This window comes from Aerococcus sp. NPDC058936 (assembly GCF_042741995.1).
GTDB lineage: Bacteria > Bacillota > Bacilli > Lactobacillales > Aerococcaceae > Aerococcus.
In genome coordinates, this window is the sequence record NZ_JBHYKZ010000010.1 from 1 (window position 1) to 57,671 (window position 57,671).

Below are 57,671 nucleotides of genomic sequence, written 5' to 3' on the forward strand. Positions count from 1 at the left end.
CACACCTGTTCCCATCTCGAACACAGAAGTTAAGCTTCTTAGCGCCGAATGTAGTTGGGGGTTGCCCCCTGTGAGACTAGGACGTTGCCATGCAAGATGAAAAAAACCAGTAGCTTCGGCAGCTGGTTTTTTTGTGGTCTTTTTTCAACAAAGGAAGGTTTAGACTTCCATTATAAACATGGCGTGGTCGATTTCTTTGTAGAGGTCGTTATGGCGCCATTCGCGTTCATAGGCGAGACTATTACTGATAAAATGTTGATTACCTTGCTTTATTTGGTGTCTGATGTGAACGTGTCCCATGATTGATTGTTTGATTGGATAATCTTGATAGAAAGGTAAGTAGTCATCGGTTGCGATATAGGCATTGAAGAAGTCGAACACCCGGTGTGGCATGGGAATAGTAAACTCAGGAATGGTAACGACATGGGTCAAAAGGATAATATTTTTGGGTTGATGGGCTGTCATCACTTGGTCTAAGGTTTCTTTGGTTTCCTGAGCGAATTGCTTAGAGACTTCTTTGTCAGTTGCTTGCCAATCTAGCCGAACTTTATCTTGCCAGGTGACGAGTTTGTGGCGGCCGGTCTCTAACTTTTCTTCTGTAAAAGCTGGATCATGATAGGCATGGTTGTACCAACCAGTATGACCAACAACAGCAGTATCCCTGCCCACAATTAATGCTTTGTTTAATATGCTTTGTGGGTGACTTTTAAAGGTGTCGTGGATAGTCAATGTATGTTTTTTGGTCGACTTTGCTTCCCAATAATCGTGGTTCCCCGGTATAAAATAAATCTTAGCGCCGGAATGGGCTTGTAATTTTTCCACAAAAGCAATGGTCTTATCGTAATGGTTAGAGATGTCGCCACCGATAAAGACTTCGTCCAGTGCTTGATCGTTGATGTAAGCGGAAAGGGTATGAAGAAAGTCTGTTTCTTGCTGGGTTTTACCGCGGTCGATATGTATATCTGATATAAATCCTAGTTTCATTTGTTTCACCTTTATTCTTGGAATCAACTCTATTCTACCATATGCCTTGATAATGCATATTAATTGAATTTCTGCGGGCGAAAGCATAACATGAGCTTATATACAAAAACTAGGAGGTATTATATATGGTAGACAATATTCAACCATTCACACAAGATGAATTTGAGAAAGAGATTAAGGATTTCCAAGAGATTACAGCAAATGTGGCTCAAGAGTTTTTAGAAGAAGACGAAGCTAAATTGGTATTTATTGGTCGCTCGACTTGTCCTTTCTGTCGTAAATACTTACCAAAATTAATCCAGGCCTTAGGCGACGATGTAAGCAGTACATACTATTTAAATTCTGAACAAACAGCAACTGATGATGCTTTATCTGACTTCCGTTTTGAAGTTGGCGCTAAAACTGTTCCTTCATTAGTATACGTCGGTGGCGACGGTAAATTTAAAAACTTAAATGCGGATTCTTCAAATTCTGTAGCGGAAATTGCGCAAGCTATTCAAGGGTAATGACAGCTTAAAGCAAGATTGGTAAATATATCTTTGTTAAACCCTTAAGAAAGAGTTAAAGCACATGAAATCGTTTGAATCTATCTATATTTTTCTTTAGACTTATAGGTATAGAAAGGTGTGATATTAATGAAAACGCCAAAAGTAGTGATGGGTTTCCTAGCCGCCGGAGTATTAGCAGCTGGATACACTATTGCACAAGTTCAAGCAGATGAAAATGCGCAAGATTTATATACAAGTAATGTGGCAGCATCTCAAGTTGAATCAGTTACAACAAGTAGTGAATCAACTAGTCAATCGGAACAAGCAAGCGCAAGTACTGAGGAAGTAGCCACTAGTGAGGTAGCTTCAGATACGTCTGAAACTGTAACTACTAGTGAGTCAACAGATAATACTGCAACTGATACTGAGGCAACAAGTAGTCCTATAGCGGAAACTACTTCAAGTGAAGAAGTAACTGACCAAACTGCTATAGAAACACCAGATGCAGAGCCTGCAGTTGCTGAAGAAACAGCAGTGGAAACAGCTGACCAAGCAGCAACAGAAGTTGCACCAGCAGCTAGTGAAGAAGCTACTAGTGTGCCTGACCAAACTGAAAACCGTCAAATCATTATTGATCGTGTAGGTTTAGCAAGTGATGCACTAGATGGTTATAGTGATGAGCAAATTGCACAATCACGGGTAGAAGCAGAAAACTTAGGTTCTGACCCTGGTTACTCTTACTCATGGTTATTGCAACAAACGCCAGCTAACGCTGCAACACAATCAATGTAAGAAATAAAATTAAACAACCACTTCCTTAAATCCATCGAAGATTTGGGAAGTGGTTGTTTTTGTCATTCATTCAATATTCTTCTAGTCGTCTAAGAAAGCTTCTATCCGTTTGATGAAGTCTTTTAATACAGTAATACGGGCGTGACGTTTGTCGACACCAGAAATGACTTTCCATGGAGCTTCTTTAGTAGAAGTTGCAGCAACCATTTCATTCATGGCGGTGTTATAGATGTCAAATTTATCCCTGTTTCGCCAGTCTTCATCAGTGATTTTGTATTGTTTGTCAGGGTCTTTTTCTCGGCCCATAAATCGGTCATATTGGGTGTCTTTATCGATGATAATCAGGTATTTCAATAGGAGGTAGTCCTGGTCAGTGATGTTGTGTTCCATCTGATTAATTTCTTCGTAAGCTTCTTGCCAACGGTAAACAGGCGTAAGGTTTTCGATTCGTTCAACTAAGACACGGCCATACCATGTGCGGTCAAAAATCGTCATCCGTCCCAAACTTGGGAAGTCTCGGTAAAATCGCCATAGGTAATGGTGATTCAACTCTTCATCATTTGGGGCAGCGACGGTAGCCACGTCATACCCACGAGGGTCCATCAACCGGGTTAAGCGTTGGTAATTCCCACCTTTACCGGCAGCATCTGACCCCTCGTAGGCTACAATAACCCCTTTGTTTTCTTGGTAAGCCCTAAACAACAAGTTGGCAGCCTGTTCTTGCAAGTCTTCCTTGATGTCATCATAGTCTTCTTTTGAAATTATTGGTGAATGATCAACTTGCCCCACGATATCTGGACTATTGCCAATAAAGTCTAAATCTAATTGCGGGCGAGTCAAATCGCTAGACAGCCAATCTTCTAAATTATCGATACAAGTTTTGAGGGCCAAACGGGATTGATCCTTTTGGTCATCCACATGTAGGATATGCCACGGCGTTTCCTCAAAGTTTGTTTTCTCCAAAATCTCCTTAAAGTGTTTACGGTAAGCCTTGTAGTTTTTCAACTGGTCCTTATCTTGCTTGGTGACTAAGACTTTTTGGTAAGGGTCTTCTTTCAAAGCCTTAATCCGGTCCGTCATTTCGTCCTTACTATGGTGGATAAAGAACTTGATGACTAGGGTATCATCATGAGTGAGTGCTTTTTCAACAAAGGAAATATCGTCTAAAACATGATTAAGTGTTTTCTCCTTCATATCCAGCTTGTGGAAGAGGTCATAGTAGAATGATCGATCGAAGAAGACGATCTGACCGCGTTTAGGCGAACGCATGAAGAAGCGGCGCAAATACGGGCGCTGTTCATCTTCCAAAGTACTTTCATCAAAGACGGCCACCTCATAATGTTTAGGGTCCAGTTCACGCGTCAAACCCTTGAGCAAGAATCCTTTACCAGAAGTCTCCCAACCATCCACAATCACCAGCATACTTTTCTTAGTTTCTTGTAGTTGGCGGTGCAATTCAGCAAATTTCTCACCTAATTCTGATCGTTTCATATCCTGTAATTCGAGTGGAATACTTGTTCTATTAGCGTTTTTGTTGGGTAACATCCGCGTCACTTCTTTCTTTTTGGCAAAATAGCAATGAATATTAAAGGTCATTTTCTTGTACATACATTATAAGGCATAAATGCAATAATGCATAAGGATTGTGCTATTTTCGGTAAAATAGTAGGTAATTTAAAGAAAACCTAGAGTTTTATGATAAAATAATTAGGAAGTACTATATGAAAGAAGGAAAACTGAATGAGAGATTTTAAACCAGCGGTCGATCACTTCCATGAAACGGCCTATAAAGACAAACAAGACATCTACGAAGCATTAGCACGAACCCATTCGCCACACACCTTAGTGATTACCTGTGGGGATTCACGTATTAATGTTGAAAGCTTGTTACAGGCCGACCCCGGCGAAGTTTTCCAAATCCGAAATATCGCAAATATCGTACCAGAATATAATGACCCAGACCCAATATTATCCTTACAAGCAGGTTTAGACTTCACTGTAACCTCATTACAAGTCAATAATATTATCTTACTTGGCCATATCAACTGTGGGGGCTGTAACACTTGCTTGAACCCACCAGAAAATTTTGACGAAATGCCCTATTTAAAGGAATGGATTAGCAAGTTAAATCCAGTCAAGGAATCTATCGCAGACCAATTAGCATCCTTAGATGATCCAGTTGCCAAAAGCGACTTGATGGAGAAGACAAATATCATCACCCAATACAACCACTTAATGCAATACCCAATCATCGCTGACCGTGTTGCAGCCGGAAACCTTAAAGTAGAAGGTTGGCATTTCCATACTGATGAAGGTTTTGTTGAAGTTTATCAGCCTGAAACAAAGACATTCACGCGACTTTAAGTTAAAATAGATATAAATGAAGCGTCCTTAAATCGAAAGGACGTTTTTCTTTTCGATTTGAAGGAGGGACAAGAGATGATGAATCCACAGAAAGATCAGTTAGAAGCGATCCAGAAACTGATCAAAAATCCGAAGACGGTTATTGGGATAATCTTAGCGGCGTTAGCAGTTTATACCTCGCAAGAACCGTGGAATACGGACGACCAGAACAACAATCAAAGTGATCAAGCACAAGTAGCTGATAGCGAATCAGATTCTTCAACGACTAGTGAATCTGTAACAGAATCCGCTCAATCAACAGACGGGGACACTGTCCAAGTGGCTGAAGACGGAACTTACACAAGTCCTGAAGAAGTAGCTGCCTACATCGACCAATATGACGCCCTGCCAGAAAACTACATCACCAAATCCGAAGCTGAAGACCTGGGATGGGAATCTAGCGAAGGCAACTTGTGGGAAGTAGCAGAAGGTATGGCAATTGGTGGCGATTATTTCGGAAACTACGAAGGCCTATTACCAGAAGAAGACAACTACCGAGAAGCAGACGTTAATTATGATGGCGGTTTCCGCGGCGCTGAACGCATTATCTATTCAGACGATGGCGACATTTACTACACCGACGACCACTACGAATCTTTCCAACAACTCTATTAATCTTAAGGAGTGACCAGCATGCAAACCTTAATCATTGATGGCCAAGATCTTTATGGGCAAAAGGACTTGCACGATTACATCGCAAAAGCCCTAGATTTCCCTAGCTATTATGGCGCTAATCTAGACGCCCTTCACGACATGCTAACTTCACGGCAAACACCCACAACCATTTACTTAGTTAACCTAGATGCCTTATCAGAACACCTAGGCGCGACTTACAGCAAAAAATTCCTCAAATTATTGTTGGATGTTGAAGAAAAGAATGCATTCTTGATGATTCTTAGGTAAGATGAAGACAAAGTATTTCTAGACGAAGCAATAAAACGAGTGAAGGAGGGAAGAAATGGGCGTAATGTTAACGTTAGCCTACGAGGTTGCGATTAAAGACCAACAAGTGGCCCTTGAAATTATCAATCAGGCCCACACCATGATTCAAAGCAAATTCCAACCAGCCTTAATGTCTGACAATATTCAATTAGACCATGCCATTCATAAGCAATCCATCCTATTTGCCGATGGTATGTCAGCATTCTTATACTACCGCCTTTTACAACAGGCCATTTACCCCATTCAAATTAATGGGGGGCTAGGTTTATCTGAGGATATTGCCCAGTCATTAACCTATTCAGAACAAGTATTAAAAGAAGCACAGAAAATGGGTGAAGGCTACATTCTATACAATGCGAATTTTTTTGAAGACGGCTTATTGAATATGCAATTGATTAACTGGCAAAAAATTGTCCGCGATCAAACACCAGTTGCACGGGTATTGGCTTTCCTTTATGAAATTCAAGTCCCTGTCTATGTTGACGGCTCTATGTTGACCCAAGATTTCTTAGGGGAGGACTTGATTGCCCTAGACCAAGCCAAACAAGCCCTATATGCGGACGATGAAAAATTATTATCTATGGCAGATATCAACTTTTCAGCCCGTAAAACTAGCAAGTGGCTGGAAGTCTTTGACCAAGTCGATAAAAACAAGTATTTCATCACCGGTTTATTTAAAAAAGGCTATGCCACAGCCGTTGCCAATATGACTTACATGACCCGGCAAAATATTGATTATCATTTCCGCAGTGGCCAGTTCGCGTTTGAGCGAGACATGCTTGCGGCAATTGTCTTACAAATGGACCGCGAAATCGCCGCACTAGGCTAGCCATAGTGGGTAAGTGGATAAGTCGAAAAAAATACATGAGGAAAGGTTTGAGAATCACCATTTAATAGGGGATTTAGGCCTTTTTTCTTTGGGATGGATTGTAAACAATAAGTAAAGATTATGTTTACAAAAACGAAACGTTCCCAAAGGTTTTTCTACTTGAGCAAGCGCGAAAGTCTTTGGTAATATGAAGAAGAAAAGAGCTCGGAAGAATCAAACCAACTAAACTGAACGCTAAAGGAAATATTATTGGGACGATGTTATCTGAATGGGATTGAAAGGAACAGGGTGAACGTTTCATGGAATCGTGGGATAAACATGCAAGTCGACGCAAAGCCAAGCTACAAGAGCTAAAAGAAAAGATTTACTTGAACTGTGTCAATATTGATGCACCCTTTATTAATGCATTTTCACTGGCGCATATCTTGTACTTAGCTGCCTTCTTTATGATTTTACTTGCCATGTTTATTTTTAGCGACTTTATCAACACCCACCAGGTAGTTATTGGACGTGTCATGTTTACCATTTCCGCTTTACAACAAATTCTCTTATACTCTTGGTATTATTTCGAGACCAAATTCGACTTAAAACAAGCCTTGCCACTACACATTTGTCGCCTATCAACCATAATGGGGCTAGTTTACCTACTAACAGGTAACCAAATGATCATGCAAGTCTTATTCTATTTCGGACTTTACGCTTACTTCTCATTCTTTATGCCTAGCCGTATCAACAAAATTTACCACGTATCAGGCCTAAGCTACTTTTTAAACCACGTTATCACGATTTTGATTCCATTCTTCGCTTACTTCACCACAGGATGGACACCCACAATCCGCGGTTTAATCGTGTCACTAGGGGCATTTGCAGTTTACTGGTTCGTCGCATTAATGGTCAACCAATCAACTAGCGGTAATTATTTCTACATGAAATACCGCCCAATACCAGCCTTAGAGAAAGTCAACTTCCCAACCTATGCAGTAGGAAACTTTATCTTTACAGTAGGCCTATTCTTGATTGGTTACAGCATCTTCCATTTCTTTGCCTAAACATTTTGTTAAAAGAATATACGCACGCTGAGTTGGGCGCTAGCTCGACTCAGCGTGCTTTTTTCAAGGACGGGCCACTCAGGATACACTAATAGTGGGGGATTCTTGTATGTTGGCGGTAGGTCATCGAACATAAACGCTCGATAAGACTCAACATTTGAAAGGGGCCAATCATGGGAATCATTTCGACTGTCGGATGGCACCGACAACCAAAAATACAGCCAGATTTAAGATACTATGAACAAGTCAAATTAATGAAAAATCGCTACACTAGACGGACTTTTCCCAATGGTGAATTTATCCTAAAGAAACTTCCCACTTCAGACGTTGGGGGCCAATTGGACGAGCGCTTGCTTGGGTCGATTAAAATTCACCGGGACCCGACGCCAGTGATTCAATACCTCAACGACATTATCGAGAAACAATACAACCCCTTCCTATTCATGTATCGACGGATAGTGGGGACGACTTTAAACCGGGACATTTCAGACGGACAAGTGACTATCCGCGAATATGACTTCCCCATTGAAGAACGGTTTATGCATGCCCGGGCATTTTATCCGGATGAAGTGCAACAAGCTAATGAGCTAGCGCCTGTAATCCTTTACCTTCATGGTGGGGGCTTTATCGGGACAACCTTTGATACTATTACCAACACATGTCGAGCCATTGCTTATAAAACTGGCGCCGTTGTTGTGGCCTTTCCCTATAGCTTGGCACCGGAGAAACCTTTTCCTCACGCATTAGTTGACGGGATAGCTATGCTTGGTTGGGTCCGAGATAACGCTGAAATGCTTGGCGTAAACCCTGGAAAAATAGCCATCATGGGCGATTCATCGGGCGCTAATATTGCTGCAGCCATGAATATCTATGATATTGAATCGGGCAACCACTGGATTAAACAACAAATCCTCCTTTATCCAATTGTTAATATGGCTATGAAAGAGACGCCGGGCTACGAATGGTCCTTGGATGAGTATGATATTCATGATAATGACGAGATTATTACCTTTATCGTTAAGTCGCTTGGAATTGGCGTTCATTATATCAATAAGTTATATGCTAAAAATGTGGACTTGAAAGACCCGTTGGTATCGCCGCTGTTTGCTTCGGATAAAACCATTCAACAAATGCCACCGACCATTATTGTGACGGCGGAATATGATTTTTTGCGTATTGAGTCAGAAGCCTATGCCAAACGTTTGTTAACTAATGGGGTCCAGACGTCATTTTTCAGATACCGGGGACTAGACCATGGTTTTGTAGATAAGATTGGCATTTTCCCTCAATCGGAAGATGCCTTAAATGAGATTGGCATCCGTTTTAGAAAAGCCTTTGGTTTAGCGGAAATGACAGAATCTGAAAGCCTGTGACCTTTTCCTTCAATATCTAAATAGTTTTCATGTATAATAAGGTATATAGTATTTTTCGTATACAGAAGAAAAAATGTGAGTGATCAACTTTAAAAGGATGAACAAAAAGGGAGTGTGTAAAATGTCTTATAAAATTTCACGAAAAGCTTCGGAGATAAACAAAGAAGCGAGTGCCATCCAACAGGGGAATACCCTAGCGATTTTTGGTGCGACTTTAGTTACTGGGGTTATTACAGGTTTGATTACTTGGGCAATTGAAATGATTACCGGAACAACTGATACGACAACCGCAACAGATTCTATGTTGACGATTGCGGGTATGGCGTCGATGATTATTACGATCTTTATTTCTTTCCCATTAAGCTTAGGGATTGACTGGTCGATTTTACGATTGGTGGATGAGGATCGTTTCCATATTGGGAATATTTTTGAACCCTTCCAACGACGTTATTTCCGGAATATCTGGAACCAAATTATCTATACGATAGTCATCTTTTTCTGGACAATCTTGTTTGCCTTAGTTCTTGGTGGTATTGGAGTTGGAATCTTCTACCTCACTGGTCAATCTTTAACACCGCCAACTGACTTAACAGCAGGTGATTATTCAGGATTAGCTGGTGTTGCAGTAGGATTAGTGCTTCTTTTTATCATCGTGTATGTGATTTTGATGACAATCATTATCTTGCGTTTAGCGATGAACAGCTACCTACTATTTGATAATGACCGTATTGGTGGCCGCAAGCCATTGAAGGTGTCTAAAGTCATGATGAAAGGGAACAAGTGGACCTTATTCTGGATTGGTTTCCAAAATGCCCTTTACCCAGTCTTACTAGGTATTGTGATGTTTGGTGGTTTAGGACTATTAGGTGCCTTCCTAAATAACGGTGGTATCTTAATTGCTATCTTAGCGATTATCGCGACTGTAGCGATCATGATCTTCTCCATTAAATATACAATCCGTCAAATGATTGCGACAGCTTTACTATACCGTTTAATTACTGACGAACACGGTGATGATTTAGACCGCCGTTTTCCAGAATTAGACCTAACACCAGACGCACCAGTAAACGAATACCACACTGAGCAACGTCCAGCCTTTACGGAAAATGCAACAGCCATTCATCCAGCTGATGATGTCGCTACAGGTACAGCTGCTAACCAAGCGATTAGTGAAACTCAAGCAGAGAAAGAAAACAAAGCAGCTGGCCAAGCTGACAACCAGGTTGGTGAAACAGCCGTTACAGCAGGTGCTGCCGCAGTATTCTCCTTAGCTGACGAAGAAAAAGCTGGCCAAGATGACGAAGTGACTGAATCTAGCGAAGATGAAGCAGACCAAGTAGCTGAAAACACTACAGGCTCATCTTCAGCCTTACGAGGTTCATACAAAGTAGGTCATCAAGATGCAGCTGTAAGTCAACCTTATCAAGCAACTTATACAGCAAGTGAAGGTCCTATTTCAGCCATCCGTCACCACTTTACGGTAGAAGCGTCTGATTACAATGCAGTAAGACCAGCACAAGAAAAGCCAAGCTTTGATTTAAATGCAGGGCCATCATCAGAATCAGCAGCTGTACGTCACTCATATGTAGTGGGCGGCCAAGCAAGTTCAGATGATGATGCAACAAACAATGAGGACCAAATGCCGGGAAAGAAACCTTATAACATTATGGGCTACAACACACCAGACCGTACCGATTTTGGTAAAGTTGAACAGGCTAAGGATGTTATTATAGCAGCAGACAAGGCTGAATCAGGTGAAGATGGTATGTTAAATCCTGGTGATTTTGATAAAGATGTGGAGTATGATCCAGAAATCGATCCAGATCATCAAAGCTAATTGAATACTTGTCAAAAACCAAACCACCACCGTTCTTTTATATAAGGAGGTGGTGGTTTTGGATATGTTGGATGTTTCCATGCAACTGATTGGTAATGTTGGCTTTCCCATATTTGTGTCGATTTACTTGATGACGCGAACAGAGAAAAAGCTGGATGACCTAATCGCAGCCGTCGAAAAACTAGCACAATAGAAAAAGGCGCCTAGCCCATTCAAATTCGAATGGGGCTAGGCGCCTTTTTAGTGCATATTATGCTATTTACTTAAATCTTGATCAATATCTAACAGAATTTCGTCAACTGCATTCGTTTCGCTATCATCAACAAGGCTCTCATTTGCATAAGGCGAGTTCTTTTGCCCGTCCCAAGCAGCCTTATGAATTTCAACAGCCACTTTTTCTGGAATAGATAATGCTTGAATATCCGCAATCGTGGCTTCGCGAACAGCTTTCATCGTCTTAAAGTGACGCAAGACCTTGGTACGTGTCTTAGGACCAACGCCGTCAATCCCATCTAATTTAGAAGTAAAGGATTGTTTACTCCTTGTCTTACGATGGAAGGTAATCGCAAACCGGTGGACCTCATCTTGAATCCGTTGTAAGAGATGGAAAGCCTGTGACCGAGGATCAAGTGGGATAATGGTTAGAGGATCACCAAAAATTAGGTTGGCTGTCTTATGTTTATCATCCTTGACCATACCAGCCACTGGAATGTCTAAACCAAGCTCATCTTCCAAAACTTCCCTGGCAGCATTCACTTCAATTGCACCACCATCCATCAAGATTAAATCAGGGAAATCCCCATCTTCTTTCAGGAGTCGACCATACCGGCGGCGGATAACCTCTTGTGTTGTCGCAAACTCATTTGATCCATCAACCGTTTTGATCTTGTACTTCCGGTACATAGATTTATTCGGACGCCCGTCCTCATAGGCCACCATCGCCGATACCGGGTTTGTCCCTTGGATATTTGAATGGTCAAAACTTTCAATGACTTTTAAGTAAGGCAGGTTCAAGGCTTCAGACAATTGGTCAACAGCACCAGTCGTTTTTTGTTCTTTCATGGCCAACAACCTAAATTTGTCTAGATGGGCAATCTTGGCATTTCGTTCCGCCATCTGCAGCATCTTGTGCTTGTCGCCTCGTTTAGGTGTCGATACCTTCACCTCAACCGTATCCGCAATCAAGTCGTTATCCAAGTTACCCGGCACCAAAATTTCTTTAGGCTTCGTATGGTTGGCTTCTTGGTAGAATTGGACGATGTAGGAAGTCAACTCCTCTTCAGGGTCAGAATACACTGGGAAAAGGGCCGAGTCCCGCTTGATAATAGAAAACTGCCGTAACAAGAATACTTGGATTGAAATCCAACCTTTGTCAAAGTAAAAGGCAAAGACATCACGGTCATTGTATTGCTTAGACATGATATTTTGTGGTTCCACCGTTTGTTCAATATAGTTGATTTGGTCACGGTACTCAGCAGCCCGTTCAAACTGCAAGTCTTCAGAAGCAGCAGTCATTTTCTCTTTCAAATCATCTTTAATATTCTTCACATCACCATTTAGGAAACGGCGAATCCGTGCTTTCTGCGCTTTATATTCTTCCACTGGCACTTCATGGTCGCAAGGACCAATACATTGCCCGAGGTGGTAATAGAAACAAGCCCGCTTCTCATTCTTCCCGCACTTACGCAAAGGATAGGTCTTCTGCAGTAAATCGAGGGTACCGGATGCCGCATAAATATTCGGATAGGGACCAAAGTACTCGCCACCATCATCCTCCACCACAGACGTGATAATCATCTGTGGATCACGCTCATTGGTAATCTTGATATAAGGATACATGGTCCCATGCTTCAAGCGAATATTAAAGTGAGGCTGGTGTTTCTTAATCAGATTAATTTCTAGCAGCAAACTCTCTTTATCCGTTTGCGTGACAATATAGTCAAAATGGTCAATTTCACTCACAAGCTGAGCCGTCTTACCAGTATGGGTTGACTTGAAATAGGAACGGACACGATTTTTTAAATTCTTCGCCTTACCAATATAAATAATCTGGTCATCAGCATTCTTCATAATGTAACAACCAGGCAAATCTGGTACAAGGGTTAACAAATTCTCAATTAACTCACTAGCCATCCTTGGCCTCCTTCCGTCAATAATAGCGGCCCTAATATTAGACCTCAAAGTTAAGTAATTTAATCAATCTAGGATTCTATATTTGAACATTTGTCATGGAAAAATTGTATTAATTAGCAAAGTTTATTAAGCATGATTGATATACATTAATTAAATAATGCCATCAATAAGTACGGCACATAGTTAGCACAGTATATGTGCCGTACTTATCTTGTTTTTTTTCCTATTCAATCCAAAATTATACCACGCAGCAACGATTTTTGGCAGTAATTTGCATGCTAGGATGGAATAGTAGCATAGAATTGGTATATTCCACCTTTGTGTTATAAGGATTGGGCTTGATATGGTAAAATATACAACAAAGCTAGCAAGTAAAGCGTGGTCCTTTTTCCAAGGGGCTACATGTAGATAAAGTAAATTTCCTAGGCTGGGTGAGATTTGAGTTTGGGAAATAAAAAACCAAGGAGGAATTATTATGACAAAAAAATCAGCTTTCAACACTTTATTAGGCTTGGGTTCCTTAGCGTTAGGAGCTGCTTATATTAGGTGGCAAAATTATACTGTTGGAACGACAGATTACTTTGTCGAGAATCCTCGTTTCAAGGACAGTTTGAATGGCTTTACCATTGCCCACCTATCTGACTTACACCTACCTGATCAAAATGTAGACTTGAATGATATTTTAGATCATGTCTATGATATGCAACCGAATATCATCGCGATTACGGGAGATATTGTCCAAACCGATGCGTCTAATTTAGACGAAGCGACTTTGTTTACATTCTTTAAAGCTTTAACAGATATCGCGCCAACTTTTGCGACTTTTGGTAACCATGACGCGGCGTCCTTACAACACAATCTGTTAGTTCGCACTATGGGGGCAGCAGGAATTGTTCACTTAAATGACCGGGCCATTACCTATACTTATAAGGGACAACCGCTGACCTTGATGGGCTTAGATGATAAAATGAACAAGTACTTCCTAACTGGGGATGCCTTGAGAACAGTAGATTTAACAGCTGAGCAAATGGCTCAACCTAAAATCTTATTGGCCCACCATCCTGAAGCCTTCTTGCGTTATCATGAAAATATCAATAAGTCACCTGATTTAGTTTTATCAGGTCATGCCCATGGTGGTCAAATTCGCGTGCCGGGAGTCGGTGGTTTATTCGCGCCTAACCAGGGGAAATTACCCAAGTATACAGCAGGTGTTTTCTATTTACCAGGTAATCCTGACAAGCAAATGGTGGTCTCACGAGGGATTGGCGCCTCAAGCTTCCCAATTCGTTTAAACAACCGACCTGAAGTGATTGCAGTCCATTTAACAACGGATATTGACCGGGCTGTTGACGGGTTGACTAAATCCATTGATTACATCACTGAGCAAGAGGGTGGGATAACCTTTCAGCAAGTAGAAGCCCAATACCTAGCCCGCAAACAAGCACGCGCGCAAGCGCAAGGGTACTTTTCAGTAACACCGGATGCCACAAGTAGCCAAGAAATTATTGAGGCCATTGATGAAGAAACAAACGCTGCTGCCTATACATTGCTACCAAATGAGGGTGAAGAAGACATGTCAGATCCAAGAGAAAATCCTTTTGTAGACAACGATGACTTTGATGACGACGTAGTAGACCGCACAAGTATTGATGCGCCAAAATACGAGGCTGACGATGACAAAGTACCGCATAATCCAAGTATTAAGTCGTCTTATATCTTGTTGGACCCAGAGACAAATGAAAAAACAGTCGTTGATGAAAACGTAAATGCAGAGAAAATTTTCTCTGATAATTTAAATGAAGATGTATTTATTGTGAAGGACCCTAAGAAAAAGTAGGGGTCACACACTTACAAGAGAGGGCCTAACCATGGCCCTTGTCTTTTGTAGGGGGTCTCAGAGCAATCGCAATTATTAAATCAAAGCAATAGATAAAGAAATAGAGGACAAAAATGACAGAGAATGATACACAAATGACTGGATTTGTAAGTCAATTACCTAATGGGCTTCAAGACAAATGGCAGTCAGCTGGCTTTGGCCAAGCAACTGACATCCAAACTGAGACCTTCCAACCGATGTATGATGCCCAAAGTGTGATTGCATCAGCACCAACAGGTTCAGGTAAAACTTTGGCTTATTTACTACCGGTCTTAAGCCGAATGGTGGCTGAAAGAGAGGCGTCTGAAGGTCAATACAAAGGGGGCTTGAAACTGATTGTTTTAGTGCCTTCACAAGAATTGGCTTCCCAAGTGGGGGACGTGGTCCAATCCTGGGCTCGTGCAGTTGATTTTAAGGCGATGAAAATTATTGGTGGCGCGAATGTGAAGCGGCAAATTGAGAAAATTAGAGAAAGACCGGATATTGTTGTCGGTACTTCAGGCCGGATGATTGAATTGATTGATCAACGTAAATTGAAGGTCCATGAAGTGGATACCATTATTATTGATGAGGCAGATGCCTTGTTAGATGAGGAACATATCGGCCAAACCAAGCAATTAATTAAAAAATTACCAGGTAGAGCACAAGTGGCTTTATTCTCAGCCACTGTGCCTGATACACTAGCTGGCTTAGCCAGTGATTTGTTGGCTGAACCAGTGGTTGAATTAGCGGCTGAAAAAATAGGTTCTGCCTTTGAAAAGCAAAGACAAGATGGCTATATCACCGTTCCTGTCCGTAAACGTGACGATATGTTACGACGACTTGCCCAAGTTGAAGGAATGCAGGCCTTAGTCTTTGTCCGTACGGTAGCTGAAATTGAACAGTTGCAACAAAAATTACAGTTCAACCATATTCAAACGGCTTACTTGCATTCAAAGATGGCGGCACAAAACCGTCAAAAAGCTATTGCTAAGTTCACAAAGGGTGAATACACTTACCTATTTACAACGGATGTGGCGGCTCGTGGTTTGGATATTGAAGACCTACCTTTGGTTATTCAGTATGATTTACCAGCTACGCCTGAACAATATACTCACCGGGCTGGGCGGACTGGCCGCATGGGGAAAGCAGGACTGGTCTTGACTTTCGTTAACGATCGTTCGCTTAGAGATTTGAGGAAGCAGGTTGGTGAGGATATTCAGCTGACAGCATTTTATACTTATGGGGGTCAGCTGACGGATCAGGTACCGAGTGCGGGCCAGAACGACGAAGACCAACCCCTTTTACAGGCAGAAAAAGAAGGGGTGGCTGTTAAGGCAAAAGCAGCGGTGAAAAAACCAAAACAAGTGAATAAAGCGGCACCGGCTAAGGCGCGGAAGAAGAACCGTAAGCGGGATAATAAGAATAAAGGGGCTAGACGCCACAAGAGTTAATGTGGACTGGTCGAAAGCCTTGGAATTCGATACAATAAAGTAGTAATAATCGGTTATATATTGAATAGTAAATGAATGATTTTAGAGGAGTGAATGTACATAATGAGCAACCGTTATGCAGTAATTCTAGCAGCAGGTAAAGGGACTCGTATGAAGTCTAAATTGTATAAGGTGTTACACCCAGTTGCGGGTAAACCTATGGTAGACCACGTTTTGACTAGTGTGAATGACGCTGGGATTGATGAAGTGGTGACAATTGTTGGTCATGGTGCGGAGGCGGTCCAAGAGTTATTGGGCGACCGTACGGCTTATACAACGCAAACAGAGCAGTTGGGTACTGGTCATGCGGTGCAACAAGCGGCGAGTGAATTGGCTGATAAAGAAGGTACGACTTTAGTTATTTGTGGTGATACGCCTTTATTTACAGCGGATACGATTGCGCGTTTGTTAAATGTCCATGAAGAGTCCGGCTTTAAAGCGACGATTTTAACTGCACCTGCTGATGATCCGACTGGTTACGGCCGTATTGTCCGTGATAAAGAGGGCCAAGTGGTGAAAATTGTTGAGCAAAAAGATGCCAATGATGCTGAAAAATTAATTACTGAAATTAACACAGGGACTTATGTCTTTGATAATGCCTTATTATTCGACGCTTTAAATAAAGTCGGTAATGACAATGCGCAAGGTGAATACTACTTGCCAGATGTGATTGAAATCTTGAAGGAAGCTGGCGAGGCTGTTGGGGCCTTCCAAATGGATAACTTAGATGAGTCCCTTGGGGTAAATGACCGTGTGGCTTTAGCGCAAGCTAACAAAACCATGTTTAAGCGTATTAACGAATACCATATGCGCAATGGGGTAACGATTGTAGACCCGGATGCGGTTTATATTGAAGCGGGCGTTGAAATTGGCGCGGATACAGTGATTCAACCAAATGTATACCTTAAAGGGGACACTGTTATTGGTGAAGATTGCCATATTTATTCAGGGACAACAATCCGTGATTCTAAGATTGGTGACCGTGTGAAAGTCCGTGCTTCTGAAATTGAAGAAAGCCAAGTGAAAGATGGCGTGGATATTGGGCCAAATGCTCACTTACGTCCGGCATCTGTTATTGATGAAAATGCCCATATCGGAAACTTTGTGGAAATTAAAAAAGCACATATTGGTGCGGGCACTAAGGTCGGTCATTTAACTTATATTGGTGACGCAACTTTAGGCAAAAATATCAATGTTTCTTGTGGTGTGATTTTTGCAAACTACGACGGTGTGAACAAACACCATTCAACAATCGGGGACAACTCATTTATCGGGTCTGACGTGACGATCATCTCACCTGTAAATGTTGAAGCTAATGCCTTCTTAGCAGCTGGTTCAACGATTACCAAAGATGTCCCAAGCAAGGCTTTAGGGATTGCCCGTTCTCGTCAAGAAAATAAAGACGGTTTCTGGGATAGATTACCAATTGGTAAAAAAGACTAATACTGCAAATACTTTAACCAAATTCACATTTATCGATTAGCTATTTAGCTAACAATCGTCGTTCTTCTATGGTAGAATAGGAACGATAAGAGTGTCTGAGCATTCAGTATTGTGGAGGGAAAAAAATGTCAGAATCTATAGTCGATCACGGACTAAAAATCTTTTCGTTGAGTTCAAACCAAGAACTTGCTGAAAAAATTGCAACTTCAATGGGGGTACAATTAGGTCATATTTCAGTGTCACATTTCAGTGATGGTGAAATTAAAATTGCGATTGAGGAATCTATTCGTGGGGACAATGTTTATATCATCCAATCAACATCTGACCCAGTAAATGATAACTTGATGGAATTATTAATCATGATTGATGCTTGTCGTCGTGCAAGTGCCAAAACGATTAATGTTGTGATTCCTTACTTTGGCTACGCACGCCAAGACCGTAAGGCACAACCGCGTGAACCAATCACAGCGAAATTAGTGGCGCGTATGATGGAAAATGCTGGTGCAACTCGCATCCTTGCATTGGACTTACATGCTGCTCAAATCCAAGGTTTCTTCGAAGTGCCAGTAGATCACTTATACGGTGCGCCATTACTAGCAGAATACTTCTTAACCAATGACCGTTATACCGATTCAGACATCGTTGTTGTTTCGCCTGACCATGGTGGGGTAACACGTGCGCGTAAACTAGCTGAATTCTTAAAAGCACCGATTGCCATTATCGATAAGCGTCGACCTAAAGCCAACGTTGCTGAAGTGATGAACATTGTAGGCGATGTTTCTAATCGCCATGCTATTATCATCGATGACATGATTGACACAGCGGGTACCATTACCCTAGCTGCATCAGCAATCAAAGACGCGGGTGCATTATCTGTTGTGGCTTGCTGTACACACCCAGTTCTATCTGGCCCAGCAATCCAACGTTTAGAAGACTCAGTATTAGATGAAGTGGTTGTTTCCGATTCAATCTACTTAACAGATGATAAACGTATCGACAAAATCAAACAAGTAACAGTATCTGAATTAATCGCGGAAGCCATTGTACGTATCCACGAAAATCGTTCAGTATCACCGTTATTCAACGAAAAATTCAAGGGCATGCACCACGTCATTGAATAAGCCTCTTGATGAGTGATAGATAAATTGAAAAAGGGCAGTCCTACTATTGCTGGCGGGACTGCTCTTTTATTGTCTTGGCAATTCCCGCACCTAGAAATCTTGGAGCGGTATGCTACAATGAGAGGTGCGAGAAAAGTAGTTGTCCCTTGTATTCACGCCAATCCTTTGTCAAAAACATTACATATTGGAGGAAATTTATGTTTGGTAACTTTATGATCGGGTTTAATGCAGTCATGCCGATGTTAATCTATATGCTTTTTGGTCAGTTTTTTGCCCAAGCGGGGATGATTAAGCAAGAATCCTTCCAAGACTTTAACAGAGCCTTATTTAAAATTTTGCTACCAATCAACTTATTCACAAATATTTATAAGTCTGATTTCAAGCAATCATTCAACGGCTATGCATTGACCTATATCCTTGTCATTGCTTTGACCCTATACTTTATTCTGGCCTTTATTATTCCAAGGGTATCCGATGACCGGACCCGTTACGGTGTGATGCTACAGGGGTCAGTCAGAGCTAACGCCATCCTATTTGGTTTACCCTTAGGAACTTCTCTATTGGGTGAGGAAAATATGGGTATGGTAACGATTACTTTAGCCATCATCGTACCCTTCTGGAATATCATGTCGGTTATTGGTTTTTCCTTGTATTCAGAAGATAAAGTCTCTTTTAAACAGATGGGTAAAAGTATTATCACTAACCCAATGGTGATTGCCACGTTTATTGGTTTGATTGTTGTCTTACTTGGTCTACAATTTCCAGAAGTCATCAATACATCTTTAACCAATATTAACCGAATGGTATCACCGCTTGCCTTAATGGTCATGGGTGGGACTTTCTCTTTTGCCAAATTGAAAGATATCGATTTTGCCTTAATCTTTACGGTAGCCAATAAATTGATTATTATTCCTTTAATCGGTCTAACCCTCGGTGCTGTTCTAGGCTTTAGAGGGGATGCAATCATTTCTATCCTGATCGCCTTCGCTGGACCAACGGCTGTGTCGTCTTATGCCCAAGCCATTGCATCGGACGGAGACGGGGACTTAGCCAACCAAACAGTTGTGTTCACAACAATGTTATCGATGATTACCTTGGTATTCTTGATTACCTTGATGAAAACATTCGGTTTATTCTAATAAAATGGTAAGCAAAACCCCCTAAGTCGCGGAACTTAGGGGGTTTTATGTAGTAATGAGCTACTTGTAGTAGATTGAGTTGGGCAATTAAAGGTCTAATTTTGCCCAAGCTGTTTCTAATGTGTCGCGTAATTTAGTTGCTGACAAGTCCATTTGTTGTTGCTCGTGGTCGTTTAAGTCAGCTTCGATAACACTACGGATACCTTCACGGTTGATGATAGCTGGGGCACCAATGTAAACATCATTTTGTTTGTATTGTCCATCTAGGTAAACAGATACAGGTAGGATAGCATTTTCGTCATGTAAGATAGCTTTTAAGATGCGGACTAAAGATACACCAATTCCGTAGTAAGTTGCGCCTTTTTTCTCGATAATCTTATATGCCTTGTCACGTACGTTGTAGAATAAGTTCACTAAAGCTTCTTCGTCGATTGTTGAGGTTTGTGATAGCCATTCATAAATTGATTGGCCACCAATGTTTGCGTGTGACCATACAGGGAACTCGGTGTCACCGTGTTCACCCATGATGTAGGCGTGGACATTTCGTGCGTCAACATCTAATGTAGTAGCTAATTCTTGACGGAAACGGGCTGAGTCTAATGACGTACCAGAACCGATGACGCGGCTAGCAGGTAGGCCAGAGAATTTCCAAGTTGCGTAAGTTAAGATGTCTACTGGATTAGTAGCTACTAAGAAGATACCGTCAAAGCCTGAAGCCATAATTTGATCAACCATGCTCTTGAAGATACGTAAGTTTTTATCCACTAAGTCTAAACGTGTTTCACCAGGTTTTTGTGCAGCGCCGGCAGTAATCACAACAACATCAGCGTCAGCACAATCATCGTAAGTCGCCTTGTAGATTTTCTTAGGAGATGTGTAAGCTAGGGCGTCGATAAGGTCTAATACATCACCTTCAACGCGGTCTTCAGCTAAATCGATAATTCCTAATTCTCTACCAACACCTTGAATAACAGAAGCATATGCAAATGCAGATCCTACAGCACCATCACCAATTAAAATAACTTTTTGACCATTTTTTGACATAATAGATTCTCCTTAACTTTTTGTCTCTTATAGTGTACAAAGCAAACCATATGGTAAATGTTCCATTAACCCGTGCAAAGCTAGTGAACAATCAGTTTAAAAATTAGCTTGTTGATTAGTTAGTGAAATATTTAACATAATAATACCATTCTGTTTAAAAAAATCAATAGGTTTTTGTCATTATTTTTCAAGTATTTTAAAATAAACCGAATTTTATAGCGTGTGCAAACGGATACAAAAGCTTGTTATCAATGGTTTTTAAAAGATATAAAAAACTGTTACATATTCTAATTGAATCTGTACTAATAAAAATGAGGAAGTTTGCGCTTTGATTGTGAAAAGTTACGTAAATCGTTTCTGGTTGAAACAATATTGTGTCGAATTTCAAGCGATTTCTTGCAAAAATAGGATGGTGATGATGGTGGATGACCACTTTCGAATGGGTCTCCATCCCTATTATGGCAAAAATGTATCCGTTTTCCAACTGAGATGGTATAAATGTATAAAAATTGCCCACTATAACACGTGAATAAACTGAACTAAGTAAGAGAATGGAAGAGAAAGAGGACCGTAAACTTCGGATAAGATAGAAGCGTGATAGAAAGTTCAAGGAAAATCCCAAATCACTTTTGAAACATTAGCGATTTGGGAATAATATCAGTCCGAAAAAAGGACCATGGCCAATCGCCTCCGATAAATCTGACCATCGGCATCAGAATGGATGATTTGCCCAGAGACGAGGCTTTTACCTTTCAAGGCCAGGGCCCCTTTGTGGTATAATATATCCATCGAATATATTAGGGCTGTACGGGAGAACTTGCTAGGAGCGAGTGGCATCCTGTACAGGTTTTTGCGTGTTAACAAGGATGGATACAATAAAACCAAGCCTTTGTATCGAGATGACGGCGGATAAATAAAGGGCAATTCACTACTATGGATGGATTTGAATTTGACCTGCCGATAACTAGAAAATACATATACAAAAATGACAACGAGTATTTGAACGGATATTAGAAACGAAAACAAGGAGACTTCAAGAATGAAATTAATCGTCGGATTGGGAAATCCAGGAAAAAAATATGAGGGCACACGCCACAATATCGGTTTTATTGTCTTAGATGAATGGGCTCACCAACATCATGAAACCTTTAATAAAACGGGATTTAAAGGTGAATACTTTGAGACTTTTGTTAACGGAGAGAAAGTGATTTTCTTAAAACCAACTACCTTTATGAATAATTCCGGGGAAGCGGTTGGTGCTATGGCCAACTATTATTCAATTCCAGTAGAAGATATTTTAGTGGTTTATGATGATTTAGATATGGATCCAGGCCGGATTCGTTTACGTCAAAAGGGTTCTGCTGGCGGACATAACGGGGTAAAATCACTGATTGCCCACCTTGGCACCGATAAAATTCGTCGCATTAAATTAGGTATCGGCCATCCGGGTAAAGACGGGACCGTTGTCAACCACGTCCTATCAAGATTTCCAAAAGAAGACCATACGCCGATGCTTGCGGCTACGCGTGCAGCGGTTGAAGCCATCGACTACTGGTTAGCGGGTCATTCTTTTGAGGAAACCATGACCAACTATAACAATTAGCCGAGAAAAGGAGGGAGACCGCTTGGATTTACAAACATTTTTCTTGCAGGAAACTCAAAATGAGTCATTTAAACAACAAGCCAAATCAGGTCAGTCAGTCCTTTATCTAGGCCTTCAAGGGGCAAGTCGGGCTTATATGGCTAAAACCCTAATGAATTTGGCCAGTGAACAAAAGGTCGTCATCGTAACCAACAATCTATTGCAGGCAGACCACTTTTATAATGACCTACAAAGTGACTTTTCTGATGACCAATTGCATCTTTTTAATGTACCAGAATCTGTGGCAGCTGACTGGGCAATTGCCAGTCCAGAAGCCTTAGCTGATCGGTTGACTGTTTTAAATTGGGCACGCGACCCGAAAACATCCGGTGTTTTAATCACACCTATGTTTGGCTTGAAGCGCCTGCTGACCCCAACTGAAATTTGGGATAATACGCGTTTACTAGTCAAGTTAGGGGACGAGTTAGAACCAGCTACCCTAGTTCAACGTCTGTTAAACCAAGGGTACCAACGCGCTGAAATTGTCATGACCCCAGGAGAAATGAGTCAACGCGGGGATATCGTAGACTTTTATCCTATAAATGCCGAATATCCGATTCGAGTGTCTTTAGCTTTTGATGAGGTGGAGCGGATTTCAACTTTTGATCCAAATACTCAAAAATCACTACAAGACCAGCCAAGTATCAATATCCAACCATCGCAAGAATTCATTGTCTTGCCGCAACAATTGCAAGCCCAAGCTGATGCTTTCCAAAAATTGATGACCAAGTCTTTGGCTAAGATTAAAGACGAGGTGGTTAAAGATTTAGCGACTGCTGTTGTTAACGATGAAGTCCTTGCCTGGAAAAATGGGGAAACCACGGAAAACTCAAAATACTTCCACCGGTATATGTACCCAGAAACGACAACGCTTCTTGACTATATTGGCGACCAAGCCTTCTTAATTTTGGACGACTATGCGCGCTTAATTCAAGAAGAGGCAACTTGGACTAGCAATACCGAAATGTATTTACAAACTATGGTTGAAATGGGACAGCTACCGGCACAAGTCCAAGTATATGCAGACTTTAAGGAAGCTATTCAAGCTTTTAAAGGCCGTAAATTTTACTTTTCAGTATGGCAGCAAGGGCTGGGGTCTCTGAAATTCGATGGACTGTACCAGTATCAAACACGAATGATTACCCAGTTTTATGACCAAATGGATGCCCTGAAAATTGAGCTAGATGCTTGGATTCGTACAGGTCGAACAGTGGTAGTTATGTTAAAAGACAAGGACAGAGTGAAAGAAGTTCAGGCCATTTTGCAAGAAATAGACGTGGTGGCTGAAGCAACGGACGAGGGGAATATCTTCGCCAACAAAGTGAATTTAATTGCAGGCGGACTATCTGGATCGATTGAATTTGTCCAAGAGCGCTTAGTCTTACTGGCTGAAGCGGATATCTTCCATACCCAGAAGAAACGACGCAAGGCTAAGAAACCACTGATTTCAAATGCGGAACGAATCAAAAACTACCAACAGTTAGAAGTTGGGGACTATGTGGTTCATGTTAACCACGGGATTGGTCGGTATACTGGGATTGAAACAATCGAGTTTGCTGGCACCCACCAAGACTACTTGACCATTGTCTTCGCCGACCAGGCAGCTATTCATGTGCCAATTGACCAGATCGATTTGGTTCAAAAGTATGTGTCTGCTGAGGGGCGTGAGCCTAAATTAAATAAAATGGGTGGTAGCGAATGGGCGAAAACCAAGCAGAAGGTGTCCAGCAAGATTGAAGATATCGCGGATGAACTGATTGACTTATACGCCTCTCGTGAAGCCCAGAAAGGTTTCGCTTTTAGTCCAGATACTGCTGAACAGGCCGAATTTGAAAATGCCTTCCCGTATACAGAAACTGATGACCAAGTCCGGTCGATTGCTGAAATTAAGAAGGATATGGAAGCAGAGCAACCGATGGACCGATTACTCGTTGGAGATGTCGGTTTCGGGAAAACGGAAGTCGCTATGCGAGCTGTCTTTAAAGCCTTAATGGAGGGTAAACAAGTTGCTTTCTTAGTGCCGACGACTGTTTTAGCCCAACAACACTACGAAACCTTCACTGAACGGTTTGCAGACTGGCCTTTTGAAATTGGCTTGTTATCTAGATTTAGAAGCAAGGCTCAACAAAAGGAAACCATTGAAGGCTTGAAAAAAGGGCAAGTGGACATTGTGATTGGGACCCACCGCGTTCTATCTAAAGACGTTGAATTCCTTGATTTAGGGCTATTAGTGGTCGATGAGGAGCAACGGTTTGGCGTGAAGGCCAAGGAAAAATTGAAGGCCTTAAAAGCGAATGTGGATGTGTTGACCCTGACGGCGACACCTATTCCTCGTACCTTAAACATGTCTATGCTAGGGGTTCGGGATTTATCCGTTATTGAGACACCACCAGCTAACCGGTATCCCGTCCAGACTTTTGTAATGGAACAAAATTACGGGGCTGTCAAAGATGCCATCGAACGAGAAATTGCTCGAGATGGTCAAGTTTTCTATCTCTTTAATAACGTGGCCCAAATCGAAGAAAAAGCAGCCTTTATCAATGAGTTGGTCCCTGAAGCGAGGGTGGCTATTGCTCACGGTCAAATGACCGTTGTCCAACTGGAAAATATCATGATGGACTTTGTCCTTGGTGAGTTTGATGTTTTAGTCACGACAACCATTATTGAAACAGGGGTGGACATTCCTAATGCCAACACCTTGCTGGTTGAAGGAGCCGACCGAATGGGTCTATCTACCCTTTACCAATTACGGGGGCGGGTTGGACGGTCAACTCGGATTGCCTATGCCTATTTCATGTACCGACCAGACAAGATGTTGTCTGAGGTATCTGAAAAACGCTTGATGGCCTTACGTGATTTCACGGAACTAGGGTCTGGTTTCAAGATTGCCATGCGTGACTTGTCCATTCGTGGGGCAGGTAACTTACTTGGAAAACAGCAACACGGATTTGTTAACTCAGTCGGTTTCGATCTCTATTCGCAAATGCTTCGTGAAGCGGTCCAACGTAAACGGGGCATTTTACCGGCTAAGAAAACTGAGCCAGTGGAAATATCACTGTCTATTGATGCTTATATTCCACAGACCTATATCCGGGATGAGCGACAAAAAGTGGAGATTTATAAACGGGTGCAAGCCATGACTAGTGTGGATGAAATGTGGGACTTGGATGATGAGTTGATGGATCGATATGGTGAACCACCAATTGAAACGCAACTTTTACTGCAAGTAGGTGCGATTAAAGCGGCGGCCGATAAGATTGGTGTGACAAGCATTAAACGGATTGCTGCCAGCAACACCATAGAAGTCCTTTTCCACGAAAATCTTGAACAAAAAATTATGACACAAGCTATCTTCAAGGCTTTAGAGGACAATCCTTTCCGCTTAGCGATTAAACAAGTTGGGGCTGCCTTAATGATCAGCCTAGGTTTAAACAAGTTGTCCACTGAAGAATGGTTGGACTACTTACTGCAATTTACAACCAAGTTAGCTGATGACGAAAATGTGGTCGAAATGAAGGCGGACCAATTGGCCAAGGAAAAAGCTGACTACGAGAAAGCGCAAGCCTTAAAAGCAGAACAAGAAGAGGCAGCGAGTAAAGCTGCTGTAGACGCTCAAGTGAAGGCTGCTGAAAATGAAGCGAATCAAACTAGTTCAGATGCAGAAAATGACCAAGCAGGTGACTAGAAGGTGAAAAATGACGATTCAAAAGCAAACTCAACAGGCCAAGTGGCCATGCAAGGGGCCGTTGTGCTAACGCTCGCGGCCTTAGTGGCTAAAGTGTTGTCTGCTATTTACCGGGTCCCTTTACAGAATATGGTCGGGAACGAAGGGTTCTATGTCTACCAACAGGTCTATCCAATTTACGGAATAGGGATGACCTTTGCTTTAAATGGTTTACCATCTTTTATTGGTAAACAAGTCGCACTACAAAATAACAACCGGCAAAGTAAATCTTTGTTGAAGAGATACGCAGTCATTGTATCGGTCTTTGCGCTCGCTTGTTTTGCCCTGATTTATTTTGGGGCTGATTGGATTGCAGCGGTGATGGGCGACGGTTTACTGGCGCCTGTTATCAAAAGCGTGTCCTTTATGTTCCTCTTGATGCCAGGTTTACTCCTGTCCAGAGGTTTTATGCAGGGGCGTAATCTTATGACCCCAACCGCTATTTCGCAAGTTACCGAGCAATTTGTTCGGGTGGCAGTTATTTTAACTGTCGCCTTCACCTTTAGCCGGATGCAAGGGACTGGCGCGAAACCTGATGTCTACCAGATGGGTTTTTGGACTATGCAGTCAGCGTGGATTGCTGCCGCAGCCGCTTCGGTCGTCATGGCTTATTACTTGTTAAATTACCGCGAGAAGGCCATGTACCAAGACTTCTTAGCCGGCCATTACGGGTTAGATCAAGCGAGTGAGACTGGTGATGATACAGGCTTATCTTGGGCTAAGTTAACCAAAGACTTTGTCACAGAAGGCTTTGTTATTTGTTTCTTCTCAGCCTTATTGGTCTTTTATCAGTTGATTGATGCCTTTACCGTTTACGACCAATTGCTAGATAATGGGATTGCGACGGCGGTAGCCAAGGATATGAAGGGTATTTACGACCGCGGCCAGCCCATCGTCCAACTGGGTATGGTTGTGGCCACATCGCTTGCCACTTCATTCTTACCCACCCTAGCTTTAGTGAAAAAGGGTGACTGCAAGCAAGCTGGCGAATTTGAAATCGTCAGCAGACAATACCTACGGGTGACCCTCTTTTTCGCCACTATCATTACGGGCGGTTTGATATCGATCATGCCCCAATTAAACCACTTCCTATTTGCTAGTGCGGCTGGCTCCGAGGTCTTAATGGTTTATGTGGTGATGGTTATCTTTGCCAGTCTCATATTAGGGCAAAATAATATTCTCCAAGCCCAAGGATGGTGGTATAAAGCAGGTATTGCCTTTGTGGTCGGCATGCTGGTCAAGGGGATATTTACAGCGAGTTTAGTTGGTTTCCTAGATACGGCAGGTGCCGCCTGGGCGACCAATTTAGCTTTAGTGGCTATGAGCATTTACCTAGATTGGACCTTGCCTAAGGAAGTCCGTGTGGTGAAATGGTGGCGGGTAGCCTTTAAGGCAGGATTAATAGCTGTCTTAATGGTTGCGGTGAACTTTACCTTAGCTTATCTATGGCATCAAGTCTTAGGGATAGCGCCGGAACGGTGGATGGAGGCCTTGTTGATGGGGATTCAAATTCTTGTAGGTGTTTTGTTGGTGGTGGTGTACTTACGAAAAGACCCTATACTAAGCCAAGTCGAATGGGAAACCTTGCCAAAAGGCGAGTTGATATGGCGGCTATTGCAGGGGTAATGCGTTCTGAAGTAGTGCGCGTTCCGGATATGGGAAAGGCGTCCCAAATACGGGAATGTTGTTTCCAATAAGGGTGTAATCAATTTGCCTAGAAAATCGGTAAAGTTTATAAGGGTATTAATCCGTTGGCAAACAAGCAAATTCCTAGCTTATTGGTAAAGGCTAGGGCCAAATCATGGTATACTAGAATTAAGATAATGATGAAAAAGGTTTTTGTGGATTCATTTAGAGAAAATTAAAAGAAACTAGCCGAAATTTCAAAAAGGTATGTATAAAATAAAGGAGCAAGATTTTTGCGATTAGATAAATTTTTAAAAGTATCTAGAATTATTAAAAGAAGAAGTGTTGCTAAAGAAGTTGCGGACAAAGGCCGGATTGCCATTAATGGTCGTCCAGCTAAGTCAGGTACCGATGTGAAAATCGGTGATGAATTAGTGATTACATTTGGAAATAAAGACCTGACTGTTCGCGTTGAAAACTTGAAGGAAACGACACGTAAAGATGAAGCCGAAAATATGTTTACCATAGTTGGCGAAAGTTACCACGAGGATCAGGAAAAAGGTAGTCTCTAGTCTTGATTTATGATGGCGCTAGCTTTGAATTATTGTTATACTATTTAAGTATATGATTGACGGATTCAAAACCACCATAGAAAGGGGTTTTTGCTATGCGGCCAGAAGATCATCCCGTCCGTGAAAGCAAAAAAGTGACATCATTAGCAGAACACCGTAAAGCAAAAACCAAGAAGTGGTTACGAAAGCCAAGGACTACAGCTGATTGGATTACCCGATTTGTCGTTGGTATCTTCGCTGTTGTGACTTTGGGTTGTGTGTCGACTGCTTATGCAGCACACAAGGACCAAGCAGGTGTCAAAGAACAAATCGCTTTAACTGAAGATGAGATTGCCGGTGAACAAAAGGCAATTGATAGCTTAAGCCAACAAGCGACCTTGCTAAAAGATGATGAATATGTGGCAAAATTAGCGCGGTCACGTTACTACTTAAGTAAAGATGGGGAAATTATCTTTAGTGTGCCTGAAGATAATGCCTCTAAACAAGCTGAGATTTTAAATAAGGCTTATTTACAAAATCAAGAAAATAATGATGAATAAATTGTGCTGACAAGGTAAACTAGAAATAGCTTTACTCGTCCGGGTAAAAATCCATTTACCGGATGCAAGAATTTCAAGGAGGATATTTGGGATACATGGCAATTGAAGTAGGAAATAAAGTTACCGGAAAAGTTACAGGGATTACAAAATTTGGTGCATTTGTTGATTTAGGAGAAGGCAAGAATGGTTTAGTCCATATATCTGAAGTAGCTGAAGGCTACGTAAAAGATATCAACGATGTCTTATCTGTTGGAGATGAAGTAACTGTTTTAGTGACCAATGTAGCTGATGACGGTAAGATTGCATTGTCAATCCGTCGTTTAAGCGCAGATGGCGCAAGCAAACCAGCGTCTGCTAATCGCGGAAACAACGAGGGTGGCGGTCGCGACCGTGGCAACCAAAACTTCCGTAAAGATGATAACCGCGACAACCGTGGAGGTTATCAAGGTAAACCAAAATCAAACAACCATTCAGGTGGTCGTTCAAACTTTGGTGGCGGGCATTCATTCAAGTCAAACGCTGGTAACAAAGCGGGAACTAATGACTTCGATAGCATGATGTCATCATTCTTAAAAGACTCTGATGACCGTTTAACTTCTTTAAAACGCAATACAGAAGGTAAACGAGGTGGCCGAGGTGGCCGTCGTTCTTAATAAGGCATAAAGGGCTTGTGACCTCAAGGTACACACACCCAAAACGAAGTGTAGACACATGTTGAGAGGTCTGTGGCAATTTGTCGCAGACCTCTTTGATGTTTAACGGTGACAAGGATAAATAGGGATACTTAATAAAGTACACAGAGCATATTTGCGTAAGCAAAACCTAGGAAAGGAGCGGTATATGATGGGTGAGAATGTATTAAAGATTGTAGAAGACTGGCTTTTGGCGACGAAAGACAAGTTGAAGTCTCAAATACCTGCAGACTATAGGCCAATTGATGGGCAGATCCCCTTTCTTTTGGCTGTGTCTGGTGGCGTCGATTCAATGGTTTTATTAGATTTATTCTATCGCTTAAGTCAAAGATCCTTAGTCACTTTTTCTGTGATCCATATCAATCACCAGCTCCGACCTGAATCAACGACTGAGCAAGATATGGTCATCAAATTTTGTGAGGACCGTGATATTGCCATTCAAGTAGTGGCTTGGGACCACGATGACCCGCAGAATCCAAACCGGTCGGAATTGGCGGCACGCGAATTCCGTTATGCGGTCTTTGAGCGGATGATGGTCTTGACCAAGTCCCCATTCTTAGTGACTGCCCACCATCAAAATGACCAGGCGGAAACGGTCTTGATGCGGTTGGTTCATGGCGGTCGCTTAAAGAGTATTGCCGGCATTCACCCCTACCGTCCTATCCAATTGGACAGGAGGTTGCAGACGGGCTATGTGCTCCGCCCGCTGTTGTCAGTGGATAAGGTTGATTTATATGACTATGCAGCGAAACGGCAGGTCCCTTTTAGTGAGGATGCGTCCAATTTTGACCTGGCTTATACTAGAAACAGGTTTAGACAGCAGTATTTGCCGGAATTGGAGGCGGAAGATGGCGCCCTTGTTGACCATCTCGGCGACTTTGCCTTGGCTGCTCAAGCGACCAGCCGGTTTGCGGACGCTTATATGGACCAAGTTTTAAGAGGTGTCTTGATGAAAAAAAATGACACTTGGCAAGTTGATTTGGCGGCCATAGCGGGCTATGACTTGCCTGAACAAGTCTTGTTGTGGCAACGAATGTTCGACCAAACGAGGGTTGCTGACTTGGCCGCCTTTACGCAAGATGGCTTTAAGCGGATGGTGGCTTTCTTACAGAGCGAGAATGGGCAAGCTGAGTGGCGGTTGCCGGGAGGCTACCGCCTGGTCAAGGTGTATGATACGGCCTATATTCTGCCCGGTGGCCGGTCTGATTTCTTGGCGGGGGCTGGTGCCGCCGGTAAGATGACTGAGCAGGGTTTAAGCTGGCAGGACTGGGTGGTAGTAGGCGACCGGGTCAAGTTTGGTTGGTTTGACGAAAAGCAAGCAGATGTTTATTTGGACCAGGGGGCGGTCTTGTTGGCTGAGGTGGGTGCTGACGTTAGCTTGACGGTGCGCAATCGCCTTCCCGGAGATTTTATCCGACTGTCAAACGGTCACCGACAAAAGCTGAATCGCTTTTTAATCAACGAAAAAGTTCCGTCTGGTGTCCGGGATGATATTTTTGTATTAGCGGATAACCAGCAAGAGGTGTGGGGCCTCTTTTTCAATGGAGAGGTCTTATATGTAAACCGAAGTGGTACGGGGGCTAAAGTATTGGTAAATTTTTAGGGGTTTTTGACGTATTTGTTGGCGTTTAATGGTAAGATTGTTATAATACTTTTCGCTTATTGAATGTTTTTAGGGTGGTTTTTCAGCGCTAAAGGGGCTAGATTTGGATGAGTAGTCTTAATTAATTGCTATTAAATTGGGTTATTTGCTAAAATAACCTAGAATTATGTGAAATGAAATGTGGAGGATTATAGGCATGCACAAAGATGTAGAGGAAATTTTAGTTTCGACTGAGGAAATTGCGGAACGTATTCAGGTGTTAGGTGAGGAGTTAACGGCGGATTATCAAGATAAGAACCCGATTGTGGTTGGTATTTTGAAGGGTTCTGTCCCATTCATGTCTGACTTGATTCGTGCAATGGATGTTAAATTACAAATTGACTTTATGGATATTTCTAGTTACGGCGGTGGCGTTGAGTCATCAGGTCAGGTGAAAATTTTGAAGGATTTAGACGCGGATGTGTCTGGTCGTCACGTGATTATTGTTGAGGATATTGTGGATACTGGTAATACGCTAGCGAAAATCCATGATTTGTTCCAACACCGCAATGCTGCGAGTGTGAAGGTGGTTACTTTACTAAATAAACCTGAACGCCGTACTGCCAATGTTTCAGTGGATTATATTGGTTTTGAAATCCCTGACAAATTTGTAATTGGTTATGGTATGGACTTTGATGAAGAGTACCGACAATTGCCTTATATCGGTATTTTGAAGCCTAGTGTTTACGCACATTTATTCCATAATTAGTGAGTTAGTTTATTGATATCTATTTTTTACTATTTATTTACAGGCTACTTTAAGAACAAGAATTAGAATGGGGAAAATGAATGCAACAAAAGAGACCTAACAGACCAAATAGAAACACCTTCATTAGGAGTGGTTTGCTGTGGCTGATTATGTTCTTTGCTTTGATGGCATTAGTTAGATCATTAACGAGTGATTCTACTGGTGGTACCACTGAAGAGTTAACACAATCAGAATTCATTCAAACACTTTCTGATGGGGATGTAGAGCGTTTCTCTATCCAATCTAACGCCGGGGCTTACCAAATCCGCGGTGCTTACAAGGATTCGGGTGAGGAATCGAGTGAATCATCATCGTCAACTAGTGATGGGATTCCAATTTTCCAAGATTTACAACAAAGCTCAGCTTCTGAGTTTGTGGTAAACGTATTGCCTAATGACAACACGGTTGCAACGATTACGGATGCAGCGAATGCGACCGATACTGAAATGACTGCCTTAGAAGAAGACCAGTCTGGTATGTGGTTGAGCTTATTATTCACTGCTGTACCGATTATTTTCTTCGTTGTGATTATGTATATGATGTTCAGCCAAAGCCAAGGTGGCGGTCGAAACAACCCAATGTCTATGGGTAAATCGAAGGCTGTTGATCAATCGAAGAAAGAAGTAAAAGTGCGATTCTCTGATGTCGCTGGTGCGGATGAAGAGAAACAAGAGTTGGTTGAAGTGGTGGACTTCTTGAAAGATCCACGTAAATTCCAAGCTTTAGGTGCCCGCATTCCAAAAGGTGTGCTTTTAGAGGGTCCTCCAGGTACTGGTAAGACGTTACTTGCTAAAGCAGTTGCCGGTGAAGCTGGCGTGCCTTTCTACTCAATCTCAGGTTCTGAGTTTGTGGAAATGTTCGTTGGTGTCGGTGCTTCTCGTGTACGTGACTTATTCGAAAATGCTAAGAAGAGTGCGCCATCGATTATCTTTATTGATGAGATTGATGCTGTTGGTCGTCGTCGTGGTGTTGGTCCAGGATCAGGTCATGATGAACGTGAGCAAACACTGAATCAGTTGTTGGTTGAGATGGATGGTTTCTCTGAAAAAGATAATGTTATCGTGATTGCGGCAACTAACCGTTCTGACGTATTGGACCCAGCTTTACTACGTCCAGGCCGTTTTGATAGACAGGTATTAGTTGGTCGTCCGGATGTTAAGGGACGTGAAGCAATCTTGAAAGTACATGCCCGTAATAAGCCGTTCGGCCCAGGTGTGGACTTGAAGGTATTAGCGCAACAAACGCCAGGATTTACTGGTGCTGAACTTGAAAACTTATTAAACGAGGTGGCTTTAGTGGCAGCTCGTGTAGATAAGAAACAAATTGACATGATTGATATTGATGAAGCGCAAGACCGCGTGATTGCTGGTCCGGCTAAGAAAGACCGCGTGATTTCTAAGGTTGAACGTCGTATGGTTGCTTACCACGAGGCTGGTCATACCATTGCTGGTTTAGTCCTAAGCGACGCCCGTGTAGTCCACAAGGTGACAATTGTACCTCGTGGTAAAGCTGGTGGTTATGCGATTATGCTTCCTCGTGAAGACCAAAACCTTTACACAACGAAAGACTTGCGTGAACAAGTGATTGGTTTACTAGGTGGACGTGCCGCTGAACAATTAATCTTCAATACCCAAACTTCTGGGGCTTCTAATGACTTTGAACAAGCGACAGGTATTGTTCGTGCCATGATTACTGAATATGGTATGAGTGAATTACTTGGACCAATTTCATACGAAGGTAACCACTCAATGCGTGGGGCAGATTCTGGTTATGCACAAAACAAATCTTACTCTGAACGCACAGCTGGTCAAATTGATGACGAAGTACGTAAGTTCATGGACGAGTGTTTGGAAGAAGCAGAAAGTATCTTAGCTTCTCACCGTGATCAATTAGATGTGATTGCTGAGAAATTACTAGAACTTGAAACGTTAGATGAACGCACAATTCGCGCCTTATTCGAAACTGGTGAAATGCCAGAACCATTAGATGGCGAACAAGAACGTGAATCAGAAGCTAAATCTTTTGAAGAAGTGAAAAAAGATTTACAACGTGGCGCTGATTATCGTCAATATCGTAATGGTGAATGGTCTGAAGAAACGACTTCGGAAGATCAAACCGAAGCGGCTGATGATGTTAATGATTCTGATGACGACAACGACGATCATCAAGGTCCACAAGGGCGAAATGCACATATAGATCAAGACTAAGTAAGGGTGTGAGCGGACCCGATAAAGGTTTAAGAGCCTACTTTTCTTGGATCAATGAAAAACCTCCGATGATATTTTATCGGAGGTTTTTCAATGCAATAAAGAAGCGACTTTCCTAATACTTATAAACGTTTTTTTAATGATGGACTATCTACATACCAATAAATGGGATCAGCAAACGCAGTCAATATTTAGTGGTTTGCTTAACACCTTGCTAACTATTATATTTTCACTGTTCGCCAAATTAGGTTAGAATGGTAGTTGAAGAGCGACAAGCGAATAATGGGTGCCTAGCACCTAATAATGGAGTGAAATAAATGACAGATAAATTAATTAAGGCAGTAGCCTTTGATGGTGAAGTTCGTATTACAGCTGTAGATGCTACGGCTGTTGTCCAAGAGGCACAAAAGAAACATGATACATGGTCTGCTTCTACAGCAGCTCTAGGACGTACGTTAGTGGGTACTTTGATGATGGGGTCTGACATTAAAGATGATGCCAAAATCACTGTCCAAATTAACGGGAATGGCCCAGCTGGTAAGTTGGTAGCTGTTGCGGATGGTCAAGGAAATGTGAAAGGTTACGTTCAAGAGCCGCATATCAGCCTAGATCCAAACGATAAAGGCAAGATTGATGTACGCGGCGCGGTCGGAACGGAAGGTCTTTTTACCGTTACAAAAGATTTAGGTTTGAAAGAACCTTTCTCTGGTCAAGTGCCAATTGTTTCAGGTGAAATCGCTGAAGACTTCACTTACTACCTTGCTTATTCTGAGCAAACGCCTTCTGCGGTAGGGTTAGGTGTCTTGGTGGATACGGATGAAACAGTGATTAATGCTGGTGGTTGGATGATTCAATTGATGCCAGGAGTGACTGAACCGTCTATTGAAGCCGTTGAAAAGGCCGTTGCTGAAACACCGCAAGTAACCGAATTATTGTCAGATGGCGCGACAGCCAAAGATATGATCAACCGTTTGTTAGGTGAAGAAAATGTCAAATTCTTAGATGAACGTGATGTGCAATTCGCTTGTGACTGTAATAAAGACCGGTTTGCAGCTGGATTAGCGACTTTACCAAAAGAAGAAATCACAGCTATGATCGAAGAAGATAACGGGGCCGAAGTGGTATGTCAATTCTGTAATAAACACTATCAATTCACGGCCGCAGATTTAAAAGGCATTGAAGACCAAGCTTAAGGTCAAGATTTGCTATAATAGGCATAATCAACAAGGCTATGTAATCATTTTGCAGAGAAAGGTTTGAGCTATAAGATGGAAGTTACAAATTATATGAGTCAATTAATCGGAGAAACACCATTACTGAAATTGCAACGATCAGTTCCATATAAAGCCGCACAGGTATACGTCAAACTCGAAACAGCTAACCCAACCGGATCAATTTACGACCGTGTTGCCTTAAACATGATTGAAGTAGCGGAAAATGAGGGTCGTTTACAAGCTGGTCAACAAATTGTGGTCGCAACCACAGCTGAAGTTGCTGCCTCTTTCGCCTTATTAGGAGCGAGCAAGGGCTATGATACAAAGGCCTTTGTCCCAGATACAGCCACTCACCATGACTTGACAGTCTTGCGTGCATATGGGGCTCAAGTACAACTAGTAGCCGGCAAACAAGGTGTTGTAGATGCCATGACCCAAGCGCGGGCTTATGCTGAAGAGGGCAACCACCTATTTATCGACGTTTACGATGATGAGGGCAATGCTAGTGTTCATGAAAAAACAACAGGACCAGAAATCATCGAAGTCTTAAACGGCGCGCCAGATGCCTTTGTATCAACCATCGCAACTGGTGGGACTATGACGGGTGTTGGAACAGCCCTTAGACAGGAAAACAAAGATATCCAACTCTACGCGGTAGAAGACAAGGATGCCAAATTCTTATCAGGTGAAAAAGCCAATCCGAGTATAGCGACTGGATTTAATCCAGGTTTATTGCCTTTAAATCTGGATACTACTTTATACGACGGTATTGTGGCTATTGATTTGGCCAAGGCCAAAGAAACTAGTCGCTTGTTAGCCATCAATGAAGGTTTATTGGTAGGACCAGCAGGTGGTGCAGCGGTTGCAGCTGCTATTGCGGTGGCTAAAACCCTAGGTCAAAATAAAAAAGTAGTCGTTGTTATTCCAGATGACGGCAGACGATTTGTTGCTGAAGGTGCTTTCGACTTCAATACAAGCAATTAACAGAAGTAGTTGAGTGAATAAACATTATTAAAAGTGAAAGAAGGCTTTTATGGAGAAAGCAGAAAATCATCTTGAAAATCTAGGTGGTACGGTAGAACCGGAGCAAATTCAGCATTTGAGTAAAATGTTTAAGGCTTTGGGGGATCCGACAAGATTGCGCATACTATATTTATTGGGTGAAGGCGAAATGATGGCCACTAAGATTTCTGAAGAATTAGGTTTGGAACAATCTGCAGTGTCCCACCAATTAAAGAAATTGTTTGAATTGCGGCTAGTAAAGAAACGTAAAGAAAGAAATACGGTCATTTACAGCCAGGCAGACAGCCATGTCCTGCAAATTTTAACGGATGCCTTTACCCATATTAAAGAAGAGGATAACCATTAATTGAAAGCATAAGCAGTTCCTAACCGAATAAGGTTTTCTTTAACCTGAAAATTTGGTACAATGCTTGTGTTTTCGTATTCTCATAGAGAAACGACAGTTTATCCGAAAAAAACTGTTCTGATAGAAATTGTCGACAAGGGTCGCTTGCTTTTTTGGCAGAAAGTTGGCAATATAGATAAGTATCGAATTGACTAGAGGATAACGATAGATAAAGTAAGGAGTGTATATAGTGACTGAAGAAAATAATCAACATCAAGCTACTGATGCGACTGAAGGGTTGAACGACCAACTGCTTGTCCGTCGTGAAAAAATGGCTGAGTTAGAAGAAAACGGCTATAACCCATTTGCTTCTGGGTTTGAACGTAACGCAGTAGCAGCTGATTTACACAAAAAATATGAGGCTTATGACAAAGAGCAATTAGCTGAAATGGAGGACGTTGTAGCCGTTGCCGGCCGTTTAGTAACAAAACGTGGTAAGGGTAAGGCTGGATTTGGGAACATCCAAGACATGTCAGGTAACATTCAAATCTATGTGCGTCGTGACCACATCGATGAAGAGGATTACGACCACTTATGGAAGAAAGCTGACTTAGGGGATATCGTTGGTGTTGAAGGTACTTTAATGCGTACAAACACTGGTGAATTATCTGTTAAAGCGACGAAATTCGTCCACCTAACAAAAGCTTTACGTCCATTACCAGATAAATACCATGGTTTAACAGACGTAGAACAAATCTACCGTCACCGATACCTAGATCTAATTGCCAACCGTGAATCATTCGACCGCTTCACAAAACGTTCGCAGATCATCCGTGAAGTTCGTCACTACTTAGACAGTAACGACTATCTAGAAGTTGAAACACCTGTCTTACATAATATTGCTGGTGGTGCCTCAGCGCGTCCATTCATTACCCACCACAATGCCTTAGACATGGAATTATATCTACGTATCGCCTTAGAATTGCACTTAAAACGTCTAGTTGTTGGTGGTATGGAACGTGTGTATGAAATCGGTCGTGTATTCCGTAACGAAGGGATCGATACAACGCACAACCCTGAATTCACTATGCTTGAAGTTTATACAGCTTATAGCAAGATGACTGACGTGATGGATCTAGTTGAAGGTTTATTCCAATCAGTCGCTGAAAAAGTATTGGGTACAACAAGTATTACTTACGATGGTCAAGCAATCGAATTGGGTGGTAAATGGCGTCGTGTCCACATGGTAGATGCAGTTAAAGAAGCGAGTGGCGTTGATTTCTGGCAAGAAATGACAGATGAAGAAGCTCGCGCAATTGCCAAAGAGCACCATGTACAAGTTGAAAACAACTTTACAGTGGGGCATGTCATTAATGAATTCTTTGAAGAATTTGTTGAAGACACTTTAATTCAACCAACATTCGTTTACGGTCACCCAACAGCGATTTCGCCGTTGGCACGTAAAAACGAAGAAGACCCACGCTTTACTGACCGTTTTGAAGTATTCATTGTAGGTTCAGAATCTGGTAACGCCTTTACCGAGTTAACAGATCCAATTGACCAACGTGAACGTTTTGAAGCCCAAGTGAAAGAAAAAGCTGAGGGTAACGACGAAGCGCATCCACTAGATGAAGAATTCTTAGAAGCCTTAGAAACAGGTATGCCGCCAACAGGTGGGTTAGGGATTGGTATCGACCGTATGGTGATGCTATTAACAGACGCACAATCTATCCGTGACGTCTTATTATTCCCGACAATGAGAAACGTAGAACAGTAAGTATAAAAAAGGCCACATTTTTCCTTGCTAGCCGAGGGAAAAGTGGTCTTTATTTTTTTGAGAATATTTGTTGACGCGACCTTGCGAATGTGATAAATTATATAAGGTGCTTTTTGTATGCAGATTCCTGTATTTGTATCCAAATCGAACAGTCGTGCTGACTGGTACATTAGCACACAAACATTGAAAAAGCTGAAATCGTAGCTGTAAAGCGATTTTTATTTTTTCAAAAAAATTATGACACGCTTGGATGTGTGAGCATAAAGTATATACCAAAAATATCACCCATTAATGGGAAGGAGGAGCTTATAGTTATGCCAACTATTAACCAATTAGTACGCAAATCACGCCAAAGCTCAACTAAAAAATCTGGTTCTCCAGCTTTAGGCCGTGGTTACAACTCAATGAAACGTAAATCTACTTCTACAAACTCTCCTCAAAAACGTGGAGTTTGTACACGTGTAGGTACTATGACACCGAAAAAACCTAACTCAGCGTTACGTAAATACGCTCGTGTTCGTTTATCAAACATGATCGAGGTAACAGCTTACATCCCAGGTATCGGCCACAACTTACAAGAACATAGTGTTGTTCTTATCCGTGGTGGACGTGTGAAAGACTTACCAGGGGTTCGTTACCACATCGTTCGTGGTGCGTTAGATACTGCTGGAGTTAACGACCGTAAACAAAGCCGTTCTAAATACGGTACTAAAAAACCTAAATAATTAAAATTCGAAAGGAGGAGCACAAATGCCTCGTAAAGGACATATTGCAAAACGTGATGTATTACCAGATCCAATTTATAACTCAAAATTAGTTACTCGTTTAATCAACCGTATCATGGTTGATGGTAAACGTGGTAAAGCAGCTACTATTTTATATACTGCCTTCGACAACATTAAAGCTGAAACAGGTAACGACCCAATGGAGGTTTTCGAACAAGCAATCGAAAACATCGCACCAGTTTTAGAAGTTAAAGCTCGTCGTATTGGTGGTTCTAACTACCAAGTGCCAATCGAAGTTCGTCCAGAACGTCGTCAAACTTTGGCATTACGTTGGTTAGTAAACTACGCTCGCCTACGTGGTGAGAACACAATGGAACAACGCTTATCACACGAAATCATGGACGCTGCTAACAATACAGGTGCTTCAGTTCGTAAACGTGAAGAATCACACCGTATGGCAGAAGCTAACAAAGCCTTCGCACATTTCCGTTGGTAAGAGTTTTCTAAAAGTCGATAATTTATATTGTCGACTTTTCTCTAAAAACGTTATAATGATTGTGGAAACCAATTATTAAACGAATCAAAGAAAAAAGGAGTAAAGATAAGATGGCTAAAAGAGAATTTCCTCTTGAAAAGACTCGTAATATCGGTATCATGGCCCACATCGATGCTGGTAAAACGACGACTACTGAACGTATCTTGTTCTACACTGGTAAAATCCATAAAATCGGTGAAACTCACGATGGTGGGGCACAAATGGACTGGATGGAGCAAGAACAAGAACGTGGTATCACTATTACATCTGCTGCAACAACTGCACAGTGGAAAGACCACCGTGTAAACATCATTGATACCCCAGGACACGTGGACTTCACTGTTGAAGTTGAGCGTTCATTGCGTGTATTAGATGGTTCAGTAGCTTTACTAGATGCCCAATCAGGTGTAGAGCCTCAAACAGAAACTGTTTGGCGTCAAGCAGATACTTATAAAGTACCTCGTGTTGTATTCGTAAATAAAATGGATAAAATGGGTGCAGACTTCTTATACTCTGTAAACACTATCCACGAACGTTTACAAGCAAACGCTCAACCTATCCAATTACCAATTGGTTCTGAAGATGACTTCGAAGGTATCATTGACTTAGTGGAAATGAACGCTGAAGTTTACACTTCTGATGACGGTAGAGAATACGAAGAACGCGAAATTCCAGAAGAATACCGCGAATTAGCTGAAAAATGGCACACAAACCTAATTGAATCAATCGCTGACGTGAATGAAGATATTATGGAAAAATACCTTGAAGGTGAAGAGATTTCTAAAGAAGAGTTGAAAACGGCTATCCGTACAGCAACTACTAACGTTGACTTCTTCCCTGTAATGTGTGGTTCTGCCTTTAAAAATAAAGGTGTTCAATTGATGCTTGATGCAGTTATCGACTACTTACCTGCACCAACTGATGTTCCACCAATCCAAGGTCATGCATTTGACAACCCAGAAGAAGTGATCGAAGTTCGTGCAAACGACGATGCACCATTCTCAGCATTAGCGTTTAAAGTTATGACTGACCCATTCGTAGGTCGTTTAACTTTCTTCCGTGTGTACTCTGGTACTGTACAATCAGGTTCATACATCCAAAATGCTACTAAAGACAAACGTGAACGTTTAGGTCGTATCTTAATGATGCACGCTAACTCTCGTTCTGAAGTAGATGAAGTGTTCTCTGGTGATATCGCTGCTGCCGTAGGTCTTAAAGACACTACTACAGGTGACACTTTATGTGACGTTGACAACAAAGTTATCCTTGAGTCAATGGAATTCCCTGAGCCAGTTATTGAAGTTGCTATCGAGCCAGACACTAAAGCTGACCAAGACAAAATGTCTATCGCTTTAGGTAAATTAGCTGAAGAGGATCCAACTTTCCGTGCGTCAACTGACCACGAAACTGGTCAAACAATCATCGCTGGTATGGGTGAGCTTCACCTTGACATCATCGTTGACCGTTTGAAACGTGAATTCAATGTTTCTGCAACTGTAGGTGCGCCTCAAGTATCTTACCGTGAAACATTCACACAACAAACTCAAGTTCAAGGTAAATTCGTTCGTCAATCAGGTGGTAAAGGTCAATACGGTGACGTATGGATCGAATTCACACCTAACGAAGAAGGTGCTGGATTTGAATTTGAAAATGCAATCGTCGGTGGTGTGGTTCCTCGTGAATACATCCCTGCTGTTGAAGCTGGTCTTAAAGATGCAATGGAAAACGGTGTATTAGCTGGATTCCCATTAATCGATGTTAAAGCTAAACTTTACGATGGTTCTTACCATGATGTCGATTCATCTGAAACAGCCTTCAAAGTTGCTGCTTCATTAGCGTTACGTAACGCAATTAAATCTGCTAAACCTGCAATTCTAGAACCAATGATGCGTGTGGACATCCAAGTTCCTGAAGAATACTTAGGAGACGTTATGGGTCACGTATCTGCTCGTCGTGGACGTATCGAAGGTCAAACACCACGTGGTAACGCGTTGATGATCAACTCACAAGTTCCATTATCAGAAATGTTTGGTTACGCAACTACTTTACGTTCTGCAACTCAAGGACGTGGTACTTTCACAATGACATTCGATCATTACGAAGCTGTACCGAAATCTATTCAAGAAGACATTATCAAACAATATGGTAAAGGTTCAGAAGATTAATTTTTAAATTAAGACTTTGACGATAGGCTTACTCGCGGAAATCAAGTACCTACTAGGTTTTTCAAAGGTTAGATGCTTGATTTCTGAAGCGAGTTTGACTATAATGGACTTATTGAAAATCTATAAAACTTAGGTTTATATTTTCTATTCTTAGGAGGAATACATAAAATGGCAAAACAAACATATGAACGTACAAAACCCCATGTTAACGTTGGTACTTTAGGACACGTTGACCATGGTAAAACAACTTTATCAGCTGCAATCGCAACTGTATTAGCTAAACACGGTTTCGGTGAAGCTCAAGACTACGCTTCAATCGATAACGCTCCAGAAGAGCAAGAACGTGGTATTACAATCAATACTTCACATATCGAGTACGAAACAGCTAACCGTCACTACGCGCATATCGACGCCCCAGGACATGCTGACTACGTTAAAAACATGATCACTGGTGCTGCTCAAATGGACGGTGCGATCTTAGTAGTATCTGCTGCTGATGGTCCAATGCCACAAACTCGTGAGCACATCCTTTTAGCTGGCCAAATCGGTGTTCCTGCATTCGTAGTATTCTTAAACAAAGTTGACCAAGTTGACGATGAAGAATTACTAGAATTAGTTGAAATGGAAGTTCGTGACTTATTATCTGAGTACAACTACCCAGGTGACGATCTACCTGTAGTTGCTGGTTCTGCTTTATTAGCATTACAAGGCGACGAAGCTCAAGAAGCTAAAATTATGGAATTAATGGAAGCTGTAGACTCTTACATTCCAGAACCAGAACGTGACAACGACAAACCATTCATGATGCCAGTTGAGGATGTATTCTCAATCACTGGTCGTGGTACTGTTGCTACAGGTCGTGTTGAACGTGGTGAAGTTCGTACAGGTGACGAAGTTGACATCGTTGGTATTGCTGAACAAATCGGTAAATCAGTTGTAACTGGTGTTGAAATGTTCCGTAAAAACTTAGACTACGCTCAAGCTGGTGACAACATCGGTGCATTATTACGTGGTGTTCAACGTGAAGACATCCAACGTGGTCAAGTATTGGCTGCTCCTGGTTCAATCACTCCACATACTAAATTTAAAGCGCAAGTTTACGTTTTATCTAAAGAAGAAGGTGGACGTCATACACCATTCTTAACTAACTACCGTCCACAATTCTACTTCCGTACTACTGACATCACTGGTGTTATCACTTTACCAGAAGACGTAGCTATGGTTATGCCTGGTGACAACGTTGATATGGACGTTGAATTGATTCACCCAGTTGCGATCGAAGATGGTACTAAATTCTCTATCCGTGAAGGTGGACGTACTGTAGGTGCGGGTACAATCACTTCAATCGAAGCTTAATTAACACAATTAAACTTTAAAAATTAAATTTGCAAATTGAAAAGACGACCGGGTGACGACTCGGTCGTCTTTTTTTTACACATTTTTTATCATAAACTTTGTCAATTATCAGTCGCCATCTCGACAAAGCTATACGAAGTCATCAAGAAAAGCCACACAAACTTGGATTAAACTCCAAACCTGCATGGCTTTTGCTTTCAATACATTATTCAAATGGGTTATAAAACCGTCCTTGGTTTACTACAAACAACCATAATCCAAGTCCAACTAATAATCCTGTCACAATCAAGGCGGTGATATCTGCCTTCATAAAGGGACGGGCCCGATACCAAGTCCGTTTGTTACCTTTACCAAACCGTCGTAACTCCATGGCTTGGCTGATTACTTCAATCCGGTCCAATGAAGAAAAAATGAGGGGCATAATCACTTGTGCTGACCGTTTCACTCTTACAGTCAAACTAGCCTTGTTGGACATCTCAATCCCTCGTGCCTGTTGGCTTTGTCTTACTGCGAAGAATTGGTTTTGGATATCTGGTATATACCGTAAGGCTAATGAAACTGCATATGAAATTCGGTAAGATACACCAATCCGGTTTAAGGAAGATGCGAATTCGCTTGGGTTAGTGGTCAACATGAAGATTAATGCTAATGGAATCGTCGAGAAATACTTGATCATCAAGTTAAATTCATAGAAGACTTGCTCCCAAGTAAGAGAATAACGGCCAACCCCTTCCCAAATGACAGTTCGCGACTGGTATAAATTGACCCCATATTCAGGTTCGAAAATATAGACAGTCACTAAGTTCAATACTGAGAAGACTAGAATGAAGTAGACGACTGTAGACACTTCAGCCCATTTAATCTTAGAAATATAGAAGAGAACTAGTGATAAGACAGCTAAGCCTACCAAAAACCGGGTGTCATAAGACGTCATGGCGATGATAGACAGCAAGATGAAGGCGATTAATTTTGTCGCACCAGATAAGCGGTGTAAGGGTGATTCCTTCTTGATATAACCAAAACTTTGACCTTGTTTATTCGCCATCGTTCTCACCTCCAACCCATACACTCGCTTGTCTAACTCGCTGAGTTTGTCGTTCGAACTGGATGAATCGGTCGATAAAGTCCGTCGTTTCAATCTCATCCACCACTTGCCCTAAATCATACAAGGAAGTAGGCGCTAAATGGGCTTGGGCCATTAATTTTTCATCCGTTAAGACCGCAGATGGACGCTTATCACCCACCACTTGACCGTCGTGGAAGACAATCGTCCGGTTGGTATACTCTTGAATCAAATGCATATCATGGGTAATCATCAGAATGGTAATCCCTTGATCTCGGTTCAACCCCTTAATAAACCGCATCATATCAGTATAATGTTTATAATCTTGACCAGCTGTTGGTTCATCTAAAATCAAGACTTTTGGGTCTAACACTAAAATACTCGCAATTGTTACCCGTCGTTTTTGCCCATATGACAAGGCCGAAATTGGCCAATTCCTGTATGGGTATAAGCCGCAAATTCGCAAGGTATTAGCCACTTTTTCAGCTAAACCATCTGCGTCATCCTCGTACAAGCCGCGGTTGACTAGTCCAGACGCTACCTCATCGAATAGAATGTTTTTTGAGATCATCAAATTGGGGTTCTGCATCACGTAGCCGACCGAATCCGCAATTTCCTTAATCGATAATCCGTCTAAATCCTCCTGGAAAAGGGTTATCCGTCCTGAATCTGGTCGTTCAAATCCACAAATCAGTTTCGCTAGGGTAGATTTACCCGCACCGTTTGTCCCAACAATAGAAACCATGTCGCCAGCATCAATGGTCAGATTTACATCCGATATCAATGGGGCACTGTCATAAGAAAAGTTGACATGGTCCATGACTAAAATAGGCTTATCCGCCCTGATTTGAGTAGTTACTGTATTGTCAGCCAACCATTTAGACAGACGTTCTTGAACATCAGCAGTGACCATATCTGGTCGAAACCGCCCTAAATGTGGAATGTCTTCAACATTCACACCAGCATAATCAAAAGCATCTAAGTATAGAGGTTGGCGGACACCGGTTTGCGCTAATAAGTCAGACCGCAACAAGGCATCAAGGGAAACATCAGCAAGTAACCGTCCACTGTCAATAACAAGGACACGGTCAAAGTCGGCGACTAAGGCTTCTTCCAGACGGTGCTCGATGACTACAGTGGTCAATTCTTTTTCCTGGTTTAATTTGGCGATCAATTCCATGGTCGCTAAACCACTTGCAGGATCTAGGTTGGCCAAAGGCTCATCAAATAAAACGATAGGTGATTCATCAATTAAGACCCCGCCGATGGATACCCGTTGCTTTTGTCCGCCTGATAAAGATTGGGGGGCATGGTCCAAGAGGTCAACAAGGTCAAGACTATTGGCCCAATCCGCTACACTAGACACCATGCTAGCTTGGTCTACTTGGTCATTTTCTAAGGCGAAAGCCAAGTCTTCAGCTACGGTTAGGCCGACAAATTGTGCGTCAGTGTCTTGTAGGACGGTGCCGACGCTTAGTGATAAGTCGAAAATGGACTTGCTGGCGGAATCTTCGCCATTAATCAAAACCTGTCCGGTTAAATCGCCCTCAAAAGTATTGGGAATTTGCCCATTGATCATTTTACCAATGGTTGATTTACCAGACCCAGATGCACCGATAATGAGAACTTTCTCTCCTTGCTTGATTGAAAAGGAGATGTCCATCAAGTTTAGGTCTGCCTGACTCGCATATTTAAAAAAGAGGTTTTTAAATTCAATAGCCGGCGACAGATTGCTGTCCACCGGCTGAGTGTGTCTTTCATGATTTAACATAGTAAAACTTCCTATTAATTTTCTTTACGTAAACTTCCTGATTTTGTACGTGTACTTGCATACCCTTTTAATAATAAGGTACCGATGATACCAACCGCAAGTGAATTTAGCACACCTGACACAATCCCTTGAAAGAATACCTTAGATGCAGGTTCTGAATACATTAAAATATCTAAAGCAGGTGCTAGTAAGGCCCAAGCCAGTAAATTCACGATAACTTGCCCAATATTGAAAGTGATCATGTCTTTCTTTGTAAAAATGCCTTGGCTTACTTTAAGTTTACGGCCGATTAAACCGTAGCCAAAACCAGTAAAACCAGATGTTAAGACCCAAGACCACCATAAGCCATAAGTCAGTAAATCTTTAATGGCATGACCAATTAAGCCAATCAATAAACCTGCAAAAGGACCAAATACTGTTGCCATCAAGGCCAAGAATGGGTAAGTAGTTTCAATAGAAGTATTTGGCACCCCAGTAGGGATTGATAGAAAGCGTCCTAGAATAAAGAAGACAGCTGCCCCAATACCAATAGCCACTAAAGTTGTAATAGATGTTTGATTATTCTTCATAATGGATTCTCCTCATTTGTTTCTTCTATATAATAGCACTTGTGTATGCGTTCGGATACAAGCCTAGCAATTAAATTTTAGTAATTTCAATATTCCAATCCACACCAGTACCTACACCGTATGTCTCAGAGAAATTTTGTTGGTTGATAGCTACACCTAAATTCAATAATGAGTTGATATAACCAACTGGTTCGCCAATGGGTACATCAGCGAATGAATGACCGAACAAGATATGATTTTGATAATGTTTAATGCTGTTATGGTAAATCGTGACTGAAATGGTGTCACCGTTTTGGATGCCCGCTTCTTTTAACATTGTTGACGGGATATTCGTCCATAAAGAACCAAATCGGATGTCTAGTATATCGATAGTGCCGTAAATCGTGTTGTCGGCTAAACGCAAATCGCCAAGTTCGAAACTAGTCACCGCATCAATAGGGATGTCATTTTTCAATTCATCATAGTAAGATGCGTCTTGGGCTAATTTAGCGCCATTATAAACGTAAACATCACGTCCATGGAAGGTGTGTGATTCTTCAGAGTGTGGTAACCGGTTTTTAATCTCATCGATTTCCTTCACAGATTCTAAGCCGATGTGTTTAGCTAGGTGGGTTAAGGTGCCGTTGTCAGGCGTAACAATATAGTGACCTGAGTTAGTTTTTGCTACAACAGATTTACGTGCAGAACCAACACCAGGATCGACTACAGAAACGAAGACTGTATTTGCTGGCCAATATTTAATGGTTTGTAATAGGCGGTATGAAGCGGCGAAAATATCATAAGTAGGAATCTCGTGGGTTAAATTGGCAATTGTTAAAGCTGGGTCTACTGTGTAAGCCACCCCATACATTGCCGCTACCGCACCGTCACCTAAACCAAAGTCAGTTTGTAATACTAAGAAACTATTCGTCATATCTGTTTCCTCCAATGATTTAAAATCCTTTTATAGGCTTATCATACGCAATTAGTAGGCATTTAACAATCTCTATCAAAAGAATTTCGCAAGTTATAAGCTATCGCGTATGATAGGGGAAAATGTTTGTGCCAAATTGTAATATATGATTTTCGCACAGTCATTTGTTACAATAAACACCGCAAGCAGAAATTCACTATAATATAGAAGAAATTGTTATTTGGAAAAAAGCTGGCCTGGATTAGCTGACGGCCTTCTAAAGGAGAGAAAGTCGTTTTCTAAGACATCAATAGCTGATGATAATGAACAATGATTATATAGTTAATAATTCTATAGTTATTATATAGAAGAAAAATGAAAGGGAGGCAAGATTAAATGACGCAACCATTCGCGAAACAAAGTTTAATAGAAGTATTGACCGCTTATAAGGCAGATCCAAACCCATTAACAACTCTGGCTATGTTGACCAAGATGGCGAACGCCAACTTATATGCTATCCAACAAAAGGGGACACCAGTCGACAAGAGTAGCTGGTTAACTTACGACAAAGATAAGGGACAACGAGAGCTTGTGACTTTCACGGATAAAGATCAAGCTAGCCAATACGCATCTAAAGCAGATAACATCTCGGTACAGCAAGTGACTTTTAAGCAGATTGCCCTGATGGTTTTAGCCAAAGACAACCCCATTGATAGCTTTATCATCAATCCTTGGACCACTAAAGCAAAATTTAATCAAAATATCATCGAAAAGGTATGGCAGTATGCGATAAAACATGTATAATATACCTGTTGGAAGATGACACAGTAGGGCGCGTTGCTAATAATTGGCAACCGCCTTGTAAAATATTTCAAAAAAGATACACTAGGCAGCGTTGGCAATGGTCGTCAGAAAAAGGCCTTTCATAAAGAATTGGCGAGAAATGAGTTTTTTTTTGAAAAAAAGACCAGAAAAAGCTTGCACTGCCTAGTTTAATTTTGTATACTAATTGGGTGCCGTTTTATACGGAACCACAGTATTTACGTGAAAACGTTGATACACCAATAAGCAGTGATGTATGAGGTTGCGACACACCCGGTAGCATTGCCATAAGGGTGGCCGGTAATTCATACGGAGCAAGTCAAATTTTAAAATATGACGAGGAGGAAAAAGTCATGGCAAAACAAAAAATTCGTATTCGTTTAAAAGCTTACGAACACCGTGCATTAGATCAATCAGCAGCTAAAATTGTTGATACTGCACAACGTACAGGAGCAGAAGTATCAGGTCCAATTCCATTGCCTACTGAACGCTCATTATTCACAGTAATCCGTGCAACACATAAATACAAGGATTCACGTGAACAATTCGAAATGCGTACGCATAAACGATTAATCGACATCGTTAACCCAACACCAAAAACTGTTGATGCGTTAATGAAATTAGATTTACCATCAGGCGTAGACATCGAAATTAAATTATAATTCCAGAATCATCGCAATAAATTAGTTAACCCAATTATTAAATAAAAAATTATACGGAGGTGTACTCATGACTAAAGGAATCTTAGGAAAAAAAGTAGGTATGACACAATTCTTTACAGAAACTGGTGAATTAGTACCAGTTACAGTTATCGAAGCACAACCAAACGTTGTTTTACAAGCTAAAACAAACGAAACTGATGGCTACGAAGCTATTCAAGTTGGTTTTGACGACAAACGTGAAGTGTTGGCAAACAAACCTCACAAAGGTCATGTAGCAAAAGCAGAAACTACTCCTAAGCGCTTCATTAAAGAATTCAAAGATGTTGAGCTAGGAGATTACGAAGTTGGATCAGAAATCAAGGTTGATATCTTCCAAGCAGGAGACATCGTTGATGTTACGGGTACTTCAAAAGGTAAAGGATTCCAAGGTGCTATCAAGCGTCATGGTCAATCACGTGGACCTATGTCACATGGTTCTCATTACCACCGCAGCCCAGGTTCAATGGGTATGGCGTCGGATGCTTCTAAAGTATTCAAAGGTAAAAACTTACCAGGACAAACTGGTGGTACGCAAATTACTATCCAAAACCTAGAAATCGTTAAAGTAGATGCAGAGCGCAACGTCATCTTAATCAAAGGTAACGTTCCAGGTGCTAAAAAATCTATGGTAACAATCAAATCTGCAGTTAAGTCTGCTGAATAATACCAGGAAGGAGGAACAGTTTCATGGCAAACATTACATTATTTAAACAAGACGGTTCACAAGCTGGCGAAATCACATTAAACGATGAAATCTTCGCAATTGAACCAAATGAAAATGCAATCTACGATGTAGTTATTATGCAACAAGCTTCATTACGTCAAGGTACTCACAAAGTTAAAGGACGTTCAGAAGTTAGCGGTGGTGGACGTAAACCATGGCGTCAAAAAGGTACAGGTCGTGCTCGTCAAGGTTCAATCCGCTCTCCACAATGGGTAGGCGGTGGCCGTGCATTCGGACCAACACCTCGTTCATATGCTTACAAATTACCTCGTAAAGTTCGTCGTTTAGCTTTACGCTCTGCATTATCTAACAAGGTAGCAGAAAACAACTTCATCGTTGTTGATGAATTAGCATTCGAAACACCAAAAACTAAATTATTCCAAGAAGTGTTGAATAACTTACAAGTTGAAAATAAAGTTTTAGTTGTAATCAACAAAGACAACGACAACGCACAATTATCAGCTCGTAACTTACCAAACGTAAAAGTAGTTGATGAAAACAACGTTAACGTATTTGACTTAGTTAACTCTGAAAAAGTCATCATTACAAAAGCAGCACTTTCTAACGTAGAGGAGGTACTAGCATAATGTTGGCACACGACGTAATCATTCGCCCAATCATCACTGAAGAATCAATGTTGAAAATGGACGAAAACAAATACACTTTTGAAGTAGCTGTTAAAGCGAACAAAACAGAAGTTAAACAAGCAATCGAAGAATTGTTCAACGTAGACGTGAAAAACGTAAACATCATGAACGTTCGCGGTAAATTAAAACGTATGGGACGTTTTGCTGGTTATACACGTAAACGCCGTAAAGCAATCGTAACCATCGCTGAAGGTCAATCAATCGAAATCTTCGGTAACGAAGCAGAATAATTAAGATAGGAGGAAATTCACGTGGCGATAAAAACATATAAAGCAACGACTAACGGTCGTCGTAACATGTCAGGTTCAGATTTCTCAGAAATCACTAAAACAACTCCTGAAAAAACATTGTTAGAATCACAAAGCAAACGTGCTGGTCGTAACAATAACGGTCGCATTACAGTTCGTCATCACGGTGGTGGACACAAACAAGCTTACCGTATCATCGACTTCAAACGTAACAAAGACAACGTTGAAGGTGTAGTGAAAGCTATTGAGTACGATCCAAACCGTTCAGCTAATATTGCATTAATCCACTATACAGATGGTATTAAAGCTTACATCATCGCACCTAAAGGTTTACAAGTTGGTGCTCGTATTTCTTCTGGTGAAGCAGCAGATATCAAAGTTGGTAATGCATTACCATTGAAAAACATCCCAGTTGGTACTTTAGTACACAACATTGAAACTAAACCTGGTAAAGGTGGACAATTAGTTCGCTCTGCTGGTGCTAGTGCTCAAGTGTTAGGTAAAGAAGACAAATACGTATTGATCAAATTAACTTCTGGTGAAGTTCGTATGATCTTAGGTACTTGTCGTGCAACAATTGGTGTTGTTGGTAACGAACAACACAGCTTAATCAACGTAGGTAAAGCAGGACGCTCTCGTTGGGCTGGTAAACGTCCAACTGTTCGTGGTTCTGTAATGAACCCTAACGATCACCCTCACGGTGGTGGTGAAGGTAAAGCTCCAGTCGGACGTCCAAGTCCAATGACTCCATGGGGTAAACCTGCACGTGGTATTAAGACTCGTGATAAGAACGCACGTAGCAATAAATTAATTGTACGTCGTCGTAACTCTAAGTAATCACATTAAATAGGATAGCGAAGGGAGCCAAATAAATATGAGCCGTAGCTTGAAAAAAGGACCTTTTTGTGATGACCATTTAATGAAAAAAGTGGTTGCACAACAAGACGCACAAAAGAAACAAGTAATCAAAACTTGGTCACGCCGTTCAACAATTTTCCCTAACTTTGTTGGGTTAACAATTGCTGTATACGATGGCCGCAAACATGTACCAGTTTTTATCCAAGAAGATATGGTAGGTCACAAATTAGGTGAATTCGTACCAACTCGTACATACAAAGGACATGGCGCTGACGACAAGACAACTCGTCGTTAATCTGAGAGGAGGAAATAAAGAATGGCAGAACAAATTACATCTGCAAAAGCAACTGCAAACACAGTTCGCGTTTCTGCTCGTAAAGCACGTTTAGTTGTTGACTTAATCCGCAACAAAACTGTCGGTGAAGCTATTGCAATCTTAAAAAACACTCCTCGTTCAGCATCTCCTGCTGTAGAGAAAGTGTTAATGTCTGCAATTGCAAACGCAGAACACAACTTTGGCTTAGAGCCAGCTAATTTAGTAGTAAGCGAAGCATTCGTAAACGAAGGACCAACGATGAAACGTTTCCGTCCACGTGCGAAAGGTTCAGCTTCTAGAATCAACAAACGTACAAGCCACATTACAGTGGTAGTAAAAACAGCAGAGGAGGCATAATTAATGGGACAAAAGATTAATCCTATCGGTATGCGTATCGGCGTCATCAAAGATTGGGACGCTCGTTGGTATGCAGAAAAAGACTTTGCAGATACTTTACACGAAGACTTACATATCCGCGAATACATCGCTGAAACATTAAAAGATGCTTCTGTATCTCAAGTTGAAATTGAACGTGCTGCAAACAAAGTTAACGTAAACATCCACACTGCTAAACCAGGTATGGTTATCGGTAAAGGTGGTTCTGAAGTTGACGCATTACGTAAAACTTTAAACAACCGTACAGGTAAAAAAGTACACATCAACATTGTAGAAATTAAAAAACCTGAATTAGACGCTAAATTAGTTGGTGAGTCAATCGCTCAACAATTAGAAAACCGTGTAGCTTTCCGTCGTGCGCAAAAACAAGCAATCCAACGCACAATGAAATCAGGAGCTAAAGGTATCAAAGTTCAAATCTCAGGTCGTTTGAATGGTGCCGACATGGCGCGTTCAGAAACTCAAGTAGAAGGAACAGTTCCATTGCATACATTGCGTGCGGACATCGACTACTCATGGGAAGAAGCCGACACTACATACGGTAAGATCGGTATCAAAACATGGGTATGCCGTGGTGAAATCCTTCCAACAAAAAATATTCAAGGGGAGGCTTAAAACATGTTAGTACCTAAACGTGTAAAACACAGACGTGAATTCCGTGGTAAAATGCGTGGCGAAGCTAAAGGCGGAAAAGAAATTGCATACGGTGAATTCGGTTTGCAAGCATTAGATTCAGCATGGATCACTAACCGTCAAATTGAAGCATCTCGTATTGCCATGACACGTTACATGAAACGTGGTGGGAAAGTATGGATTAAAATCTTCCCACATAAATCTTATACAGCTAAAGCAATTGGTGTTCGTATGGGTTCTGGTAAAGGTGCTCCAGAAGGTTGGGTATCTCCAGTAAAACGCGGTAAAATCTTATTTGAAGTTGCCGGCGTTCCAGAAGAAGTAGCTAAAGAAGCATTGCGTTTAGCATCTCACAAATTACCTATTCGTACTAAAATCGTAAAACGTGAAATTGGTGGTGAATCTAATGACTAAATTTACAGATATTAAAGATCTTTCCACTGCTGAACTTACTGCTAAAGAACAAGAATATCGTCAAGAATTATTCAACTTACGATTCCAATTGGCAACTGGTCAATTAGAAAACACAGCTCGTATTAAAGCTGTTCGTAAAGATATCGCGCGTGTTAAAACTGCGTTACGTAATCAAGAAGCGTAAGAAAATTCAGTAAAGGAGGAAACCTGTCCATGGAAGAACGTAATAACCGTAAAGTGTTACAAGGCCGTGTTGTTTCTGACAAAATGGAGAAAACAATCACAGTCCAAGTTGATACTTTCAAATTCCATCCAACATATGGTAAACGTATCAAATATTCTAAGAAATACAAAGCACATGATGAAAACAATTCAGCAAAAATGGGTGACATCGTCCGCATCGCGGAAACTCGTCCATTGTCAAAAGACAAATACTTCCGTCTTGTTGAAATCGTTGAAGAATCAATCATTATCTAATAACAACTGGAAGGAGGTACTCTATAAATGATTCAATCAGAAACTCGTTTAAAAGTAGCAGATAACTCAGGCGCACGTGAAGTCCTAACAATTAAAGTATTAGGCGGATCTGGCCGTAAAACTGCAAACATTGGTGATGTTATCGTGGCAACTGTTAAAAATGCAACACCAGGTGGAGTTGTCAAAAAAGGTGATGTAGTTAAAGCAGTTATCGTTCGTACTAAGAGCGGCGTTCGTCGTCCAGATGGTTCATACATCAAATTCGACGAAAATGCATGTGTAATTATTCGTGACGATAAATCTCCTCGTGGAACACGTATCTTTGGTCCAGTTGCACGTGAATTACGTGACAACAACTATATGCGTATTATTTCATTAGCTCCAGAAGTAATCTAAAATCTGAAGAAAATAAGGAGGTGCCCGTTTAAATGAAAGTAAAAGCAAATGACACAGTTATCGTTATTGCCGGTAAAGACAAAGGCAAACAAGGTCGTGTAAAACAAGCTTTGCCAAAAGCTGACAAAGTTGTTGTTGAAGGTGTTAACATCGTTAAAAAACATCAACGTCCAACTCAAATGAACCCTCAAGGCGGTATCATCGAAGTTGAAGCACCTATTCATGTATCTAACGTTCAACTAGTAGACCCTAAAACAGGCGAAGCAACACGTGTAGGTTACCAAGAACAAGATGGTAAACGTGTTCGCGTAGCGAAAAAATCAGGCGAAGTAATCGCTGAAGCAGTATCAGGAGAGGAGGACGCTGAATAATGGCTAATCGTTTACAAGAAAAATATAAAAATGAAGTAGTACCATCAATGATTGAAAAATTTAACTATAGTTCAATCATGCAAGCACCCAAATTAGATAAGATCGTTATCAACATGGGTGTTGGTGATGCAGTATCTAACGCGAAAAACTTAGAAAACGCTGTTGAAGAATTAACATTAATCGCTGGTCAAAAACCAGTTGTTACAACTGCTAAGAAATCAATCGCTGGTTTCCGTTTACGTGAAGGTATGCCTATCGGTACTAAAGTTACTTTACGTGGCGAACGTATGTATGAATTCTTCGACAAATTAGTAACAGTTTCACTACCTCGTGTACGTGACTTCCGTGGTATCAGCAACCGCTCATTCGATGGACGTGGTAACTACACATTAGGTATCCGTGAACAATTGATCTTCCCAGAAATCGACTTTGACAAAGTATCTAAAGTACGTGGTATGGACATCGTAATTGTTACAACTGCTGATTCAGACGAAGAATCATTAGAATTATTAACTCAACTAGGAATGCCATTCCAAAAATAATAAAGTCTTGAAGGAGGCGTGAGTAATTTGGCAAAAAAATCAATGATCGAAAAGAACAAGAAACCAGCTAAATATTCTACTCAAGAATATACTCGTTGTGAACGTTGTGGACGCCCACATTCAGTTTACCGTAAATTTAAATTATGCCGTATTTGCCTTCGTGAACTTGCCTATAAAGGGGAAATTCCTGGAGTCAAAAAAGCAAGCTGGTAAATTTCTGGTAATTAAGTAAAGGAGGGTGTACTCGTAATGGTCATGACTGATCCAATTGCGGACTTTTTAACTCGTATTCGTAACGCCAACATGGTGCGCCACGAATCATTCGAAAGTCCATCATCAAAAATCAAAGAAAATATTGCTGCTATCCTTAAAGAAGAAGGATATATCAAAGATTACGAAATCATCGAAGATGATAAACAAAACGTTATCCGTGTATTCATGAAATACACAAGCGATAACCAACGAGTAATCACAAACTTAAAACGTATCTCTAAACCAGGTTTACGTGTATACGCGAAAAGTGATCAAATTCCTAAAGTTTTAAACGGCTTAGGTACTGCATTAGTTTCAACATCTGAAGGTGTTATCACTGATAAAGCAGCTCGTGCTAAAAACATCGGTGGCGAAGTTTTAGCTTACGTTTGGTAATAAATAACAAAAATAAAAAAACAAAATTGAAAGGCAGGTGCAGTCTAGAATGAGTCGTATTGGTAATAAAATTATCGAGATTCCTAGTAACGTAACCGTAGAAAAAGCTGGTTCAACTATCACTGTTAAAGGCCCTAAAGGCGAATTATCACGTGAGTTCAACCCTGTAATTGATATTCAAATCGGGGAGAAAGAAATCACTTTCACTCGTCCTAATGACCACAAAGAAGTACGTTCTATCCACGGAACTACTCGTGCATTAGTAAACAACATGGTTGTTGGTGTTTCTGAAGGATTCGAGAAGAAACTTGAAATGACTGGTGTTGGTTACCGTGCACAATTAGCAGGTAACAAATTAACTGTCAATGTTGGTTTATCTCACCCTGTTGAATTCGTAGCGCCAGAAGGCATCGAAATCGAAGTGCCAACTAACACTACAATCAACATCAAAGGTATCAACAAAGAAGTTGTTGGTGAATTAGCAGCGAATATCCGTGCAACTCGTTTACCAGAACCATACAAAGGTAAAGGTATTCACTACGTTGGCGAATACATTCGTCGTAAAGAAGGTAAAACTGGTAAATAATTGTAATTCTTTACAATTATTTCCTTTTACTTGTATCCAAATTATCTATAAATTAAGGATGATGAGGTCATCCTTACAAATCTAACAAAGAGGTGACTATTTTGATCAGCAAACCAGATAAAAATAAATTACGTCAAAAACGCCACGCGCGTGTTCGTCGCAACATTTCTGGAACAGCAGAGTGCCCACGCTTGAACGTATTCCGTTCTAACAAACACATCTACGCTCAATTAATTGATGACGTAGCGGGTGTTACTGTAGCGAGTGCCTCTACAAACGAAGAAACATTATCAGCCGCAACTAAAACCGAAAGTGCAGCATTAGTTGGTAAAGCTATCGCTGAACGCGGTGTAGCAGCAGGCGTTAAAGTTGTAAAATTTGACCGTGGTGGCTACCAATATCATGGACGTGTACAAGCTTTAGCAGATGCAGCTCGTGAAAACGGCTTAGAATTTTAGGAAAAGGAGGAAGCCAAGAACATGACAAACACATTTCAAGAATTAAACATTAACGAAAACGACCTTGAAGAACGCGTTGTTGCCATTAACCGTGTTGCTAAAACCGTTAAAGGTGGACGTCGTATGAACTTCGGTGCCGTTGTTGTTGTCGGTGATAGAAATGGCCATGTTGGTCTAGGTACTGGTAAAGCTGCCGAAGTACCAGAAGCAATCCGCAAAGCGGTTGAAGATGGTAAGAAAAACTTAATTACTATACCTCGTGCAGGATCAACTGTTCCTCATGAAGTTATCGGTAAATTTAACGGTGGTAACGTATTACTTAAACCAGCTCAAGCCGGTTCAGGTATCGCTGCTGGTGGTCCAGTTCGTGCCGTAGTCGAATTAGGTGGTATCGCAGATATTACTTCTAAATCACTAGGTTCTAACTCACCAATCAACATTGTACGTGCTACTTTAGAAGCAATTAAATCATTAAAATCTCCAGAAGATGTAGCTGCATTACGTGGTAAATCTGTGGAAGAATTATTAGGTTAAGGAGGAAATTCGAATGACTGAAGTAAAAATTACTTTAAAACGCAGTTTAATTGGACGTCCTCAAGACCAAATTAAAACAGCTCAAGCATTAGGGTTAACAAAAGTTGGTAAAACAGTTGTTAAAACTCGTAACGAAGCAATCAACGGTATGATTACTAAAATTGCTCA

61 protein-coding genes and 1 rRNA gene (1 of these 62 running past the window's edge) are annotated in these 57,671 nt (G+C 41.4%); 54 read left to right on the plus strand and 8 right to left on the minus strand.

The window, feature by feature from the left end; genetic code table 11:
* A 5S ribosomal RNA gene (gene rrf / locus ACFW0C_RS08225) occupies positions 1-93 on the plus strand; the annotation flags it as partial.
* Positions 94-159: 66 nt separating this feature from the next.
* Here the strand turns inward: rrf and ACFW0C_RS08230 are convergent.
* Positions 160-984, minus strand: a complete 825-nt coding sequence (locus ACFW0C_RS08230) for a metallophosphoesterase (protein WP_378106832.1) — start codon at positions 982-984, stop codon at positions 160-162.
* A gap of 125 nt (positions 985-1,109) precedes the next feature.
* On the opposite strand from ACFW0C_RS08230, the gene ACFW0C_RS08235 reads away from it, so the two are divergent.
* Both ACFW0C_RS08235 and ACFW0C_RS08240 read left to right on the plus strand, forming a co-directional pair.
* Positions 1,110-1,490 (plus strand): bacterocin transport accessory protein, encoded by a 381-nt coding sequence (locus ACFW0C_RS08235; RefSeq protein ID WP_378106773.1) that lies wholly within the window; start codon positions 1,110-1,112, stop codon positions 1,488-1,490.
* A 129-nt stretch (positions 1,491-1,619) separates the two neighbouring features.
* Positions 1,620-2,264, plus strand: a complete 645-nt coding sequence (locus ACFW0C_RS08240; RefSeq protein WP_378106774.1) for a hypothetical protein — start codon at positions 1,620-1,622, stop codon at positions 2,262-2,264.
* Between the two features lie 81 nt (positions 2,265-2,345).
* Here ACFW0C_RS08240 and ACFW0C_RS08245 read toward each other — a convergent pair whose 3' ends face one another.
* A complete protein-coding gene (locus tag ACFW0C_RS08245; protein WP_378106775.1) occupies positions 2,346-3,860 on the minus strand; it encodes a phosphate:AMP phosphotransferase in 1,515 nt (504 codons plus the stop codon).
* Between the two features lie 144 nt (positions 3,861-4,004).
* Here ACFW0C_RS08245 and ACFW0C_RS08250 point away from each other — a divergent pair, with 144 nt between their 5' ends.
* From ACFW0C_RS08250 to ACFW0C_RS08285, 8 genes are all read left to right on the plus strand, one after another.
* Complete coding sequence (locus ACFW0C_RS08250; RefSeq protein ID WP_378106776.1) at positions 4,005-4,628, plus strand: carbonic anhydrase; 624 nt, start codon at positions 4,005-4,007, stop codon at positions 4,626-4,628.
* 75 nt (positions 4,629-4,703) lie between these two features.
* On the plus strand, positions 4,704-5,282 hold the full coding sequence (locus ACFW0C_RS08255; RefSeq protein ID WP_378106777.1) for a ribonuclease domain-containing protein: 579 nt from the start codon (positions 4,704-4,706) through the stop codon (positions 5,280-5,282).
* An 18-nt stretch (positions 5,283-5,300) separates the two neighbouring features.
* Positions 5,301-5,570 carry a barstar family protein gene (locus ACFW0C_RS08260; RefSeq protein ID WP_378106778.1) on the plus strand — a complete coding sequence of 90 codons (270 nt, stop codon included), beginning with the start codon at positions 5,301-5,303 and terminating at the stop codon, positions 5,568-5,570.
* 55 nt (positions 5,571-5,625) lie between these two features.
* Positions 5,626-6,438: a hypothetical protein gene (locus ACFW0C_RS08265; protein WP_378106779.1), complete on the plus strand. Its 813-nt coding sequence runs from the start codon at positions 5,626-5,628 to the stop codon at positions 6,436-6,438.
* A gap of 299 nt (positions 6,439-6,737) precedes the next feature.
* The gene (locus ACFW0C_RS08270; protein ID WP_378106780.1) at positions 6,738-7,487 is read left to right on the plus strand and encodes a TIGR02206 family membrane protein; all 750 of its coding nucleotides are present in this window, start codon (positions 6,738-6,740) and stop codon (positions 7,485-7,487) included.
* 173 nt (positions 7,488-7,660) lie between these two features.
* Positions 7,661-8,860: an alpha/beta hydrolase gene (locus ACFW0C_RS08275; RefSeq protein WP_378106781.1), complete on the plus strand. Its 1,200-nt coding sequence runs from the start codon at positions 7,661-7,663 to the stop codon at positions 8,858-8,860.
* 121 nt (positions 8,861-8,981) lie between these two features.
* Positions 8,982-10,697, plus strand: a complete 1,716-nt coding sequence (locus ACFW0C_RS08280) for a DUF975 family protein (RefSeq protein WP_378106782.1) — start codon at positions 8,982-8,984, stop codon at positions 10,695-10,697.
* A gap of 64 nt (positions 10,698-10,761) precedes the next feature.
* Positions 10,762-10,890: a YvrJ family protein gene (locus ACFW0C_RS08285; protein ID WP_003143129.1), complete on the plus strand. Its 129-nt coding sequence runs from the start codon at positions 10,762-10,764 to the stop codon at positions 10,888-10,890.
* Between the two features lie 62 nt (positions 10,891-10,952).
* Here the strand turns inward: ACFW0C_RS08285 and uvrC are convergent, their stop codons facing one another.
* Entirely contained in the window at positions 10,953-12,830 is a 1,878-nt protein-coding gene (gene uvrC, locus ACFW0C_RS08290; RefSeq protein WP_378106783.1) for an excinuclease ABC subunit UvrC, read from the minus strand.
* A 475-nt stretch (positions 12,831-13,305) separates the two neighbouring features.
* On the opposite strand from uvrC, the gene ACFW0C_RS08295 reads away from it, so the two are divergent.
* The 5 genes from ACFW0C_RS08295 to ACFW0C_RS08315 all read left to right on the plus strand — a co-directional run bounded on the left by ACFW0C_RS08295 (position 13,306) and on the right by ACFW0C_RS08315 (position 19,881).
* A complete protein-coding gene (locus tag ACFW0C_RS08295; protein ID WP_378106784.1) occupies positions 13,306-14,667 on the plus strand; it encodes a metallophosphoesterase in 1,362 nt (453 codons plus the stop codon).
* A 113-nt stretch (positions 14,668-14,780) separates the two neighbouring features.
* The gene (locus ACFW0C_RS08300; RefSeq protein WP_378106785.1) at positions 14,781-16,139 is read left to right on the plus strand and encodes a DEAD/DEAH box helicase; all 1,359 of its coding nucleotides are present in this window, start codon (positions 14,781-14,783) and stop codon (positions 16,137-16,139) included.
* A gap of 102 nt (positions 16,140-16,241) precedes the next feature.
* Complete coding sequence (gene glmU / locus ACFW0C_RS08305) at positions 16,242-17,621, plus strand: bifunctional UDP-N-acetylglucosamine diphosphorylase/glucosamine-1-phosphate N-acetyltransferase GlmU (RefSeq protein WP_378106786.1); 1,380 nt, start codon at positions 16,242-16,244, stop codon at positions 17,619-17,621.
* A gap of 125 nt (positions 17,622-17,746) precedes the next feature.
* Positions 17,747-18,742, plus strand: coding sequence for a ribose-phosphate diphosphokinase (locus tag ACFW0C_RS08310; RefSeq protein ID WP_378106787.1), 996 nt, complete (start codon positions 17,747-17,749; stop codon positions 18,740-18,742).
* Between the two features lie 197 nt (positions 18,743-18,939).
* Complete coding sequence (locus ACFW0C_RS08315; protein WP_378106788.1) at positions 18,940-19,881, plus strand: AEC family transporter; 942 nt, start codon at positions 18,940-18,942, stop codon at positions 19,879-19,881.
* An 87-nt stretch (positions 19,882-19,968) separates the two neighbouring features.
* On the opposite strand, the gene ACFW0C_RS08320 is transcribed toward ACFW0C_RS08315, so the two are convergent.
* Positions 19,969-20,925 carry an L-lactate dehydrogenase gene (locus ACFW0C_RS08320; RefSeq protein WP_378106789.1) on the minus strand — a complete coding sequence of 319 codons (957 nt, stop codon included), beginning with the start codon at positions 20,923-20,925 and terminating at the stop codon, positions 19,969-19,971.
* 1,039 nt (positions 20,926-21,964) lie between these two features.
* Here ACFW0C_RS08320 and pth point away from each other — a divergent pair.
* The 17 genes from pth (at position 21,965) to tuf (ending at position 43,437) form a co-directional block, all read left to right on the plus strand.
* Positions 21,965-22,528, plus strand: a complete 564-nt coding sequence (gene pth, locus ACFW0C_RS08325) for an aminoacyl-tRNA hydrolase (RefSeq protein WP_378106790.1) — start codon at positions 21,965-21,967, stop codon at positions 22,526-22,528.
* A gap of 22 nt (positions 22,529-22,550) precedes the next feature.
* Positions 22,551-26,252, plus strand: a complete 3,702-nt coding sequence (gene mfd / locus ACFW0C_RS08330) for a transcription-repair coupling factor (protein ID WP_378106791.1) — start codon at positions 22,551-22,553, stop codon at positions 26,250-26,252.
* A 3-nt stretch (positions 26,253-26,255) separates the two neighbouring features.
* Positions 26,256-27,917, plus strand: coding sequence for a polysaccharide biosynthesis protein (locus ACFW0C_RS08335; RefSeq protein WP_378106792.1), 1,662 nt, complete (start codon positions 26,256-26,258; stop codon positions 27,915-27,917).
* A 293-nt stretch (positions 27,918-28,210) separates the two neighbouring features.
* The gene (locus ACFW0C_RS08340; protein ID WP_378106793.1) at positions 28,211-28,489 is read left to right on the plus strand and encodes an RNA-binding S4 domain-containing protein; all 279 of its coding nucleotides are present in this window, start codon (positions 28,211-28,213) and stop codon (positions 28,487-28,489) included.
* Between the two features lie 95 nt (positions 28,490-28,584).
* On the plus strand, positions 28,585-29,028 hold the full coding sequence (locus ACFW0C_RS08345) for a septum formation initiator family protein (protein WP_378106794.1): 444 nt from the start codon (positions 28,585-28,587) through the stop codon (positions 29,026-29,028).
* 95 nt (positions 29,029-29,123) lie between these two features.
* Entirely contained in the window at positions 29,124-29,681 is a 558-nt protein-coding gene (locus ACFW0C_RS08350) for a S1 domain-containing RNA-binding protein (RefSeq protein WP_378106795.1), read from the plus strand.
* 187 nt (positions 29,682-29,868) lie between these two features.
* Complete coding sequence (gene tilS, locus ACFW0C_RS08355) at positions 29,869-31,323, plus strand: tRNA lysidine(34) synthetase TilS (protein ID WP_378106796.1); 1,455 nt, start codon at positions 29,869-29,871, stop codon at positions 31,321-31,323.
* A gap of 196 nt (positions 31,324-31,519) precedes the next feature.
* Entirely contained in the window at positions 31,520-32,071 is a 552-nt protein-coding gene (gene hpt, locus ACFW0C_RS08360; protein WP_378106797.1) for a hypoxanthine phosphoribosyltransferase, read from the plus strand.
* Positions 32,072-32,151: 80 nt separating this feature from the next.
* A complete protein-coding gene (ftsH, locus tag ACFW0C_RS08365; RefSeq protein ID WP_378106798.1) occupies positions 32,152-34,317 on the plus strand; it encodes an ATP-dependent zinc metalloprotease FtsH in 2,166 nt (721 codons plus the stop codon).
* A gap of 317 nt (positions 34,318-34,634) precedes the next feature.
* Complete coding sequence (hslO, locus tag ACFW0C_RS08370) at positions 34,635-35,510, plus strand: Hsp33 family molecular chaperone HslO (protein WP_378106799.1); 876 nt, start codon at positions 34,635-34,637, stop codon at positions 35,508-35,510.
* A gap of 75 nt (positions 35,511-35,585) precedes the next feature.
* On the plus strand, positions 35,586-36,515 hold the full coding sequence (locus ACFW0C_RS08375; protein WP_378106800.1) for a PLP-dependent cysteine synthase family protein: 930 nt from the start codon (positions 35,586-35,588) through the stop codon (positions 36,513-36,515).
* Positions 36,516-36,564: 49 nt separating this feature from the next.
* Positions 36,565-36,900, plus strand: a complete 336-nt coding sequence (locus ACFW0C_RS08380; RefSeq protein WP_378106801.1) for an ArsR/SmtB family transcription factor — start codon at positions 36,565-36,567, stop codon at positions 36,898-36,900.
* 229 nt (positions 36,901-37,129) lie between these two features.
* Positions 37,130-38,656: a lysine--tRNA ligase gene (lysS, locus tag ACFW0C_RS08385; RefSeq protein ID WP_378106802.1), complete on the plus strand. Its 1,527-nt coding sequence runs from the start codon at positions 37,130-37,132 to the stop codon at positions 38,654-38,656.
* Between the two features lie 314 nt (positions 38,657-38,970).
* Complete coding sequence (rpsL, locus tag ACFW0C_RS08390) at positions 38,971-39,381, plus strand: 30S ribosomal protein S12 (RefSeq protein WP_059135282.1); 411 nt, start codon at positions 38,971-38,973, stop codon at positions 39,379-39,381.
* A 25-nt stretch (positions 39,382-39,406) separates the two neighbouring features.
* Positions 39,407-39,877, plus strand: a complete 471-nt coding sequence (rpsG, locus tag ACFW0C_RS08395) for a 30S ribosomal protein S7 (protein ID WP_016896550.1) — start codon at positions 39,407-39,409, stop codon at positions 39,875-39,877.
* Between the two features lie 110 nt (positions 39,878-39,987).
* Entirely contained in the window at positions 39,988-42,081 is a 2,094-nt protein-coding gene (fusA, locus tag ACFW0C_RS08400) for an elongation factor G (protein WP_378106803.1), read from the plus strand.
* 168 nt (positions 42,082-42,249) lie between these two features.
* Positions 42,250-43,437 (plus strand): elongation factor Tu, encoded by a 1,188-nt coding sequence (tuf, locus tag ACFW0C_RS08405; RefSeq protein WP_378106804.1) that lies wholly within the window; start codon positions 42,250-42,252, stop codon positions 43,435-43,437.
* A 205-nt stretch (positions 43,438-43,642) separates the two neighbouring features.
* Here tuf and ACFW0C_RS08410 read toward each other — a convergent pair whose 3' ends face one another.
* From ACFW0C_RS08410 to ACFW0C_RS08425, 4 genes are all read right to left on the minus strand, one after another.
* Positions 43,643-44,482, minus strand: a complete 840-nt coding sequence (locus ACFW0C_RS08410; protein WP_378106805.1) for an energy-coupling factor transporter transmembrane component T family protein — start codon at positions 44,480-44,482, stop codon at positions 43,643-43,645.
* The gene (locus tag ACFW0C_RS08415; protein ID WP_378106806.1) at positions 44,472-46,271 is read right to left on the minus strand and encodes an ABC transporter ATP-binding protein; all 1,800 of its coding nucleotides are present in this window, start codon (positions 46,269-46,271) and stop codon (positions 44,472-44,474) included. The genes ACFW0C_RS08410 and ACFW0C_RS08415 overlap by 11 nt, the downstream gene beginning before the upstream one ends.
* 14 nt (positions 46,272-46,285) lie before the next feature.
* A complete protein-coding gene (locus tag ACFW0C_RS08420) occupies positions 46,286-46,840 on the minus strand; it encodes an ECF-type riboflavin transporter substrate-binding protein (RefSeq protein WP_378106807.1) in 555 nt (184 codons plus the stop codon).
* Positions 46,841-46,910: 70 nt separating this feature from the next.
* Positions 46,911-47,753, minus strand: a complete 843-nt coding sequence (locus ACFW0C_RS08425; RefSeq protein WP_378106808.1) for an S-adenosyl-l-methionine hydroxide adenosyltransferase family protein — start codon at positions 47,751-47,753, stop codon at positions 46,911-46,913.
* Positions 47,754-48,128: 375 nt separating this feature from the next.
* Between ACFW0C_RS08425 and ACFW0C_RS08430 the strand changes: the two genes are divergently transcribed.
* The 21 genes from ACFW0C_RS08430 to rpmD all read left to right on the plus strand — a co-directional run.
* Positions 48,129-48,536 carry an SseB family protein gene (locus ACFW0C_RS08430; RefSeq protein ID WP_378106809.1) on the plus strand — a complete coding sequence of 136 codons (408 nt, stop codon included), beginning with the start codon at positions 48,129-48,131 and terminating at the stop codon, positions 48,534-48,536.
* Positions 48,537-48,907: 371 nt separating this feature from the next.
* Positions 48,908-49,216: a 30S ribosomal protein S10 gene (rpsJ, locus tag ACFW0C_RS08435; protein ID WP_016896561.1), complete on the plus strand. Its 309-nt coding sequence runs from the start codon at positions 48,908-48,910 to the stop codon at positions 49,214-49,216.
* Positions 49,217-49,283: 67 nt separating this feature from the next.
* Positions 49,284-49,919: a 50S ribosomal protein L3 gene (gene rplC, locus ACFW0C_RS08440; RefSeq protein ID WP_083068057.1), complete on the plus strand. Its 636-nt coding sequence runs from the start codon at positions 49,284-49,286 to the stop codon at positions 49,917-49,919.
* A gap of 23 nt (positions 49,920-49,942) precedes the next feature.
* Positions 49,943-50,566, plus strand: a complete 624-nt coding sequence (gene rplD / locus ACFW0C_RS08445; protein WP_259799851.1) for a 50S ribosomal protein L4 — start codon at positions 49,943-49,945, stop codon at positions 50,564-50,566.
* A complete protein-coding gene (rplW, locus tag ACFW0C_RS08450) occupies positions 50,566-50,856 on the plus strand; it encodes a 50S ribosomal protein L23 (RefSeq protein WP_004262545.1) in 291 nt (96 codons plus the stop codon). Before rplD ends, rplW begins: the two co-directional genes overlap by 1 nt.
* Before the next feature lie 21 nt (positions 50,857-50,877).
* Positions 50,878-51,711, plus strand: a complete 834-nt coding sequence (rplB, locus tag ACFW0C_RS08455; RefSeq protein WP_378106810.1) for a 50S ribosomal protein L2 — start codon at positions 50,878-50,880, stop codon at positions 51,709-51,711.
* A 37-nt stretch (positions 51,712-51,748) separates the two neighbouring features.
* A complete protein-coding gene (gene rpsS, locus ACFW0C_RS08460; protein ID WP_016896564.1) occupies positions 51,749-52,027 on the plus strand; it encodes a 30S ribosomal protein S19 in 279 nt (92 codons plus the stop codon).
* Between the two features lie 21 nt (positions 52,028-52,048).
* Positions 52,049-52,405 (plus strand): 50S ribosomal protein L22, encoded by a 357-nt coding sequence (gene rplV, locus ACFW0C_RS08465; protein ID WP_004262560.1) that lies wholly within the window; start codon positions 52,049-52,051, stop codon positions 52,403-52,405.
* Positions 52,406-52,408: 3 nt separating this feature from the next.
* A complete protein-coding gene (gene rpsC, locus ACFW0C_RS08470) occupies positions 52,409-53,059 on the plus strand; it encodes a 30S ribosomal protein S3 (RefSeq protein WP_004262563.1) in 651 nt (216 codons plus the stop codon).
* Positions 53,060-53,062: 3 nt separating this feature from the next.
* The gene (gene rplP, locus ACFW0C_RS08475) at positions 53,063-53,491 is read left to right on the plus strand and encodes a 50S ribosomal protein L16 (RefSeq protein WP_004262566.1); all 429 of its coding nucleotides are present in this window, start codon (positions 53,063-53,065) and stop codon (positions 53,489-53,491) included.
* The gene (rpmC, locus tag ACFW0C_RS08480) at positions 53,484-53,675 is read left to right on the plus strand and encodes a 50S ribosomal protein L29 (protein ID WP_004262569.1); all 192 of its coding nucleotides are present in this window, start codon (positions 53,484-53,486) and stop codon (positions 53,673-53,675) included. Before rplP ends, rpmC begins: the two co-directional genes overlap by 8 nt.
* Positions 53,676-53,704: 29 nt before the next feature.
* Entirely contained in the window at positions 53,705-53,968 is a 264-nt protein-coding gene (gene rpsQ, locus ACFW0C_RS08485; RefSeq protein ID WP_004262572.1) for a 30S ribosomal protein S17, read from the plus strand.
* A gap of 27 nt (positions 53,969-53,995) precedes the next feature.
* Positions 53,996-54,364: a 50S ribosomal protein L14 gene (gene rplN / locus ACFW0C_RS08490; RefSeq protein WP_004262575.1), complete on the plus strand. Its 369-nt coding sequence runs from the start codon at positions 53,996-53,998 to the stop codon at positions 54,362-54,364.
* Positions 54,365-54,396: 32 nt separating this feature from the next.
* A complete protein-coding gene (gene rplX / locus ACFW0C_RS08495; protein WP_004262586.1) occupies positions 54,397-54,735 on the plus strand; it encodes a 50S ribosomal protein L24 in 339 nt (112 codons plus the stop codon).
* Positions 54,735-55,277, plus strand: coding sequence for a 50S ribosomal protein L5 (gene rplE, locus ACFW0C_RS08500; RefSeq protein ID WP_378106811.1), 543 nt, complete (start codon positions 54,735-54,737; stop codon positions 55,275-55,277). Before rplX ends, rplE begins: the two co-directional genes overlap by 1 nt.
* Before the next feature lie 27 nt (positions 55,278-55,304).
* Positions 55,305-55,490, plus strand: a complete 186-nt coding sequence (locus ACFW0C_RS08505) for a type Z 30S ribosomal protein S14 (protein ID WP_004262592.1) — start codon at positions 55,305-55,307, stop codon at positions 55,488-55,490.
* 36 nt (positions 55,491-55,526) lie between these two features.
* Positions 55,527-55,925 (plus strand): 30S ribosomal protein S8, encoded by a 399-nt coding sequence (rpsH, locus tag ACFW0C_RS08510; RefSeq protein ID WP_026465792.1) that lies wholly within the window; start codon positions 55,527-55,529, stop codon positions 55,923-55,925.
* A 49-nt stretch (positions 55,926-55,974) separates the two neighbouring features.
* A complete protein-coding gene (gene rplF, locus ACFW0C_RS08515) occupies positions 55,975-56,511 on the plus strand; it encodes a 50S ribosomal protein L6 (protein ID WP_279098701.1) in 537 nt (178 codons plus the stop codon).
* 92 nt (positions 56,512-56,603) lie between these two features.
* Positions 56,604-56,969, plus strand: a complete 366-nt coding sequence (gene rplR, locus ACFW0C_RS08520; protein WP_016896568.1) for a 50S ribosomal protein L18 — start codon at positions 56,604-56,606, stop codon at positions 56,967-56,969.
* Positions 56,970-56,990: 21 nt separating this feature from the next.
* Positions 56,991-57,503, plus strand: coding sequence for a 30S ribosomal protein S5 (gene rpsE / locus ACFW0C_RS08525; RefSeq protein ID WP_016896569.1), 513 nt, complete (start codon positions 56,991-56,993; stop codon positions 57,501-57,503).
* Positions 57,504-57,516: 13 nt separating this feature from the next.
* On the plus strand, positions 57,517-57,671 hold the 5' portion of the coding sequence (gene rpmD / locus ACFW0C_RS08530; RefSeq protein ID WP_004262600.1) for a 50S ribosomal protein L30. Its footprint extends 25 nt past the window's final position; 155 of the gene's 180 nt are visible here — the first part of the coding sequence; the start codon lies at positions 57,517-57,519; its stop codon lies off the right edge, out of view.

Bases quoted from the DNA above. Each gene is read 5' to 3' on its own strand.
- rpmC (WP_004262569.1), top strand. From the start codon at position 53,484: ATGACTAAATTTACAGATATTAAAGATCTTTCCACTGCTGAACTTACT.
- ACFW0C_RS08260 (WP_378106778.1), top strand. From the start codon at position 5,301: ATGCAAACCTTAATCATTGATGGCCAAGATCTTTATGGGCAAAAGGAC.
- rpsE (WP_016896569.1), top strand. From the start codon at position 56,991: ATGACAAACACATTTCAAGAATTAAACATTAACGAAAACGACCTTGAA.
- ACFW0C_RS08380 (WP_378106801.1), top strand. From the start codon at position 36,565: ATGGAGAAAGCAGAAAATCATCTTGAAAATCTAGGTGGTACGGTAGAA.
- ACFW0C_RS08255 (WP_378106777.1), top strand. From the start codon at position 4,704: ATGATGAATCCACAGAAAGATCAGTTAGAAGCGATCCAGAAACTGATC.
- ACFW0C_RS08270 (WP_378106780.1), top strand. From the start codon at position 6,738: ATGGAATCGTGGGATAAACATGCAAGTCGACGCAAAGCCAAGCTACAA.
- ACFW0C_RS08245 (WP_378106775.1), bottom strand. From the start codon at position 3,860: ATGACCTTTAATATTCATTGCTATTTTGCCAAAAAGAAAGAAGTGACG.
- ACFW0C_RS08430 (WP_378106809.1), top strand. From the start codon at position 48,129: ATGACGCAACCATTCGCGAAACAAAGTTTAATAGAAGTATTGACCGCT.
- ACFW0C_RS08320 (WP_378106789.1), bottom strand. From the start codon at position 20,925: ATGTCAAAAAATGGTCAAAAAGTTATTTTAATTGGTGATGGTGCTGTA.
- glmU (WP_378106786.1), top strand. From the start codon at position 16,242: ATGAGCAACCGTTATGCAGTAATTCTAGCAGCAGGTAAAGGGACTCGT.
- rplP (WP_004262566.1), top strand. From the start codon at position 53,063: ATGTTAGTACCTAAACGTGTAAAACACAGACGTGAATTCCGTGGTAAA.
- ACFW0C_RS08275 (WP_378106781.1), top strand. From the start codon at position 7,661: ATGGGAATCATTTCGACTGTCGGATGGCACCGACAACCAAAAATACAG.
- rpsQ (WP_004262572.1), top strand. From the start codon at position 53,705: ATGGAAGAACGTAATAACCGTAAAGTGTTACAAGGCCGTGTTGTTTCT.
- uvrC (WP_378106783.1), bottom strand. From the start codon at position 12,830: ATGGCTAGTGAGTTAATTGAGAATTTGTTAACCCTTGTACCAGATTTG.
- ACFW0C_RS08240 (WP_378106774.1), top strand. From the start codon at position 1,620: ATGAAAACGCCAAAAGTAGTGATGGGTTTCCTAGCCGCCGGAGTATTA.
- rpsJ (WP_016896561.1), top strand. From the start codon at position 48,908: ATGGCAAAACAAAAAATTCGTATTCGTTTAAAAGCTTACGAACACCGT.
- tuf (WP_378106804.1), top strand. From the start codon at position 42,250: ATGGCAAAACAAACATATGAACGTACAAAACCCCATGTTAACGTTGGT.
- ACFW0C_RS08350 (WP_378106795.1), top strand. From the start codon at position 29,124: ATGGCAATTGAAGTAGGAAATAAAGTTACCGGAAAAGTTACAGGGATT.
- rplF (WP_279098701.1), top strand. From the start codon at position 55,975: ATGAGTCGTATTGGTAATAAAATTATCGAGATTCCTAGTAACGTAACC.
- ACFW0C_RS08420 (WP_378106807.1), bottom strand. From the start codon at position 46,840: ATGAAGAATAATCAAACATCTATTACAACTTTAGTGGCTATTGGTATT.
- pth (WP_378106790.1), top strand. From the start codon at position 21,965: ATGAAATTAATCGTCGGATTGGGAAATCCAGGAAAAAAATATGAGGGC.
- ACFW0C_RS08285 (WP_003143129.1), top strand. From the start codon at position 10,762: ATGTTGGATGTTTCCATGCAACTGATTGGTAATGTTGGCTTTCCCATA.
- hpt (WP_378106797.1), top strand. From the start codon at position 31,520: ATGCACAAAGATGTAGAGGAAATTTTAGTTTCGACTGAGGAAATTGCG.
- rpsH (WP_026465792.1), top strand. From the start codon at position 55,527: ATGGTCATGACTGATCCAATTGCGGACTTTTTAACTCGTATTCGTAAC.
- tilS (WP_378106796.1), top strand. From the start codon at position 29,869: ATGATGGGTGAGAATGTATTAAAGATTGTAGAAGACTGGCTTTTGGCG.
- ACFW0C_RS08235 (WP_378106773.1), top strand. From the start codon at position 1,110: ATGGTAGACAATATTCAACCATTCACACAAGATGAATTTGAGAAAGAG.
- rplV (WP_004262560.1), top strand. From the start codon at position 52,049: ATGGCAGAACAAATTACATCTGCAAAAGCAACTGCAAACACAGTTCGC.
- ACFW0C_RS08425 (WP_378106808.1), bottom strand. From the start codon at position 47,753: ATGACGAATAGTTTCTTAGTATTACAAACTGACTTTGGTTTAGGTGAC.
- rplE (WP_378106811.1), top strand. From the start codon at position 54,735: ATGGCTAATCGTTTACAAGAAAAATATAAAAATGAAGTAGTACCATCA.
- ACFW0C_RS08265 (WP_378106779.1), top strand. From the start codon at position 5,626: ATGGGCGTAATGTTAACGTTAGCCTACGAGGTTGCGATTAAAGACCAA.
- ACFW0C_RS08230 (WP_378106832.1), bottom strand. From the start codon at position 984: ATGAAACTAGGATTTATATCAGATATACATATCGACCGCGGTAAAACC.
- ACFW0C_RS08250 (WP_378106776.1), top strand. From the start codon at position 4,005: ATGAGAGATTTTAAACCAGCGGTCGATCACTTCCATGAAACGGCCTAT.
- ACFW0C_RS08300 (WP_378106785.1), top strand. From the start codon at position 14,781: ATGACAGAGAATGATACACAAATGACTGGATTTGTAAGTCAATTACCT.
- ftsH (WP_378106798.1), top strand. From the start codon at position 32,152: ATGCAACAAAAGAGACCTAACAGACCAAATAGAAACACCTTCATTAGG.
- rplD (WP_259799851.1), top strand. From the start codon at position 49,943: ATGGCAAACATTACATTATTTAAACAAGACGGTTCACAAGCTGGCGAA.
- ACFW0C_RS08375 (WP_378106800.1), top strand. From the start codon at position 35,586: ATGGAAGTTACAAATTATATGAGTCAATTAATCGGAGAAACACCATTA.
- ACFW0C_RS08295 (WP_378106784.1), top strand. From the start codon at position 13,306: ATGACAAAAAAATCAGCTTTCAACACTTTATTAGGCTTGGGTTCCTTA.
- hslO (WP_378106799.1), top strand. From the start codon at position 34,635: ATGACAGATAAATTAATTAAGGCAGTAGCCTTTGATGGTGAAGTTCGT.
- rpsG (WP_016896550.1), top strand. From the start codon at position 39,407: ATGCCTCGTAAAGGACATATTGCAAAACGTGATGTATTACCAGATCCA.
- rpsS (WP_016896564.1), top strand. From the start codon at position 51,749: ATGAGCCGTAGCTTGAAAAAAGGACCTTTTTGTGATGACCATTTAATG.
- rplN (WP_004262575.1), top strand. From the start codon at position 53,996: ATGATTCAATCAGAAACTCGTTTAAAAGTAGCAGATAACTCAGGCGCA.
- ACFW0C_RS08415 (WP_378106806.1), bottom strand. From the start codon at position 46,271: ATGTTAAATCATGAAAGACACACTCAGCCGGTGGACAGCAATCTGTCG.
- rpsC (WP_004262563.1), top strand. From the start codon at position 52,409: ATGGGACAAAAGATTAATCCTATCGGTATGCGTATCGGCGTCATCAAA.
- rplW (WP_004262545.1), top strand. From the start codon at position 50,566: ATGTTGGCACACGACGTAATCATTCGCCCAATCATCACTGAAGAATCA.
- ACFW0C_RS08280 (WP_378106782.1), top strand. From the start codon at position 8,982: ATGTCTTATAAAATTTCACGAAAAGCTTCGGAGATAAACAAAGAAGCG.
- rplX (WP_004262586.1), top strand. From the start codon at position 54,397: ATGAAAGTAAAAGCAAATGACACAGTTATCGTTATTGCCGGTAAAGAC.
- ACFW0C_RS08410 (WP_378106805.1), bottom strand. From the start codon at position 44,482: ATGGCGAATAAACAAGGTCAAAGTTTTGGTTATATCAAGAAGGAATCA.
- rpsL (WP_059135282.1), top strand. From the start codon at position 38,971: ATGCCAACTATTAACCAATTAGTACGCAAATCACGCCAAAGCTCAACT.
- rplC (WP_083068057.1), top strand. From the start codon at position 49,284: ATGACTAAAGGAATCTTAGGAAAAAAAGTAGGTATGACACAATTCTTT.
- ACFW0C_RS08315 (WP_378106788.1), top strand. From the start codon at position 18,940: ATGTTTGGTAACTTTATGATCGGGTTTAATGCAGTCATGCCGATGTTA.
- ACFW0C_RS08345 (WP_378106794.1), top strand. From the start codon at position 28,585: ATGCGGCCAGAAGATCATCCCGTCCGTGAAAGCAAAAAAGTGACATCA.
- ACFW0C_RS08310 (WP_378106787.1), top strand. From the start codon at position 17,747: ATGTCAGAATCTATAGTCGATCACGGACTAAAAATCTTTTCGTTGAGT.
- fusA (WP_378106803.1), top strand. From the start codon at position 39,988: ATGGCTAAAAGAGAATTTCCTCTTGAAAAGACTCGTAATATCGGTATC.